The sequence below is a fragment of the Chengkuizengella marina genome, assembly GCF_009910845.1.
GTDB classification, from domain to species: domain Bacteria; phylum Bacillota; class Bacilli; order Paenibacillales; family KCTC-33759; genus Chengkuizengella; species Chengkuizengella marina.
Genome location: NZ_SIJB01000035.1, coordinates 1 through 57,671, shown reverse-complemented (window position 1 = coordinate 57,671; position 57,671 = coordinate 1). Strand labels below are relative to the sequence as shown.

The window sequence follows — 57,671 nt, the reverse complement described above, 5'->3', positions numbered from 1 at the left end:
TAATTTCCAATATGCTGCTACAACAACGCTAAATAATTTGGAATTAGAGGATGAGAAGATCGAAATCATAATAGATCAGCTTAATGATTTAGGTGCTGAAATTAAAGAAGAAAATAGCGTGTTAACAGCAGAATATATAGAAGCCGGAGTTGTTGGATTAGAACTATCAACCATTGCACTAGAAATAGCAGCGGAAGGAGTAGGATCCTTACTTGGTCCTGTAGGCGTGAGTATAGCAATAGGAACTATTATTTATGGTGCTGTTACTGGAAATATAGCATTAGATGAAAAACAAGAAAGAATCAGAGAGCTAAATGAGGAATATGAGAATATTTGGCTCGGGTTACAGGGGACAGAGATTCAAGCTGCAGTTTTGAATGACATTCAAATGCAATTAAATAACTTCTATGATGCAAATGATGGCATTATTACTTCTACAAGAGACTTGTATGAAGAATGGGATAGTGCATATGAAGGGATTCAAAATCTTAAGGATCAATATGATGCAAGAAAGATAAGTACGGACGAAATAAGAAATCTATTACTTGATGCAAAAGAAAGCTGGAAAAATAGTAGAGCACAAGCAGACTATATCAACAGTCAACTTAATTTGCAAACTTCTGTAGAGACATTAGATTTAAATACTTAATGAGTAAGGTATTATAAAAATTTTAAAATAAAAGGAGAGAATTAAAAATGAAAATCACAAAAAAAACCATTACTGCCACAGTATTAGCATTATCCTTAGCAGGGAGTTCAATACCATATAATGTGTTTGCTGAAGAAGTGATTCCTATTGAGGTAGCAGGGGAACAAGACTCTGCATTAGTAGATGCTACCTCCCAATTTCAGAATAGAGCTCAACAGTTAATAGCAGACAAACTTGCACTTGATATTTATGCAAATACAATATTGTCACAAGGAACGATTCAACAAGTTCAATTTACGGATAATACTGGAACACTAATAACAGTGCCAATTAATGAACATCAAGCTACAGCCAAAGAGCATGCAACGTATTGGAGGGATGATCTTGAACCCCAATTGATTGATTTAAACTTGGATATAAGATCTTATGCATCTGATTTTCAAACCTATTCAAATTTAGCTATTGATTATTTAGATGGGGTGTACTCTGACGATGGGACACCTGATGTTGATGATTTCAAACTTGTAATGGATGCGATTCAGTCAGATATTAATGAAAAAATAACAAATGTTGATCATACAATTGAGCAATTGACATCATTTAGTGGTGATCTAACAAGTGACTCTACGGATTTAAAAGATGATAAATCAATCCTTGATGAATTTTTAGGGGCAAATGGAGAAGATGGTTACGCAATTGAGCAGTTGAATCAAGATATTGAAAATTATGAAAGACAGCTAGATTCCCTTAGAGATCAACAATTGACTGCGACGCTTTCCGTAGCTGGTACTGGGACTGCATTATTGATTGGGGGTGCATTAGTATTAGCAATTGCTCCGGAAACATCTCCATGGATTATCGGAGGAATGGTTGCTGGTGGAGTGTTGACTGCAACAGCTGGGACAGCGACAGCATCCATTGTATACGGAGATCAAATAAACAGCGTTAGACAACAGTATAACGCTGCAATGGATGAATTAACTGATTTGCAAAAACAAGCCGCTGGTTTTAAAATCGCGGAACAACAAGTATCTTTAATGGTTGAAAAAATTGATAGTGCTATAGCGGCTCTTAATGATGTGAAATCAACATGGGTTACTTTAGATTATGAACTAGGTGATTTAGTTAACTCCATTAATAAAGCCGATGAAAATGTAGATAGATTAGTATTATTAGCAAAAGCAGATCTTAATAATGCTAATGATAAATGGGAAGAGGTTTATAGACAAACAGATTTATTAGCTGCATTTGGAAATGCACAAACGATAAGTGATTTTGATGAATATCAATTTGATGCACCAACAAATTTAATAGCTAGTATAACTAGTGACGATGTTACTTTAAGCTGGGATCGACCTACTTTTGCTTCTGAGATAAATGGAGATCAAATCACATATGTTATTTTACTTGATGGTCAGGTTATAAAGAGCGATCTAACCAACACAAGTGTTGTATTATCAGGTTCTGACGCACCATTTGGTGAACACACGTATAAAGTAAGGGCATTCGATGGTGTAGTATATTCAGATACAGTTACTATCAATATAACAAATTAAATGAGAGGGGAAAAAGGATATGATGAATAAACGTTATTATAACGGTTTATTGTCTGTGAAGTATGGATTACTTATTGTATGGATCATATCCATTTCTTTTATTCCGACAAATAAAATGGTTGTTGGTGTTTTCTCTCTTTTATTAGCCGTAATCTATGGATTAGTAATAATCAATCTGATTCGAAATAAAACACTAAATCGTATGAGAACATTACCAATATTAATTTTACAAATTTTAATCACTATCATACTACTAACATTTGGTTTATGGTCCATTTTAACAAATTTAATATAAAAAACACATGAAGAGGTGAATATCGTGTTAAGAAAATTTACTAGTGTATCTTTGGTTGCTTTGTTACTTTTTAATATGGTGTTTACAGCGACTATATTTGCAGAATCTGGGGAAACAGATGTTTCAATAGACCCTAAACAAATGCAAGAAAACGTTAATGGTCTTTCAAATATGATGCAACAATTAGAAGAATATGCGATCTCCGTAATACAAGAAGGATCTATTGATAACCCGCTAGGTTCAGGATCTGAATTTTCCAACCATCAACAAGCAGCGAAAGAACATGCTGAGACTTGGTTATATGATATTAATAATCAAATGTTTGAAGTAGTTAGTGATATTGTTGATTACAGCAATGATTTTGATACTATGTATAATCAAGCAAGGGGACTCATTGACCAGTTGCCTGACGTTAATGCTAGTCAAGAGTTAATTACATTACTATCTGATTTAAAAGGAAAAATTTCAGAGAAACTGGTAACGGTTGATCAGGTACAACCAAAATTAACAAATTTCAACAATACATTATCAGATGATATTTCCCTTTTTCAAGATGACTATAATGAAGCACAATCACAAATCAGTCACGAACAAAATCAAATTATTCTGCTACAAAAAGATATTGATGATTTAAATGCTAAAATGGAAGAACAAACTCCTGTTACAATTTGTAACTACTTTGGCTGTACTGTAACTTGGGTAGATAAATATAATAACTATGATCTGACGCAAGAAATATCTGATGATCAGCAAAAAATAAATGAAGCTAATGAGAAAATAGATCAGCTACGTCAATTTCAAAGCCAAGTGCAAAACTTAATAGACAATATCAGTACTGTTGCTAATACTCTGACACTAATAAACATTAGAGATGCATGGGAAGCCCTTGATTATAACTTTGAACTTCTTATCAATGTATTAAATAAAACTGATGTCGAAGATCAACCTATTTTATTAAGACCACAAATGGATCAAGCGAATTCAAGGTGGCAGGATATAGAACAAATAGCCCTTGCTCTACAGGAAGGTATGATTTACAATGATCCATTTAATAAATTAGCTTTTCAACCATTAGATGATTTTAATAAAAATAAATCATCAGTTACAGCAACAAATGAATCATTATATGGACAACAAGTGTGGAAAATTGAAGCTGAAGGATTGGATGGCTATCGGCAAAATGTAAATGCTAAAGTAAATGAAAATCCGAAAAACAGCGCTTATACGTTTAGTATATGGTTAAAAGCAGATGATGAACATATCGTAACCTTAAGATTAAGAAATAAAGAAAAAACAGAAGGAGGGCAGCAAAGTTTTACAGTAACCACGGAATGGGAAAAATATGATATTACAGCTCCTTTTGAACTAGATAGTGATTCTCTCTCCATATACTTCTATCCAGCAGGTTTTGAATATGGAAATCAAGGATATGTATATGCATCTGGAGTATCATTGACAGAAAAAAAACAATTACTTGACTCACCAAATGATTTTACAAAAGATTACTTAAGTTATTGGTATAAAGACACGTTAGTAGAAAAAACGACTGTACCTTCACCTGTTGGAGAGAATACTACAGTCAATAAAATCACGCCTTCTGATTTAAATAATAAAATCTATCAAGAGACTGAAATTGACCCAGTTGGAAAAACATATACGTTTGGAATTTGGTTAAAAGCGGATAAGCCACATACTTCAACGATGAAGGTACAAAATGCTGATTACAGTGAATCAAAAAGCATTTCAATTAATGTAACAAATGAATGGCAATACTTTGAGGTATCCAAAAATTTTACAAATCATAGTGATAAAGTAACGGTACTACTCTGGCCAGGTGGTTATAATAAAACTACAGATTCAGTATATGCTTGGGGTGCAAGTTTAGTAGGAGAGTAATATTAAGTTTGCAATAAATAATGAGAGTCTGCCTGAATAGGCTATAGAATAGGGTAACCTCGAAAAGAGGTTATCCTATATATCAAATATGTAATTAAAAAATTATTGTGAGGCTAAATTTGAATTATTACTAATCATTTCTATAGATTTAAAATCATCTTTAACCTTATCTAATGCCTCATCGTTAATAACGACATATGGACTTTGCCATCTACCTTCAAACGGTACTGTGATAATGGAGTCACTTGATATACCATAAAAATCCTTTACAAGCATTAACATTTTTGTTTTGTTCATATCCGTTTTAAAATTTTCTGTCACAATATCTAATAACTCAAAAACTTGATTGATATTTTCCCAACTTGCTATTTTATCTAGCGTTGCTAGGATGACTTCTTGTTGTCTTCTACTCCGATCAAAATCGCTGGAATAAAAAGCTTCGCCTCGATTATCTTGTCTAAATCTTGCAAAGTTAAGTGCATTTTGACCATTTAATATTTGTTGTCCTTGGCTAAGATGAATACTTGTATTATCTACGGAATCGTCATACTGCATATCACGATCTACATAAACATCTATTCCCCCTACTGCATCTACTAAAGAAACAACCGTTTGGAAATTAACCAAAAAAGAATAATCAATCTCAATATCTAGTAATTCCTCCACTTCATCTCTTAATACAACCATTCCTGAACTTATGTATTCTTCTGGAAGTTTAGCATGATTCACAGTAATTCTTTCTCCAGATAAAATGGATGGGTCTTTTTTACTATTAATATAAGTATGTTGGTACCCATCGCTAAAAGTGGAATTAATTTTAACATACTCAGGGTTGTAATCTCTATATGAAGTAAGTTTTAAGAGTTGACCATCAAATTTAACTCTTGTATCTCTTGGTATTGAAACAAGCTTCACTGATTTATTTTGAGGAATGATATGTGCAACAATAATGGAATCTGTATTTAATGTAAAAGGATCTACACGAAAATCAATTCCTATTAATAGAGCATAAAAATCCTCTGGTTTTTCTTTTTCTTCTTCTTTGTTTGACTTAGTTGTTGTCATTGTGGACTCATCTGTTGGTTTAACAATTTCATTAAAATCTGGAATAGTAATCTCAGTATCATTTAAACTTGTATTCACTCTGTACAAAATACTTATAAAAATAACTAAAAAAATACTAGCTCCTATGAGTAAACTCTTTTTCAACATGTAAACACCTCATAAGTTATACGAGAATAGGGTTGAAAAAGTTGCATAATATGACAATTTATTTTTTTTATATAAATATTATAAGAAATGTGAAACCTGGAATAAAAATATGGGTATAAATATATATTGATTTTATGGCTTATATTGTTTTATGATAAGGAAGGTTTTTTATTAAAGGGGGAGACATTGCGATGAAAAGAAAAATATTTTTAATTGTAACAACTTTGTTACTTATGTTTACAGTTGTTCTTAGCGGATGTGGAGAGAAACCAGGTCCAAAGGACTTATTACAAGAAGCAAGTGAAAAATCATTAGAAATGAAATCTTATTCTTTTGACGGTAATATGAATTTAAGTTTGAACATACCGGATGAAGCGATGGCAGCAGCTCCAGAAATGGCTATGTTTGCAGGTATGTTTCAAAATATCAATATGAACATGACAGGAGTTTACCAACAAGATCCAATGAAAATGGAAATGGTGATGGATCTAGAAATACCAGGAGATATGAGTTTTAATATCAATCTACCTATGGTAATGGAAGAGGAAAGAATGTTAATTAAAATGCCTACAATTCCATTTGTGCCTTTTCCACAAGAAGTAACAGGTAAGTTTATTGAAATTGATTATAATGAGTTAGCCGAAATGTCAGAAGGAGAAGTTACACCATTTAATTATGGAGATCTTCAAAAACAAAATGAACTAATCATGGAAATCTCTCAAATTATGTTTAAACATTTTGATGAGGAAGAATATTTTACTTTAGTTGAAGATGTTGAGCTTCCAGAAGGTATTGATGTAAAAAGAGCAGTTGAAATTAAAATCACTGATGAAAAATTTGAGAAAGCCATGGTAACTTTTATGGATGATGCACTTCCAGAGTTATTGGATTTATTAGCTGATCCAAAATGGGTTGAGGTGACACAATTAGAATCAGCAGATTTAGAACAGATTAGAGAAGAATTGGAAAATGGAAAAAGTGAATTTCTAACATTTCTAGAAGATGAACAAAATACTTTAAAAGTGAATGATATCACATTCTTAAATGGAATCAATGGTGATAACTACATTTCTTACCAAGAGGTAAAAATGGATGTAGATGTTATTACTGAAGGGCAGACAATTAATCTTGTTTTTGATCTATCAATGGGTATGGATCAAATTAATGAAAATCCTGAATTTACAGTAGAAGTTTCCAGTGACAATATTATTAAATTAAAAGAATTAGAGGACATTATGAATTCAGCATATGGAACATTTGAAGAAACTCCTGAACTAGGTGAATTCGATATTGAAGGACTTGAGGATTTGGATCTTACTGATGAAGAAATTGAAGCTCTTATAGAAGAAACTACGTCTAACTGATTTAAAGTATATAAAAAAAATTCCCAGCTAATTAACTGGGAATTTTTTACATATATTCCAAAGTGAATAATAAACCAAAAAATGTAAAACTTCCTAAAATGAATATGATCAATAACCTCAAATTAAATTTATATGTCAAACAAACCAAATTCAGTTAATTTAAATAAAAATTATCGTAATCTTCTAAAAAAATATATGTATTGGTACTTAAATCATACAATTCCTATTCGTAATTATAATGTATAAAAAAACATAATCATGATCAAATATGCAATAAAAATAATAAATGTGAAAATCTTTTTACAATTTTATGAAAAATATGGTAAAATAGACATGTATAATAGTTGGTTTATATGGGCGGTAGGCTATTACCCTTAAAGGGGGTGAGGCCAAATGGAGATTTTCAATCTTTTGATTAATATTGGAAGGTTAATTATCTCAATTCTTGAATTCCGCAGAAAACGGAAAAAGAGACCGCCCTCATGCCAATAGGTTGCGGTCTATTCGTTCAATAACGTTATCCTACCGCCTTGTTAGACGGCTATTGTACTTCCAACCGCGGGTGCTGTAACACTTGCGGTTTTTTCTTTTTTCTCAACTTTCTTTATTATACTTTTTCATGAAAAAAATGTAAATGGTTATATGTCAAATATTTTGTGTTTTTTTTATGAAAATACAACCTGTTTCATTCACACAATATCATCATATGATACAAAGCTTATATATATTATATTATTTACAAAAGCTATCTGTAATAAACGATGATAATAATCATCCTCATGTTGTTTAATAAGATAGTATTACGAAATACATTATGATAAGATCAGATTGGTGATAAAATATGAGCATACAGAACAATGATTCAGGCGTAGAAATACAAAATACAAAACAAATAATCATAACAATCAAACCTGAGTTTGTAGATATTGGATTGCAGGAGTTTAAATCAGCAGATCCAGAAGGAAGGCTTATTAAATGGTTTGATCAAGGAATAGGGCTTTTTAGGCTGAGTATAGGGTTTAACGAATTGACTGCATATTTTGCTTTACAAAAACCAATTTATATCCAACATATTTCTCCAATACAAACTGAGGTTCAGTTAACGCAAACAGAAGAAGATTTACAAGTTATACTTAAACATGTAAATTCAAACTCCTCTCTTTTGGATAAGAATAAAAGCTTTTCTGTTCAAACACGATTTATTGATTCTTCAATGGAACGATCCTATAAAAGGTTTGAAGTGAACAAAATGGTCTCCACTAAGATTCAAGAAATGGGTTATACATTACATATTCAAAAACCTAAGCAGATCATTTCTCTCGCATTTTATGAATCACAAGTTTATATAGGAATCTCAACAGCTGAAGCAAATTTAAGTGATTGGTCAGGGGGGCAGCATCGTTTTGCACAGGAAGAAGATCAGATTTCGAGAGCTGAATTCAAATTGCTTGAAGCAATGGATGTATTTGATGTTCAACTTCCTGAAAATAGTGTAGCACTTGATTTGGGAGCGGCACCTGGGGGGTGGACTCGGATCTTGTTGCAACATGATGCTACAGTATATGCTGTAGATCCCGCTAATCTAGATCGATCTCTGAAAAAACATCCGAGAGTAAAACATTTTAAAGAAACAGCGCAAGTCTTTTTCACTCGTAATGAAAGCACTAAATTTGATGTGGTTGTGAATGATATGAAAATGGACACGGTAGAGTCCGTAGAATTAATGGGAAGAGCCAAAAGGCTAATGAAATCAAATAGTATAATGATTTTGACATTAAAATTGCCCAAAAAAAATATGAAAAAAAGAGTAGATCAAGCTATATCTAAACTTGAAAAGTGGTTTGAAATTCGAGGTGTAAAACAATTGTTCCATAATCGTTCGGAAGTAACTGTATATATGCAAAATAAAAAATAGCCATGTGGAGGGGATGAATGATGAAATATAGGAAATTAGGTAAAACTGGACTGGATGTTTCTGAAGTAGGTTACGGAGCTTGGGGAATTAGCAATTTCATGTGGATTGGTGCAAATGACGAGGACTCCCTGAAGGCATTACATAAATCCATTGATTTAGGTTTAAACTTTATTGATACAGCACTAGGATATGGAGAAGGGCATAGTGAGAGACTGATTGGTCAAGTAGTTAGAGAAAGGTCTGAGACTGTTTATGTAGCTTCTAAAATACCACCCAAAAATATGATTTGGCCATCAGGAGGAAGTGCTGAGGAAGCTTTTCCTAGTGATCACATTATCCAATGTACGGAACAAAGTTTGAAAAATTTAGGATTGGAAACGATAGATGTTCAACAATTTCATGTATGGTCAGATGAATGGGTGAATCAAGGAGATTGGTTAGATGGAGTTTGCAAGCTTAAGGAACAAGGAAAGATTAAAAATTTTGGCGTATCCATTAATGATCATCAACCAGAAAATGCAATCAAGTTAATTGAATCTGGATTAGTGGATACAATCCAAGTGATCTTTAACGTTTTCGAGCAAAAACCTTTGGAGAAATTATTCCCTGCATGTGAAAAACATAATGTTGGGGTTATTGTTCGTGTACCACTTGACGAAGGGGGTTTAACAGGAAAAATTACACCACAGTCTACTTTTGCAGAAGATGACTTCAGAAATAACTACTTCCAAGGAGACCGTAAACGTCAAGTATTTGAAAAAGTTCAAAACATGGCTGCAGATTTAAATATACCGATTGAGGATATACCTCAAATTGCCTTGAGATTTATTTTAAGTCAATCGGCTGTGTCTACAATGATTCCTGGTATGCGTTCGTTAAGAAATGTTGAGAAAAATTGTGCACTATCAGAATTAGGACCTTTATCAAGTGAGCAATTAGACATTTTGAAAAAGTACAGATGGGATAAAAACTTTTGGCAAGCTGACTGATTAGTAAATTAAAAAAACTGGATTCCATAATATCGGAAGCCAGTTTTTTAATATTTCCTTAATTATTGAGGATTTGATTCATCCCCTTTGTAACCTTTATCTCTTTTTAAATCTTCATGTTTACGATCTTCATGTTTCTGATGTAACTGCTGCGCATGGAAGCTGTTGACTGGATTTTCATCTAAATCCTCAATTACGTTTTCTAAATTTTTATCTAAATTGGATTTCTGTTTAGTCACTTTAAAACCTCCACTACAAATTTTCATAGTTCTTAGTTTAGAGTGGATTAGCAATGATTTTTTTATACATCATTATTTTCTCAATCGCCTAAAGAAATTTTTTAACAAATCACTACATTCTTCTTGCATCACGCCTGTAATAACTTCTGTTTGGTGGTTAAATCGTTCTTCTTGTAATAAGTTCATTAATGTACCTGCACAACCTGCCTTCGGATCGGATGCACCATAAATGACTTGTTCAACTCTAGACAGTACTATTGCACCTGCACACATAGCACAAGGTTCTAAAGTAACATAAAGGGAACAATCTAATAATCGCCAAGCTTGCAAATAATCACTCGCTTGACGAATAGCAATCATTTCAGCGTGAGCAGTGGAATCAAAGCTTGTTTCTCTTAAGTTATGTCCTTTGCCAATAATTTTATTTTTCCACACCACTACAGCTCCAATAGGAACTTCGTTTTTGGATTCAGCAATTTTTGCTTCTTTAATGGCTTCCAACATAAACTGTTGATGATGATTTGTATTTATTAACATGTGTATACCCCAATTCTGATGATCTCTTTTATACAATTGTTCACAGGTTGTGGATAATGCTGTGGACAACCACTGGATAGAATGTAAAAATTGTGAATAAAATAATATGTGTTGTGTATATTTTATTGGAATTCTATGTGGAAAATCAAATAAAAAAGAGAAGTGTATAAAATAAAAAAATAAATGATAAAAAAACACATGATCATTCTCATGTGTTTTTACATGTGACTAGTTTGGTGGAATCAATAGGTTGAAGACTTTAATTTTTATCTGTCACTTTTTTATGACAAAATTTATATCCGTTAATCCCTTCAAGCAAGCCATCGGTAACAGTTTCTGGTTTATACTGTTTACTGTCTTCCCTTACTTCCAATTGTTGAAGAGCTAATACGTGATTCAATAGAATCACCTCCTTTCAATTTATCAAAGACAACCTCTAAATGTCTCCATGGTGACTAAAATTTCTAGGATAAACAAATTTGACTCCATTTATTTTGGTGTGCTTTTCAGTATAAACCAAATCCCTAAATTTTTCCTACCATGTGGAAAACATCTAATGTTTCACCTCTTCGAATTTATGAATGTGATTGTAGGGCGTATTACAATTATATATATCACACCAAGATTATTCCAATATTTTCTTTGTTAAGTACTTAGCATATATTTAGTAGTAAGATACAGTAATCATTTTTCAGTATAAACCAAATCCCTAAAGCGTTCCTTCCAAGGGGAAACAGCATCTAATGTTTCAAAAACTTCATCGAATTTATGAATGTAAAGTGTTTGTATTACTCTAGCGTATTCAATGCATCCAGAGTCTTGAATGATTTGATTGATTTCGTCTTTTTTTGCATGAATTTCTCCTTTACTTATTTCCCCTTCATAATATTGTTTGATAATTGGGAATTCATCACCATGTTTTAACAAATATAAAACTGGTAGTGTTCTTTTTTTGTGCAGTAAATCGTTTTTATGTTCTGTTATAAGTATGTCGTTTATATCATTTTCTAACTGATGAATAATACCAGTGATTGCTGCTAATTCATCTAATATATTTGTAAGATTTGAATCATTATTTTTTAAAGATGAATAACCCAAGTAACAAGCCAATCTAATTAATGAGCAAGATTTTTTCTCAAGCATAAAGAAATATTCTTCTTCAGTAGATACAGTGTTTTGGATATCCAATTGTTGTCCATAGATAGATTGAATAATAAGGTCATTCACTTTATTAACTGATGTGGGCTTGTCTTCAAATATTGTATTTAGTTCTCCAATTGAACTCAACACGATTGTTAATATGATATTAAACATGTAATCCTTAGGATGCTGCATCCATGGTTTACTATGGTGATCCTGATCTTGAATATCATCTAAAATATCAGAGGCTAAAAAAATTAATTCTGTGATAGCAGCGACTTTGTAAATATGTTCAGATTTCCCACAAAACATTCTGTGACTATATAGAGTCAACTTTGACCAGTGCATACTATCTTTAGTTTGTTCTTTTATGAATGATAATGCTAAATCTTTTAATTCTGGTACGTGGGTGTGTTGAGAAATCATATTGTTCATTTCTTTATGTACTTCGGTTAACATTAATCAGTACTATCCTCCTAGTTAATTGTTCTGCGTTTTCATTTGAACGAATTTTTCTATCGCTTGTACTTTTGTTTTTACATTTAATTTTCCATATATTTTCTTTAAATAATTATCGACAGAACGTTTACTGAGATGGATTTCATCTGCAACTTGTTCATGTGTAGCGCCTTTAACTATTAAGGTCATAATTTTAATCTCATCATCATTTAATCTGCTTTCAATAGGATTATGATTTATACTCATCATCCTCATTTGATGGTACATAGAAAAAGGTAACATCGTATGCCCATCTAAAATACAATTAACCATATTCATAATCGTAGTTTCACTGGATTCTTTAGATATAATTCCACACACTTTTAACTCTATTAATTTATTAGTGAGATCCGTAATATCGATTCCTGAAAAAATAATGATCAATGTATTTGGATATTTTTCTCTAATCTGTTCAGCAATTTCAACACCTGTCATATCAGGCAGACGGTAATCTAAAAAAACAATTTCAGGTTGATGTAATGCCATCAGTTCTAAACATTGTTTACCATTATAGGCCATGTCTATGACTTGAATGAATTCATTTTTTTCTAGTAGATGTTTTGTAGCTTTTGCAACTAAAGGATGGTCATCTACGATTAAAACATTTTTTGTACATGTATTCATGCTGTTTTCTCCTCCTTATCTGGTAGGGTAATCCAGAACTTAGCCCCTTTTCCGATACTAGATTCAACCTTTAATTGACCATTTAAATATAAAACACGACTTTTGATTTGTTCCATTCCCATTCCTGATTGTAGTGTATCTTGTTCTTTATTTATTTTTCCATTGAATCCAATTCCGTTATCTTCAAAATGAAGTTTTATTTCATGATTCATAATATGGAGTGATATATTTACTTTAGTAGCTTGTGCATGTTTTTTTGTATTCGTAATCATTTCTTGGATCATTCGAAAGATATGGCTTTTAACATCGATATTTCTCTTTTCAATTTGATATTCATTCCCTACACTAAACTCAATTTCAAATGTATTCATTGTCGATTCTAGTTGAATTAGCTTTCTAATAGCATGAACTAGGCCTGTTTCTTGTAGTAAATAAGGGTGCAATTCAAAACAGCTTTGCCGCAAATTGACATTAATAATTTCTACGTAGCTAACTATGTTTTTAATTTCATTGGTATGTTTATGATTCATATCATTCATTTCTATTAATGAATTTAATCTTCTTTTTAAGAAGAATAGATCCTGCATAGTAGTATCATGTAGGTCAGTTGCTATTCGAACACGTTCTTTTTCTTGCAATTCAAACATAAATTTACGAAACCATAAAAATTCATTTGCAGTTTTTTCATCAGGAATATGTACGGCTAACTGTTCTAGTTTCATCGTTAGTTTACGTATCAAATAGAGATTTTCTAAATTAACGGCCAAGTATGTTATGATTAAGTTTATCCATTGGCTTTCTTCCATTCCAATCACTGTATTTGTTTTTTTCCTTGTTAAAACTAAGTAACTTGTGTATTCCTCGTGGTCAGTAATTTCAAAACATATGTAGTCATCGTCAACTTCATTCGTTTCTATCATTTTGGTTGCTTTATTTAAATCGATATCTCCCTCGCTTATGGTCTCAATTGAATCATTATATTTAAATATAATAGCTCCACCAAACACATTCATTGTGTTAACAATATCCACGAGTGTAATATCTTTTAATTCATGAAAACTAGATATAGATCTAAGATTTTGTGATATTTTTTTAAGTGCATTATTTAAATAATATCTCTTAGGAAAAATAATTCGTTGAAATTTAGTTGTAAGGTATTCAAAAGAGTATAATAATAATGATAATATAAAAGTAGTAATGATAAAACTGACTATATAATGTGTTAATAGGTTATTAGCATGAGTAAGTTCATTAGAAAATACTATTATTCCACTAGGAATGATCGAAATTATAATAGTGAATAAAAAACGTCTGAATATTATATCGATATCGTAAAGCTTTTTTGATAAAAGCAGATAAGCAAATGATAATGGAAACAATAATCCAAACCAACAAGTAAAAAATGAATCAATCCATTCCTCACCAAATAATATATTAGGTAAAAATGAAAAGAAACTAAAAGGAAATGTAGAGATAAATAAAGATATCCAGATTGTTTTAATTAAAGTAGAAATATAAGATTCTTCCTTTTTATATTTGATATAGATATTTGTCAGGAATATAAAGTTAAGAAGAAGACCGACTAAAAAACAAATCATGACGATGTATTTATTAAATATATAAACATAATAAGTTAGCGGGGAATTTAAAAAATAGATAAAAAATAAAGGAAAGTTCAAAATAATTATAAAACTATAAAGAAAAGAAAGATATTTCGTTGAGATAACAGCATTTGATTTTTCTTTTAATAATACAATTAAAAAGTGTAAAAACAGGATAGGCATAAGCATGACAAAAAAACTAGTGAAAATTTTGCCTAATATGTCGCCTCTAATTGAAGTATCTACGCTAATTAATGTGAATTCTATAGCAATAAATACCATTGATAAATATTGAGATGATTTAGAACTATCAGCTTGTTTATACAGTACATAAGTAATTAATAGACATAATAAGGACATTGCTAATAAAATCTTATCGAATATTGTTAAAATTTTTATGTTGTCGCGATTTATTTCAAGTTCCATATTATTTCTAGATACTATTAGTGTTTCAAATTGGTTAATATCTCTCCATTTTTGAACAGTAAAATGTAAATCAGGTTCATTTTGATTAATTTTCAGAATCACATCTCCTTTTTGGAGCCCAATATCAATACTATTATTATCTAAATCTTCCACAATCCATTTCTTCTCTTGAGATTGATATAAAGTAATATCAGTACTAGGGTAATTTAATATTATAAAAATAAACCAAAATTGTATTCCAACTAGTGTTATTAAGATCAATCTATTTAATAGTTTCCTATTCATCACCTTCTAACCTCCAATAAATTTAAATGATGTATTGATATAGTTGTTAAATAAGGTATATAATATTCTTTTTATAAAAAGTGAGGTTGTATCTTGTGCAAATTATTGCTTGGTCACCAGAATTACATAATATAGTGTTAGAAATGAAGAAACATAGCTCAACTGATATATTAAAAAACTCTCCTTTATCTTTTATAGAAAAAGGTGTTTTAGAAAACGTCTTTTCAAATAGAATACAATCAAAGGTATGTAAAGATTGGTTATGATTCTAGTAGTTATTTATTCATATTTATATATTATGAATCTTAGACAAATTTTTATAAACAAAAATATGAGATGGAATTATAAAAATATACCTTACCCCGTTACCTTCACTGGAATCTACTTTTATTTCTCCACCTAAGTCATTGACTCTATAACGAATTTGCTCTAAGCCCATTCCTTTAAGTTCACTTATTTTGTATTTTAAATGATTAGAATTAAAACCGACTCCATCATCCTCATATTTTAAATAGAGTACTTGATGTAGTCCTTTAATCTCCATAGATACATTTGATGCTTCGGCATGTTTTTTTGTATTATTAATAAGCTCTTGAATAATACGAAAAACATGTTGTTTTACTTCTAAATTAATATTTTCAATAATATTAGCATGCTTAGTTGTGAATTTAATATTAAAAGTATTCATTGCTTTTTCTTGATCTACTAGTTGCTCAATTGCTTTAATTAAACCCGTTTCTTTTATTAAATATGGATTCAGTTCAAAAAAGTTTTGTCTCAAGCCCACATTTATCATGTCTACATAATTTATAATATTTTTTATTTCTTGTTCCACTTTTAAAGAAGTGCTTTTTTCTACTAATATAGATATTTTTCTCCTTAATAGTAATAAATCCTGCAAGGTTGAATCATGTAAATCAATAGAAATATGAAATCTTTCTTTTTCTTGTAGTTCAAAAGCATATTTTCGAATAAAATAAATATTTTCTAAACTAACTTTCATATAGGAAATAATAAGATTCATCCACTGTGTTTCTTCTAATCCTAATTTAGAATTGTTTTTTTTCTTAGTAAGTATTAAATAACTTGTATATTCTTGATGTAGATTTATTTGAAATAAAGAATAATCTGGATATTCTTCAATTAGCAAAGTTGAATCTAATAATTTTTCCACTTCGTTAACATCAATTTTCCCTGTATGAATTGTTTCAGTTTTATCTTTATATTTTAATACAATGCCCCCTCCATGTACTTTAAACAGGTTCACAATATCTGTTAATATTTCTTCTTTCAAATCACGAAAGTTTGTAATAGAAGCAAGTTTTTCAAGAATATGATCCAATGATTTTTTGTAACCACTTCGATGAGGGAATATGGTATTTTCCAGTTTTAAAAGGAAATACTTTATTGAAAACAATGATAAAAATAAAGTGATTAACGTAAATGAAGATACTATTATGAAATATTGAGTTGTGATTTTTATTTCAAAGATAATAGATATGAATATGACTATTATAATGCTAGGGATAATTGAGAAAAAGAAGGTATATAAAACTCTTCTTATAACTACATCAATATCTAACATTTGTTTAGAAAGAATTAGATAAGCAAATGTAGAAGGGAAGAAAAAGAAAAATAATACCGTATAAAATGAGTTAATCAATTCTTTTCCAAAAAGTAGGTCAGGAACAAATGAAAGTAAGCTAAAAGGCGCTGAAGTGACGAATAAACAAAACCAGATTGTTTTAATTAATGTAGAGGTATAGGATTGTTCTTTATGATATTTACGATAAGAATATAATAAATATATAAAATTAATTATTAACCCAATTAGAAAGAAGATCATAGTGAAATTTGTAATGAATGAATAAAATGCAATTCGACTTGGTGTATTAAAAAATCCTAATATTTGAGAAATACTCGTCAATAGTACAACAAAATATAAGTAATTAAGAATAGTTGTCGGTGTCTGATGTATTTCTGTCTTTTCCTTAAATAAAATAAATAAAAAATGTAAAAATAAAACAGGAATAATCATAACACATGACATCATGACTGATCTTCCTATTATATCCATTCTTAAAGATGCACTGACTGCAACAAATGTTAGCCCACTGGTAGCAAAAATAAGGGCTAATATTTTAGCAGATTTTAATTGAGGTGCTTTAATAATTAGTAAAATACCTTGCAAATAACTAATAAGCCCATAGATTAAAGGGATTATACCATATATAGCAAAACTAGAAATTTGATCTGATTTGACTTCAAAAATTGTACCATCTCTTGACACTGTTAGATATTCAAATTGTTCGAGCCTATTCCTTTTTTGAACGGTGTGATGTTCTTGAACATCTTGAAAATTTACCTGTAAGACTACATCTCCAACTTTGAGACTTTGGGGAGAATGTATACTTTTGATATTGACTTTAGTAATAGTCCATTCATTTAAATCATTTTGCTTTAATGAGATACCTGTAAAAGGATATTTCATTGTTAGAAAAACAAACCAACATTGAATGGCAATAAATATTGTAATTAATATTGTGACTAGTATCTTTTTATTCAACTGGATAGTCCCCATTTCTGTTCCTCTTCCATTGGAAACATCATATGAATTTGAACACCTTTACTTACATTGGACTTTATTTTTAATTTACCATTTAAATCTATGACACGATATCGAATTTGACCTAAACCTGACTCGGATCGTTCACTCGAATATTTAGATCTATGTTTAACATCAAAGCCAACTCCATCATCTTCGTATATCAGATGAAGCATACCTTCTATTATTTTTGTAGTAACGTTTACTTTAGTTGCTTGAGCATGTTTAATGGTGTTATTAACAAGTTCTTGTATGATACGGAAGAGTTGCCGTTTTTCATCCATACTATAATTCTCTATTTCATTGATTTCTTTGAAGTTAATTTCTAGATCATGGGTTAAATGAAGTTGATCAATAAGTTTATGAATAGCTTGATTTAATCCCATATCCTGTATAGTATATGGATACAATTCAAAACACCCTTGTCTTAAACTCAAGTTAATGATATCTATGTAATCTAAAAGATTAGCTATTTCTTTTTTCTCTTCTTCATTCACACTTTCATTATGTTTTACTGCCCCTAATCTTCTTTTTAAATAGAATAGATCCTGCATTGTAGAATCATGTAGGTCTGTAGCAATACGAAATCTTTCTTTTTCTTGTAATTCAAAACGTAATTTACGTAAATAATAAATGTTTTCTAAACATATTTTTAAATAGGAGCAAATTAGAATCAGCCATTGTTTTTCCTCTAGTCCTAACACAGTATTATTTATTTTTTTTGTTAAAACTAAATAACTTGTATATTCGGTATGCCTATTAATCTCATAACTAGTGTAAAAGAGATGTTCTTCTAAATCTTTGGGAGATTCTAATAAGTTTTTAACTTCTTTTACATCAATTTTCCCTTCACTAATTGATTCATAATTATTTTTATAAATTAAAATAATGGCGGCACCATGAACTTTATACAATTGGATAATTTCGGGTAATATGATGGATCTAAATTCGTGAAAGTTCGTGATTGTTCCTAATTTTTCAACAATTTGATTTAAACTTTTTTTTAAAGTGTGTCTTTTAGGATGGATCCACTTCTCAAATCTGTTGACCATGTATCGTGTTGAGGATAAGGTTATAAATAAAATAAGGGAAGTTGTTAGAAGGGTCACTATTAGTTGCTTGAAGGATATGCCTGGTTTGATTAAAAAAATATATATAGTAAGGATAACTATGCTCGGAAGGAAAGAATAGCAAATGATAAACATAACTCTTCGAGTGATGATATTTAAATCATAGACTTGATTTGAAATGATTAAATAAGTGAATGAAAATGGTAAGAACATGATAAACCATAGTGTGTATTTTGTATCGATCCAAAGTTGTCCCGTTAATAACTCCGGAATAAATGAAAATAAACAAACGGGTCCAAATGACACTAACAGAGATATCGAGATTACTTTTATAATTGTAGAGGAATAAGATTTTTTATATTTAAAGTATGTATAAGTTAGAAAAATAAAGTTTAGAATGATTCCAATTAAGAATAAACACATCACGATATTTCGATTCAATGTGTGAAAGTTAAAAAGCTGGGGCAAATTTGTAAAATATAATAATTGTATAAACACAAAAAAAATGATACTCAGATAAAAATACTTAAATACTTGAGTCGATTTTGTAATATCACCCTTTTCTTTTAATAGTTCATACAAAAAATGTAAGAAAAAGATTGGAGCACTTGCTACTAATGTGTACACTATTATTTTTGCTAAAATATCTCCTCTATTAGAAGCACCGACAGAAGAAAAAGCAATAAAAAAGTGAAAATGGACAACACTTAAATATATTGCAGATTTTGATTGAGGCATATAGACATTCAGTAAATAAACAAATAATAAACAAGGAATAGATGTTAGTAGAATGACAACTTCAAAAACAGATAGAGCAGCTGAATTTTCTGTTGTAATTTCAATGATTTTACCATTACGAAGCACTACAGCATGCTGAAAATGTTCTAAACTACGGAATTTTTGAATTGTAAAATGTTGATCTGCGTTAAAATGATCAACCTCTAAAATAATATCATCCACTTCTAATCCTAGATCTATACCAATAGAATCGAAACTTTCAATCACCCACTGGTCTGCTTCATTTTTATCTAAAAAAGCACCAGCATAAGGATAACTAAAAGTAATATAAATAAACCATGCTTGCGCGATGGTGATTAAACATATTAGTAATGTTATGCTCAGTTTCTTCTTCATGTCAAAATCCCCCACACTGAAAAGTTGATTGTAGTGTTTAATTTCCAAATTTAATAGACATTAATAACAAACTGAAATGGTACTACTGGTAAAGGTTGTATATCTTATTATATTGGATATACAAGTTAATGAAAGTTAATTGCGTAAAGTTTGCATTTTAATGAAACAAGTTTACGCTGAATTTCCATTCCACTTTACTTATAATTACCATTAACAGGGATTAATTTAAAGCACACAATTAATAATTTTTATTTCTTGAAGGAGGAAGAAAAAGATTATGCATAACTTAAGTGATCTACGTTTAATTGAATGTTTTTTAGAGGCTAAGGAATTCAATTTAGATCAGAGATTTATTTGCCTTCTTTATGAAGAGATAAAAAGAAGAAATATCAACATCCATGATGATGTGTGTCATTAAATTTAATCCTTGAAAGTTTTACCAGCAAGGAGTATCTCCCATAGATGGAGATGGAGCGACTGAGGGAATCGCTTCATCTTCTTTTTTTTTATTTTAGTATATTGATTACTTTTAAGGGTTGAGTAAAGATGACAATATACTGTGACTACTATATAATAGTGGAAGTGAATTTGGTGGCTTATTAATTGAATGGAGTTGACATAGATGGCTTTAAAAGCAGGCATTGTTGGATTACCTAATGTAGGTAAATCGACATTATTTAACGCAATTACGCAAGCTGGTGCGGAATCAGCGAATTACCCTTTTTGTACGATTGATCCAAATGTTGGTGTGGTGGAAGTCCCTGATGAAAGATTATACAAATTAACAGAACTTGTTAACCCGAAAAAGGTAGTTCCAACTGCATTTGAATTTGTAGATATTGCTGGACTAGTAAAAGGAGCAAGTAAAGGTGAAGGTTTAGGAAATAAATTTCTTGCTAACATTCGTGAAGTAGATGCGATTGTCCACGTTGTTCGTTGTTTTCAGGACGAGAATATTACTCATGTATCTGGAACGATTGATCCAATTAGTGATATCGAAACGATTAATTTGGAATTGATTTTAGCAGACATTGAATCTGTGGAACGTAAAATCGACCGTTCACGTAAAAATATGAAAGGTGGAAATAAGCAGTACGCAGCTGAAGTGGAATGTCTAGAGAAAGTAAAAGCTGTGTTATATGAAGATAAACCTGCCAGAAGTTTAGAATTAACCGATGATGAGAAGTTGTTGATTCGTGACCTTCATTTATTAACAATGAAACCTGTATTGTTTGCAACAAATGTAGGTGAAGATGAAGTTGGCCAAGAAGATAATGAATATGTAGTCAAAGTAAAAGAACTTGCTGAACAAGAAGGTGCTGAAGTAGTGGTGATCAGTGCGAAGGTTGAATCTGAAATTGCTGAGCTTGAAGGTGAAGACAAAGAAATGTTTTTAGAAGAGCTTGGGATTACTGAATCAGGTTTAGATCGTTTAATTAAAGCAGCATATAAACTGTTAGGATTGGAGACTTATTTTACAGCAGGTGAACAAGAGGTTAGAGCGTGGACCATTCGTCAAGGAACAAAAGCACCACAGGCAGCGGGTGTTATTCATACGGATTTTGAGAGAGGTTTTATTCGTGCCGAAGTTGTTGCTTATGATGATTTAATAGCTTGTGGATCCATGGGAGCTGCTCGTGAAAAAGGATTATTAGGATTAGAAGGTAAAGATTATGTTGTTAAAGATGGGGATATTATGCACTTTAGGTTTAATGTGTAAGTTGACATCGTGCCTTCAATTTAATAATATTTTTTAGGAATAAATAGATAAGTGATATTAATTTTGTGAATGAATTTTTAATACGCTCAAAAGGGGTGGGAATGATGTTAGATCGACTCCAATCTTTGGCTGATCGTTATGAGAAACTTAGTGAGTTATTATGTGATCCAGATGTAGCCAATGATGCGAAAAGATTAAGAGAATTGTCTAAAGAACAATCTGATTTACAAGAAGTGTATGAATCATACACAGAATATAAATCTGTTATAGAACAATATGAAGAAGCTAAATCCATGATCAATGAAAAACTAGATGATGAAATGCGTGATTTAGTTAAAATGGAGCTTGAAGAATCTTCAACTAAAAAAACAGAGTTAGAGGAAAAGATTCAAATCCTTTTACTTCCTAAAGATCCTAATGATGATAAAAATGTCATTGTAGAAATACGTGGAGCAGCAGGTGGTGATGAAGCTGCCTTATTCGCTGGAGATCTGTATCGGATGTATACAAGATATGCTGATTTACAAGGGTGGAAAACAGAAATACTTGAAGCCAATGTAAATGATTTAGGCGGATTTAAAGAAATTATTTTTATGGTAAAAGGAAAAGGTGCATACAGCAAACTAAAGTTTGAAAGTGGTGCACATCGTGTGCAAAGAGTTCCTACGACTGAATCTGGTGGACGCATTCATACTTCTACAGCTACAGTAGGTGTGTTACCTGAAGCGGAAGATGTTGAAGTAGATATTAAAGACAGTGATATTCGAGTAGATACATTTTGTTCAAGTGGAGCGGGTGGACAGTCCGTTAATACTACTAAATCTGCTGTGCGCGTTACACATGTTCCTACAGGCATCGTGGCAACTTGCCAGGATGGTAAATCACAAAACTCCAACAAAGAAATGGCTTTGCAAGTGTTAAGAGCCAGAATTTATGATAAAATCCAACAGGAAGAGCAAGCCAAATACGCAGATGAACGTAAGAGCAAGGTTGGTACAGGTGACCGAAGTGAGAGAATTCGCACTTATAATTTCCCTCAAAGCCGTGTAACAGATCATCGTATTGGTCTAACGTTGCATAAATTGGATCAAGTTTTATCAGGAGAAATAGAAGAGGTAATTGCTGCTCTTACTGTAGAAGCACAAGCGGAATTAATGGAAAATGAGGAAGGGTAACATGAATCAGCAAATGTCCGTTAGAGAAGCCTTTATAGAGGCTTCTTCTTTTTTAAAGGAATCAAATAATAAAAATACACAAGAACCTTCACAAGTTTGCAGATGGATGTTAGAAGCGTTGTTAGAATGGAAACATAACGACTTTTATTTGCGTTGGCACGAACCTTTTCCAATTGAGAAAAGAGAGAAGTGGAAGGACATGTTGAACAGAAAAGCAAAAGGTGAACCTGTTCAATATATTATTGGCATTCAAGAATTTTATGGGTTGAACTTTAAAGTTACCGATGCGGTACTAATTCCAAGGCCAGAAACTGAAATCCTAGTTGAAAAAATGATGCAAGAATGTAGACAATTGTGGCGAGATCGAGAACCTGTTATAGCAGATATTGGTACAGGATCTGGAATAATTCCTATTACTTTAGCTGTACACAACCCTTCGTGGGAATTCATTGCTGTTGATATATCAGATCAGGCGATTCAAGTAGCGAAACAAAATGCCAAAAAGCATAATGTCATGAATCAGATTGAATTTGTTCAGGGTGACTTGCTGTTCCCACTTATTGAAAATAATATAGAGATTGATGTTCTTATCTCTAATCCTCCATATATTCCTTCACAGGATATGAAAGATTTACAAATAGAAGTAAAGGATTATGAACCGTTAAATGCATTGGAAGTAGGTGGAGATGGTCTTTATTTTTATGAAAAAATGATAAAACAGCTAAGTGACTTGCCTAAGTATCCCAAAATTGTTGGATTTGAAGTTGGGCAAGGACAAGCAAAACAAGTAGCAGAATGGTTACAGTCATTGAATCATTGGAATGAAGTTTATATAGTAAAAGATTTAGCGGATATTGAAAGGCATGTAGTAGCAATCATAAAATTTTAACAACTTAATGTTAATAAACAAAAGAACGCGGTAAGATAATTAATCTTCTGACCGCGTCCGTAAAATGTATTATGTTAAAAAAGATGTTATGCTTGTAAAGCATAATCTGCAGATTTTATAGCATGAATTTTAGTCGTATCAAATACTGGAACATTTATATCCCCTTCATTTATTAACATCGTGATCTCAGTACATCCAAGTATAATTCCTTCTGCACCATTATGAATTAGTTTCTCAATTATATCTAGGTATTGTTTTTTGGAGTTTTCATTTACATTTCCCAAACATAGTTCATTATAAATTGTATCATGAACGATTTTTCTATCCATCTCATTTGGGACCATAACTTCTAAGTCATAATTAGAAAGTTTGTCTTTATAAAAATCATGCTCCATTGTAAAATTGGTAGCTAATAAACCCACTTTTTTTATACCTGCTGATTTAATCTGTTTACCAGTAATATCTGCAATATGCAATAAAGGAATTGAAATGGATTCCTGTACTTCAGGTGCCATTTTATGCATTGTATTCGTACAAATGACTAAGAAATCAGCTCCACCTTTTTCTAATTGTTTAGCTGCATTGATAAGTTCCGTTGTTGCTTCTTCCCATTTTCCTTCATATTGCAAATCCTTAAACGTTTGAAAATCTACAGAATACAACATACTTTTTGCAGAATGAAGACCACCTAGTTTTTCTTTTACTCTTTCATTTATTAGTTTGTAATAAATTGCAGATGATTCCCAACTCAAACCACCAAGTAACCCAATTGTTTTCATCCATTTTCCTCCTCAAATGAAAATTATTGATTTTAATCAAAATGAAAATAGAAATTTAAAAAAATAAATAAGATTTACTCCTCATGTTCCTGAAGTTCCATTAATTGATAAACATTTTCTAAAGGTCCTATCCAGTTTTGTTTCATAATGCTGGCTGCTTTTTCTTTATCACGCTTAAGAAAAGCATCAATTATTAATTTGTGTTCATGAATAGAATCTTCTTGAGATAAAAATTCGTGTGTTAAAAATAAATACTTCAACCGACGAACATGAAGGTCCAAAATAGAACAAAAATGAGTAATGTATGAGTTATCAGCTAGTTCAATAATAAAATTGTGAAATTGTTCATCTGTTTCCATCGCTTTATAAGGTTCTTTTAATTGAATGGCTAATTCAAATTGGTGATTAATGTCTTTTAATTGTTCAATTTTTTCAACTGATATGGTTTCTGCAACTTCTTCTGCTGCTAACGCATGTAAAGTGGCTAGCGGGGGGTATATTTTCTTAACATCTTCCTTTGTGATTGTTGTTACTTTCGTTTCTTTTCCAGGATGCATCTCGATGAGTCCTTGTGTTTCAAGTAACAATAAGGCTTCTCTAACAGGCGTCCTGCTAATGCCTAATGCTTCAGAAATTTCTGCATCGTATATTTTTTCTCCAGGTTCAAGTGTCCCTTCTATAATCCATCTTTGTATTTGATTAAGTGCTCTTTCTTTAGCCGTAATCCTTGATGGAGATGCAAAATTTTTTGGTATTGGCATCGAATTAACACTCCTTTTTTCGCTGTTATATGCAATATATCGCATATATATATTTATGTCAATGAATCAATTCATTCTTAAATTAAATTGATAGATTGATAGATTTATAGGTTTAACTCTGCCTTTCCATGGACAAACTAAGTGATAGATCATATACAAAGGGAGCGAAGTTCTAATGTTAAGACCTTCCAAATGGAAATCATATATTTATCTTAGTTTTGTTCTTATTATGTTATTTATGAATTGGGAATATCAGCAGGCTCATGCAACTTTAATTGAAAACACAATTCCAGAAGAATCCATTCGACTAAGAATATTAGCGAATTCAGATTCAGCTCGTGATCAGTGGATTAAAGGGGAGATTCGTAATGAAATTGTGAACTATATGAATGATTGGGTGATTAAACCTAACCAAATTACGGATGCAAGAGCAATGGTCATGTCCCATATGAATCAAATAGAAGCACTTGTAGGTAAGGTATTACAAGATAACGGTTTTGGAGAATCGTATTCTGTTGAGTTAGGAGAATTTGATTTTCCTACGAAAATGTATGGTAATAAAGTGTACCCTGCTGGAGTTTATGAAGCGTTGCGTGTTATTGTAGGTGAAGGGCAGGGTCAGAATTGGTGGTGTGTTCTTTTTCCACCTTTATGTTTTGTTGATGTTACAACTGGGGAAGCCATAACACAAGAAGATGTAAATAAAAATCAGGATGAAGTGGAGATAAGCAGTACTTCAGAAACAAAAGAACAACCTGAGGCTCGGTTTTTTCTTTGGGATTTAATTGTAAGTATTACAAACTCTATTAAAGGGGTATTTGCTTAAATGGCAACATACAAAGTATAATTCTATATTATATTTACTTAATTAAGAGGACACTATAAAGCATGGAAACAATCTATTGGAATTTAAATAAGCAAATAAAAGGTAATGAGTTTGCACTGGTTATCCAAGAAGCTGCATCAGAAATTAAAATGGGGAATACCATTGCTTTTCCAACAGAAACCGTATATGGATTAGGCGCTGATGCTACGTCTACCGAAGCCGTAAGCAAGATATTCCAAGCTAAAGGCAGACCAGCAGATAATCCACTCATCGTACACATTTCAAATAAAAATCAATTACAAGGTTTAGTGGATTCTGTTACTGACAAGGCAAACCAGATTATGGATCGTTTTTGGCCTGGACCTTTAACGATGATTCTACCACTAAAGAAAGAGGCTAAACTTTCTAAAAAAGTAACTGCAGGATTAGATACAGTTGCCGTTAGAATGCCAGATCACCCTATCGCTTTGAAATTAATTGAACAAGCAAATCGTCCTATAGCAGCACCTAGTGCGAATCGTTCTGGCAAACCAAGTCCAACAGAAGCTAAACATGTAAAAGAGGATTTAGATGGGCGTATTAAAGGACTAATTGATGGTGGTGAAACAGGTGTAGGGATAGAATCTACCGTAATACAAATAAAAGAGGATTACATCTATATTTTACGTCCAGGAAGTATTACAAAATCACAGTTGCAGGAGATTACTCCTTTTGTTGAATTTTCATATGAAAAAGAAGTTCCAGATAAATCGTTAAATCATGAACAAATACCTCGCTCACCAGGGATAAAATACAAACATTATGCTCCCAATGGGTCATTAACCATTATAAAAGGAGAAAATAAGCAAAAGGTGATGCTAACTATTCAATCCGCAATTGATGAAGCGAAAGGGCGAGGTGAAAAAACAGGTATACTCACTTTTATTGAAAGAGAAAAAGATTACGATGCAGATCTGGTTATTGCTTATGGCAGTCAAAGCAGGATAGATGAAGCTGCACATGATTTATATGCAGCTTTAAGAATGTTTGATGAAAATAAAATAACAACTATATTTGCAGAAGGTTGCTCTGAAGAAGGGATAGGACTAGCTGTCATGAATCGCTTGAGGAAAGCATCTGGAAATCAAGTGGTACAAGTATAGCATGTTTCACTTCATGTCCGCATATTGTTTAAAGAATAGTGGACATGGGGGAGATAGCATGACAATCGTTTCAGTTGAATTAGGTCAATTTATAACGATCCTAATTATGGCAATTGCCTTAGGGATGGATGCTTTTTCTTTAGGGGTAGGAATCGGAATGAGAGGAATTCGACTATTAGACATTTTTAAAATTAGTTTGATTGTTGGCTTTTTTCACATCATGATGCCGCTTATGGGGCTGTTTACTGGTAAATATGTAAGTACAATTTTAGATGATGTTGCTTTAATTGCAGGCGGGACTTTGCTTGTATTATTAGGTCTGCATATGGTATATAGTTCTTTAAGAGGAGAGAAAGTTCAGGCGTTTGATCATAGTACTTTGTGGGGGATATTGATATTTTCATTAAGTGTAAGTATTGATTCATTTTCAGTAGGCATATCACTTGGATTATTCTCTTCAGATATTATATTAACTGTATTATTATTTGGTATATTTGGAGGAACACTATCTATATTAGGATTATTGTTAGGAAGATCTATCTCTTTAAGTTTAGGTGAATATGGCGAAGCTATAGGTGGAATTATTTTGTTAGTATTTGGGATTAAATTTTTAATATAGAGTACGATAGGTTACATCAGACTAGGAGGACGATTTTCTTTTATGAAACATATCTTATTTGTTTGTACTGGAAATACTTGTCGAAGTCCCATGGCAGAAGGCATTTTTGCCGGTTTAGTTCATAAAGAAGGATTAGATATAGAAATACGTTCTGCGGGAGTATTTGCTATAGATCATCATACCATTTCAGAAAATGCTGCAAAAATATTAAAGGAAAAAGGTTTATCAAATGAGATCGTCTCTAATAAAGTAACAGAAGAGTGGGTGAATTGGGCGGATTATATTTTTGCAATGACAATGAATCATAAACGTCACATCATAGAATATTACCCACAAGCAGCGGAAAAAACGTTTACTTTAAAAGAGTATGTTGAAGATAGTGCAGAAGTAATGGACCTTATTGTAGAAAGAGAAAAGTTAATAGCTGATTTACAAATGAGATTATCATTAGGTGAAGAAATACCCAACCATTTAAAACAACAACTAATGGAATTGGAATCAAACTTACCTGATTATGATATAGCTGATCCTTATGGAGGGACGATTGTAGATTATAAAATGGTTGCAGAGGAAATTGAAGATTACTTAAATAAACTTTTAATCAGATTTAAAACAGAAAAATAAAGGTGCATTTTTTTGGGAATTGTTGTTGAATCAAAAGAAAATTTAGGCACCATTTTGTTGCATTATTGAGTTGTAATTGTTAAATAATTACGCTATGATAACATTATACGTGAAGAATTCGGTGTAACTGGCGACAAAGTGGAAATTACCACAATGGAGCACCGAGTAATACGGCCGGTCGCCTGGGCAGGAGCATAGACATTTATGTCTGCTGCTCTTTTTTTGCACTTAGGGGATCATGCACCCCTTCTATCATTCACGAACTTTTGGTAAAGGAGAATGATCATAATGAAAGTAGCACTTGGAGCAGATCATGGTGGGTACCATCTAAAAAATAATATTAAAGATTTTATTATCAAGCTTGGTCATGAAGTGATTGATGTAGGTTGTGATTGTTCTGATTCAGTTGATTACCCAGATTATGCGATTCCAGTTTGTGAGAAAGTATTGAATGGTGATGCAGACAAAGGAATCTTAATATGTGGAACAGGTATTGGCATGTCTATTGCAGCAAATAAATATCCAGGTATTCGTTGCGCGTTAGTTCATGATACATTTTCTGCTAAAGCAACAAGAGAACATAATGATACCAATGTTCTTGCTATGGGTGAAAGAGTAATCGGACCTGGATTAGCAATAGATATAGTAAAAATATGGATTGAAACAGAATTTTCGAACGAAGAAAGACATGTGAATAGAATTAATAAAATGAATACAATAGAAAAGGAAGCCACTATACATCCTTAATGACTAGGATGAAGTGCACACTTAATAAGAAACTCATCAACTATGGTGGTGAAAATCTAGATGAATAAACTAGAGAAAATGAGTAAACAGGTTGAAGAAATAACGAGACAGCTCATAACAGAGGGGAACATTAAACCTCAACAAATGATTGTGATAGGAACGAGTACCAGTGAAGTATTAGGTCAGCACATTGGAACATCAGGTGCTGAGATGGTAGCTTCAGAAATTTATAAAGGTATTCAATCCGTTCAAAAGGATTTGGATTTTTATGTTGCCTTTCAATGCTGTGAACATTTAAATAGAGCACTTGTTGTTGAAAGAGAGGTTTTACAACAATATGTTCTTGAAGAAGTTTCCGTGATACCTGTTGCAAAAGCTGGTGGATCGATGGCCACTTTTGCTTATCAACATTTAAAAGAACCTGTAGTAGTTGAAAATATTAAAGCACATGCTGGGATAGATATCGGAGAAACTTTAATTGGTATGCATTTGAAACAAGTAGCAGTTCCTTTAAGACCTATTTTTCGTCAAATTGGAAAAGCACGTGTAAATATGGCAATCACTCGTCCAAAATTAATTGGTGGGCAAAGAGCCGTATATGAAATAAATAACAACAATCATCGTTGTAAATAAAAATTTAAGGGGATGTTATGAAGATGGAAAACTTACGCGGTCAAGATCCAGAAGTTTTAAAAGCTTTAAATTTAGAATTAAGCAGGCAGCGAGATAATATAGAGTTAATTGCTTCAGAAAACATTGTTACTCCAGCAGTTATGGAAGCGATGGGTACAGTATTGACCAATAAGTACGCTGAAGGATATCCAAGTAAACGTTATTATGGTGGTTGTGAGCATGTTGATATTGTTGAAGATATTGCCAGAGATCGTGCCAAGCAAATTTTTGGTGCTGAACATGCCAATGTTCAACCCCATTCTGGTGCCCAGGCTAATATGGCTGTTTACTTAGCAGCTTTAAAACCTGGTGATACAGTCCTTGGTATGAATTTAGCACATGGAGGTCATTTAACACACGGAAGCCCAGTCAATGCTTCAGGAATTTTATATAACTTTGTAGCCTATGGTGTAAGTGAAGATCATTTTATGATTGATTATGATGAAGTACGTAAATTGGCATTTAAACATAGACCGAGAATGATCGTTGCAGGTGCAAGTGCATATCCGAGAGTTATTGACTTTGAAACATTAGGTAAAATTGCAAACGAAGTTGGCGCGTTAATGATGGTGGATATGGCGCATATTGCAGGATTAGTAGCTGCAGGATTACATCCAAATCCAGTTCCTCATTCTCATTTTGTAACCACAACTACACATAAAACTCTAAGAGGTCCAAGAGGTGGTTTGATTCTTTGTAAAGAACCTTGGGCAAGAGCAATAGATAAAGCTGTATTCCCTGGTTCACAAGGTGGTCCATTAATGCACGTTATTGCTTCCAAGGCAGTTGCTTTTGGTGAAGCTCTTCAGCCTGAATTCAAAACTTACTCCAAAAATGTTGTGAAAAACGCTGCGATCTTAGCAGAAAGTTTACAGGCTGAAGGATTAAACATCATTTCAGGTGGAACAGATAATCATTTAATTTTAGTAGATACTCGTAATTTAGATATTACTGGTAAGGTTGCTGAGAAAGTATTAGATGAAGTCCACATTACAGTGAACAAAAATGCGATTCCATTTGACCCAACAAGCCCATTTGTAACAAGCGGTATTCGTATAGGAACACCAGCTGTAACAACGAGAGGGATGGATGGGGAAGCAATGAAATCTATTGCCAAAATCATTGCGATGACGTTGAAAAATCCTGAAAATGAGGCAGTGTTAGAAAAAGCTCGAGGTTTAGTAAAAGAGTTAACTGCTAAGTATCCATTGTATGAAGATTTGACTTATTAATTTTAATATTTAATCTAAATTAAATTATATGAAAGGTGTTGGTTGTAAAACCAACACCTTTTTGGGATATACCACATCTCTTAGATAATGATTTTTATATGTTTTTTTCTCCCTTAAATGATATAATCAAAAGGATTAAAAGTGGCAGGTAGTTGTTATTTGACACCACAATAAACTTGAAAATAATTCAATAATTAAAATTAACTTGTGTTATATTCAAGTTTTGTACACTAAAATAGTAACAGACGGCAATATCAAGCCGTAAAAACGAGAGAAGAATCTACGTACATTGTCTTTTTATTGGTTAAATACGGTCCATAGAGTATAAAGCATACTCTGATAGCAGAAATGTACTTTGGTTAAATCTCTCAAGAATCCCACGTCTTTGGACAAGTGGTATCAATAAAAGGAGTTACGGCTATGTCTGATAAAGTCCTAAATCTAATTCTTAATAAGTTAGATTCCTTAGAATCAGAATCAAAGGCAATTCGAAACGAAATGAATGAAATGCGGGCTGAGTTTCGAACAGAAACAGAGTTAATTCGAAATGAAATGAATGAAATGCGTTCTGATATTTCTGAAATCAAGCAAAGTATTCACCGTCTTGAGGAAAGTCAACCTAAAGACATTTTTGCTCTTCTTAAAAATATTTCAATTAAAGTAGATTACTGTGATCATCAAATTGGCGTACTTAATAAACGTTTGTTTAAAGCAGAAAGTCACATAGAAGAATTATTTAAAACATATAAATGAAACTAGGCGGTGACAGCTTTTTTAAAGCAATATAAATCTTAAAAAACATGCTAGTTAATTGGATCTAGGATGTTTTTTTATCGTTGGGAAAAGATAACAAATATATAAGGTGTAACTACAACAACAAAATGTTATAATAGTTAAGGTTTAAGGACATATTGTTTTATCCGGTCGTTACAATGAAGTCATTTTATTTATATGTATAGGGAAAAGTTACTCTATATATCGGATAAAGAAATTGATTTATTTATTTTCAGGAGGGATAGGAATTAATGGGAAAGGTATTTGTATGTGACCATCCTTTGATCCAACATAAACTAACTTTTATTCGAGACAAAGAAACCAGAACGAAAGACTTCCGTCAATTAGTAGATGAAGTTGCCATGTTAATGGCTTATGAGATTACTAGAGATTTATCTCTAAAAGAAGTAGAGGTTCAAACTCCAGTTGCAACCGCAAATTGCAAAGTGATGTCTGGGAGAATGCTTGGCTTGGTGCCAATACTTCGTGCTGGATTAGGGATGACAGATGGTATTTTAAAACTACACCCAACAGCAAAAGTAGGTCACGTAGGTTTATATCGTGATCCTGAATCATTGCAGCCAGTTGAATATTACACTAAATTACCTACTGATGTTCAAGAAAGAGAACTAATTGTCATTGATCCAATGCTTGCTACTGGGGGATCAGCGAACGCGGCTATTCAAGTATTAAAAAACAATGATTGCAGTCAAATGAAGTTAATGTGTTTAATTGCTTCTCCAGAAGGTGTTAAAGCAGTTCAAGAAGCACATCCTGACGTAGATATATATGTTGCTGCAATTGATAGTCATCTTAATGAAAAAGGTTATATCATTCCAGGATTAGGGGATGCAGGAGATCGTTTATTTGGAACAAAGTAACGTTAAAGGATGATAGCTGAATGGATAAGCTAAAAGTACTTACAATATTCGGGGTTAGACCTGAAGCTATTAAAATGGCTCCACTCGTATTAGAGTTGCAAAAACATAAAAATTTAATTGATTCAAAGGTGTGTGTGACAGCACAACATAGAGAAATGTTAGACCAGGTTTTAGATGTTTTTGGTATTCAACCGACATATGATCTCGATGTCATGAAAGATCGACAAACACTGAATGAGATATCCATTCGTGTTTTACAAGGTTTAGAATCAGTACTTCAGGAAGCGAAACCAGATTTAGTTTTAGTACATGGTGATACATTAACTACATTTTTAGCTAGTTATGCTGCTTTTTTACAACAAATCAAAGTAGGTCATGTGGAAGCGGGATTAAGAACTTGGAATAAACTGAATCCTTACCCTGAAGAAATGAATCGTCAGCTCACAGGTGTGATTGCTGACCTTCATTTTGCACCTACAAATTGGTCAGCTAATAATTTATTTAAGGAAAACAAGTCTGAACAGAATGTTTATATTACTGGGAATACTGCGACTGATGTTTTTCAATACACCGTAAGAGAGGATTTCACTCATCCTATAATATCTTGGGCTAAAGGAAAAAGATTAATCTTAATGACAGCACATCGAAGAGAATCCTTAGGTGAGCCTCATCGACAAATTTTTAATGCTGTTCGCAGAATTGTGGATGAGTTTGAAGATGTTGCGGTTGTTTATCCTGTACACTTGAACCCTGCTGTAAGGGAGCCAGCCAATGAAATATTAGGCGAACATCCTAGGATTAAACTCATTGAACCGTTAGATGTTGTTGAGTTACACAATTTTTATAATCATACTTATATGATATTAACCGATTCAGGTGGGTTACAAGAGGAAGCTCCTTCCTTCGGAATTCCAGTTTTGGTATTAAGAGAAACAACGGAGCGTCCTGAAGGAGTTGAAGCTGGAACGTTGGAGTTAGTTGGTACAGCTGAAGAAGACGTTTATCAAAAAACGAAAGAATTATTAGTAGAAATTCATAAATATGAAAAAATGAGTCATACTGCAAATCCATATGGTGACGGTAAAGCTTCAAAAAGAATTGTTGAATCCATATTGCATCATTTTGGAAAAAAGAATGAAAAACCGGAATCATTTTCTACGTAAAAGGTTACAGCATACAGTTGCACTGTATAGTTTTTAAACTTGAAAAGCCTTTAATACCAAGGATTCAAATATTTTGTTCACGAAATGTTTGAATTTTACCCAATTGACAAACAATGCTTCGCTTCGTTAAAATAAATGGGGATTTAAATAGGGGAAATGTATAATGAGCAATTCAAATCCTAAAGATAATCCATGGAAAGCCGTTGCGTTAGTCAGTGCGATTGGATTAGATATGGTTGTCTGCATGTTTGCCGGATATGGTCTTGGAACTCTAGTAACAAAATATGTAAACCATAATCCTATATGGATCGTTGTTGGTATTATGGTAGGGTTTGTTATGGGGGTCTTAAGCATCATGATGATCATTAAAAAGTACACGGGGGGCTCAAATGAATAATTTGTCGACCCTAACAAAAAACGCTTACAAAATAACTTTGTATGTATTAGCAGTTTGTTTTGTAACGTGGGCTCTGTTGCCTGATTTTCGAGTTTATATTGCAGGACTGATTTTGGGGATTATAGTTAGTTTAATCAATGCAAGGTATTTACAGTGGAAAATAGAGCTGATGTCTGAAGTTGCCATCAAGAAGATAAAACGCAGAGTGAATGATGGATTCATGACAAGAGCATCACTCGCATTAATTGCGGTGGTTATTTCCTTTAAGTTTGAACAGCATATTGCGTTTTCTACTACATTAGCTGGATTGTTTTTTGTACAATCAGTAACATTAGTACTGGGCATTATTTCTATTAATAACAATAACAAATAAATGGATTAACAGAAGGGAGGGAAAATTGACGATATGCATGAATCACCGATGATTGAATTGTTTGGAATTCCATTTGATCTTTCCAATTTGATTATGATAACCATTACATGTTTAGTTGTATTTCTTATTGCCGTATTAGGAACTCGAAGATTGTCTGTCGATAATCCGGGGAAAATGCAGAATTTTCTGGAGTGGGTGGTTGAATTCATACATAATATGATTGCCAGCACGATGGATATGAAACAAGGGAAAAGTTTTATCATGTTAGGAATCACTTTAATTATGTATATTTTTGTAGCTAATATGTTGGGGCTTCCTTTTGCTTTGTCTCTACATTTCTACGAGGCACCGACTTTTTTCGGAATTCCAATTTCTCCAGATTTATATGCAGAAGCAGCACATGCAAAAGATGTTTCATTGCTTTTTTGGAAATCACCGACAGCAAGTATGAGTGCTACCATGGGATTAGCTTTAATTGTAATTGTAATGGTACATTATTTAGGGGTTACTAGAAACACTAAAAATTACTTTAAACATTACATTGATCCAGTTCCAGCATTCTTTCCGCTTCACATAATCGAAAAAGTATCACAATTTTTAACGCTTGGTCTACGTTTGTTCGGTAACATTTATGCTGGTGAGGTATTGATTGGGGTTATTTTAATGACTGCCTCTGCAGGAGTGTTAGCAGGTATTGGTGGAATGATTCCATTAATCGTATGGCAAGCTTTCAGTATATTTGTTGGTACAATCCAAGCTTTTGTTTTTACCATATTAACAATGGTGTATATTTCTCAAAGTATCGCCAAAGATCACTAAAGAATCTAACTCAGCACTACTGAGATAAGATTATAAATTAAAAGAATTAAAAATACTTTATTTAATATTTAAGGAGGATTTCTCAATGAGTTTTTTAGCAGCAGCAATTGCAATTGGTTTAGGTGCATTAGGTGCAGGTATTGGTAATGGTTTAATCGTTGGGCGTACAGTTGAAGGGATTTCTCGTCAACCAGAACTTCGCGGAACTTTACAAACTACAATGTTTATCGGTATCGGTTTAGTTGAGGCTTTACCAGTTATCTCTCTTGTATTTGCATTATTGTTCGTTTTCGTATTAGGAGAATAATTAGATTTCAAGTTCGGCGGGGATGGTATAAGCCACCACGCCTTCATTTTGTCAAGATTGATTGAATTAATCTCTGAGAAGGGAGTGACTAAAGTTGAGTATAGATGGATCTATAGTTTTTCAAATTATTGCGTTTGGTATTTTGTTATGGTTACTAAGCAAATATGCATTCGGGCCATTGATGTCCGTAATGGAAAAACGTAAAGAGCATGTATTAGAAGAAATGCGTACGGCTGAAACTAACCGTGCAGAAGCAGACAAACTTTTAAAAGAACAAGAGGCATCCATGCAACAAACTCGTCAGGAAGCATATCAAATTATTGAGCAAGCGAAACAAACGAGTGCAAGACAAGCTGATGAAATCGTTGAAGATGCAAAAGCAACAGCGGCGAAGTTAAAAGAGGATGCACTTAAAGATATTGAAAATGAAAAATCAAAAGCAGCTCAAACGTTGCGTGCGCAAGTAGGAGCAATGTCCATTATGATTGCTTCCAAAATTATCGAGCAAAAGCTTGATGAAAAATCACAACAACAATTAGTTGACAAATACCTGAAAGAGGTAGGAGGAAAACTATGAGCAGCGACACTTTAGTAGGAAAAAGATACGCAAAAGCACTTTTTGAAGTTGCTCGAGAGCAAGATGTAATAATAGAAGTGGAAAAAGAATTAAAATCAATTGTGCAATTTATAGAAGTGGATAAAGATTTTAATAAATTTATTTCCCATCCTAATATTGGAGTGGACAAAAAGAAGGAAGTAATCAGCAATGCTTTTGAAGGAAAAGTATCTGAAATTGTACTTCATACGGTCCAGCTTCTTTTTGAAAGAGGAAGAGGTTCAATCTTAGCAGCGATTTATGAATATTATGTTGGGGTTGCCAATGAATTTTTAGGTCAAGCAGATGCAGTGGTATATACACCATCTAAGTTATCCGAAGATGAATTAAAAGAAGTTGAAGATCGATTTGGTAAATTAACAGGCAAACAAATCAATGCTTCAAATGAAATTGATCCTGGTCTTTTAGGTGGATTAAAAGTTCGCATTGGTGATCGTTTATATGACGGCAGCTTATCAGGTAAGTTAGCTGCACTTGAACAAGAATTAAACAGCAAGCAATATAGTTAGGGGTGAGGTTCATTGAGTATCAGACCTGAAGAAATCAGTACGTTGATTAAAAAACAAATTGAAAATTATAAATCTGAACTTCAAGTGGTTGATGTAGGTACTGTTATCCAAGTAGGTGATGGTATAGCTCGTGCTCACGGTTTAGAAAATGTCATGGCTGGTGAATTATTAGAATTCTCTAATGGCGTGATGGGTATGGCTCTTAACCTTGAAGAAGATAATGTTGGTATCGTAATCTTAGGACCTTACAAGGATATCCGTGAGGGGGACCAAGTAAAACGTACAGGTCGTATTATGGAGGTTCCTGTAGGTGACGAATTACTTGGACGTGTTGTAAATCCATTAGGACAGCCTGTAGACGGTAAAGGTCCTATTGAAACTAAAGAATTTAGACCTATTGAATCACCAGCACCGGGTGTTATTGATCGTAAATCAGTACATGAGCCGATGCAAACGGGAATTAAAGCGATTGACTCCATGGTTCCAATTGGTCGTGGTCAGCGTGAGTTAATTATTGGTGACCGTCAAACAGGTAAAACAACAATTGCTATAGACACGATCATTAATCAAAAAGATAATGATATGATTTGTATTTACGTAGCAATTGGTCAGAAACAATCCACAGTTGCAGGTGTTGTAGAAACACTTCGCAAAAATGGTGCTTTAGATTATACCATTGTTGTTACAGCAGGTGCTTCTGAACCAGCTCCATTATTATTCTTAGCACCATACACAGGTTGTACAATGGGTGAACACTTTATGTATCAAGGTAAACACGTATTAGTTATCTATGATGACTTAACTAAACAAGCATCAGCTTACCGTGAGTTATCCTTATTGTTAAGAAGACCTCCAGGTCGTGAAGCTTTCCCTGGGGATGTTTTCTACTTACATTCACGTTTATTAGAAAGAGCTGCAAAATTAAACGATGATTTAGGTGGGGGTTCATTAACAGCCCTTCCATTTATTGAAACACAAGCAAGTGATGTGTCGGCGTATATTCCAACAAACGTTATCTCCATTACAGATGGACAGATTTTCTTAGAAGCTGATTTATTCCATGCAGGTCAGCGTCCAGCGATAAACGTCGGTATCTCTGTATCCCGTGTTGGTGGTTCTGCACAAGTTAAGGCTATGAGAAAAGTAGCAGGGACATTACGTTTAGATCTTGCACAATATAGAGAGCTAGCAGCTTTCGCTCAATTTGGTTCAGATCTTGATAAATCTACGCAAGCTCGATTAAATCGAGGGGAACGTACAGTTGAAATTTTAAAGCAAGGGGTCAATCAGCCGTTACCAGTTGAGAAGCAGGTTGTAAGCATTTATTCAGCTGTAAAAGGTTTCTTAGATGATATTGAAGTGAAGGATATTACAAGATTTGAAGAAGAATTTTTATCCTATATGGAAGCAAATCAGTCAGATATTCTGAACACGATTAAAACAACCGGGCAATTATCAGAGGAAACTGAAGAAGCACTTAATAAGGCAATTGAGAGCTTTAAAAAAGGGTTTGCTGCATCTGTATAATCCAGTAGAGTGTTTTTTAAATAGCCTACAAGGTGGTGAACTAAATGGCTAAAGGTATGCGCGATATAAAGCGCCAAATCAGTGGTTTCCAAAATACGAAACAGATTACAAAAGCAATGGAAATGGTAGCTGCTTCAGGATTAAGGAAAGCACAAGAAAATGCTGAAGCTGCTAGACCGTATTCAGATAAAATAAAAGAAGTAATTTCAAACATTGCTTCCGCTACAAAAAACTTGAAACACCCTATGCTACAAAGCCGAGAAGTGAAAAAGACGGGTTATCTAGTGATTACTTCGGACCGTGGATTAGCAGGGGGTTACAATGCGAATCTATTGCGAATGGTCATGAACACGATCCAAGAAAAGCATAATTCTACTGATGACTATTCTATTTTTGTTATCGGTCGAAAAGGTCGGGATTATTTCAAAAGAAGAAATATGCCGATTGTATCTCAAGTAACTGGATTGCCAGATAATCCTCAATACTTGGACATACAGGAAATTGCTAAAACTGCGGTGCAAAACTTTAGTGATGGATTATACGATGAGTTATATTTAGCATATAACGAATTTGTGAACCCTATCACACAGATCCCTGTAGAAAAACGTCTTTTACCATTAAGCGATATTTCTGAATCCAATGGTAATTCTGCTCTATATGAATATGAGCCTTCTGCAGAGGAAGTGTTGGATGTATTATTGCCTAAATATGCTGAAACTTTGATTTATAGTGCAGTATTGGAAGGTAAAGCTAGTGAATTTGGTGCCAGAATGACGGCAATGGGTAATGCAACGAACAATGCGACTGATTTAATTGCTGGTCTTACGCTTGTATACAACCGTGCACGTCAGGCTGCGATTACACAAGAAATTTCTGAAATTATTGCTGGAGCGAATGCTCAAGGATAATGAAACAATATATGCACTAACTTTTAAAACCTTAAGGAGGTAAAAGCATGAACAAAGGACGCGTTTTACAGGTTATGGGTCCCGTAGTTGATATTGAATTTGAACGCGGAAACCTGCCTGAAATTCTAAATGCTGTTAGAATAGAAAAAAAAGCGGAGTCCTCTGGGGAAAAGGATATCAACTTAACTGTAGAAGTTTCTCTTCACCTTGGTGATAATGTAGCACGTTGTGTTGCGATGTCTTCTACAGACGGTTTAGTTCGTGGAACTGAAGCTGTTGACACAGGTAGTCCTATTTCTGTTCCAGTGGGTGATGCTGTACTAGGTCGTATTTTAAATGTATTAGGTGAACCAATTGATAATGCTGGTGAAATTAAAACTAAAAGTTCTAGCCCCATTCATAGACAAGCACCAGAATTTACAGAATTATCTGTTGAAGAAGAAATTTTGGAAACAGGAATTAAAGTTATTGATTTAATTGCCCCGTACGCTAAAGGTGGAAAAATTGGTTTGTTTGGTGGAGCCGGTGTTGGTAAAACTGTTACAATCCAGGAATTAATCAATAATATCGCACAGGAGCACGGTGGTATTTCAGTATTTGCCGGTGTTGGTGAGCGTACACGTGAAGGAAATGATCTTTATCACGAAATGAAGGATGCGGGAGTTCTTCCAAAAACTTCTATGGTATTTGGACAGATGAATGAACCTCCTGGTGCTCGTCAACGTGTTGCATTAACAGGATTGACAATGGCTGAGCATTACCGTGATCAAGAAGGTAAGGATGTACTTTTATTCGTAGATAACATCTTCCGTTTCACGCAAGCAGGTTCTGAGGTATCCGCATTACTTGGACGTATGCCATCAGCGGTTGGTTACCAACCAACTCTAGCAACTGAAATGGGTCAATTGCAAGAGCGTATCGCTTCAACGAAGAAAGGTTCTGTAACATCTATTCAAGCAGTTTATGTTCCTGCGGATGACTATACAGATCCAGCTCCTGCAACAACATTTGCTCACTTGGATGCAACAACAAACTTGGAGCGTAAGATCGCAGAGTTAGGAATTTTCCCAGCGGTAGATCCATTAGCATCAAGTTCTCGTATTCTTGCTCCTGAGATCGTAGGAAAAGAGCATTACGAAGTTGCTCAAGGCGTTAAGCAAATTTTACAACGTTACAAAGAACTTCAAGATATTATAGCCATCCTAGGTATGGATGAATTATCTGAAGAAGATAAATTGACAGTTCAGCGTGCTAGAAAGATTCAAAGATTTTTATCTCAGAACTTCCACGTTGCTGAACAATTTACAGGTCAAAAAGGGCAATATGTTCCAGTTAAAGAAACAGTTCGAAGCTTTAAAGAGATTTTGGACGGTAAACATGATGATTTACCAGAAGCAGCTTTCTTATACGTTGGTACAATCGAAGAAGCTGTAGAAAAAGCCAAAACTTTATAATAGGGTTGATTTAAAAATCCTAAGTTTCTAAAAATGAAACTTGTAGGAGGAAGTTATGAGTACTTTTACATTAGAAATCGTTACTCCTGAGAGAAAAGTGTATTCTCAGGACGTGAATATGATTGTCGTCACAGGTGTGGAAGGTCAATTAGGTATTTTACCTAATCACATTCCGTTAGTTACTGCTTTAAAAGTTGCACCGATGAAGGTTAAAACTGGAAACGATGAGGAGATCATCGCTGTACATGGCGGCTTTATGGAAGTAAGTAAAGAAAAAGTGGTTATTCTTGCAGAAGTTGCAGAACGTGCAGGAGAAATTGATGTTGAACGTGCACAAGCTGCTAAGGAACGCGCGGAAAGAAGATTGGCTGACAAAAAAGCTGAATATGATTTTCGTCGTGCTGAGATGGCATTGCAGAAAGCGATCAATCGAATTAGTTCCACTGATAAACAATTTTAAATTGATATAAAAACTGTCGCACATCATATGTCGGCAGTTTTTATATAGATCTGAAAGTAGATTTTTTTTGATTTTATATGATTGTGCACAATACATTCAAAAGGTTCATATTATAAAGAGAGACCATTTTTCTATAATATAATCGATTGTGAAAAACATCACATATTATAGTCACAATAAAAAAATATTATAATTAATTCATTTTCACCAAATCATGAGCAGTAAAGTATTAATCTTTGCTTTTTAACAAGTATTTTGCCTTTGAAAACATACTGTTTACACATAATAAAGCAATGCAATGAATGAACGTCGATTCCCAACAAAAGTTACCTTTAAAAATTAATGATTTGTACAATAGACTTAGATGTAAGCTTTTGTTATAATGTTCACGACATTTATTATTGAATATAAAAATGTCCATAAGAAAAACTTATAAATTGGACTTCATTGAATGGAGGGACATACGTCGATGGAAACATACATGAATAACTATGTTATCGTCGCTATTTTTATTGCGCTCGGTATTTTCTTACCAGTGGCAGCGCTTACGGTTGGCCGAATTTTAAGACCTAATAATCCAATGGAAGAGAAGTACACCACTTATGAAAGTGGAAATGAACCTGTAGGTGCAGGTCAGATTCGTTTCAACATACGTTATTATTTATTTGCTTTAATGTTTGTTATTTTTGATGTAGAAACTGTCTTTTTATATCCATGGGCAGTTGCTTATGACAAATTAGGACTTTTTGCTTTAGTTGAAATGTTAATTTTCGTATCATTATTAGTTGTAGGATTAGCTTACGCTTGGAAGAAGAAGGTGTTACAATGGAACTCGATTTAACAAAGATTTCACCAGAGGAACAAGAGGAATTGCAACGTAACGTATTCATGGGTACCTTAGAACAGTTAAAAGCATGGGCGAGGAGTAATTCCTTATGGCCACTTACTTTTGGCTTAGCTTGCTGTGCCATTGAAATGATGGGGACAGGTGCATCACATTATGATTTAGATCGTTTTGGTGTTATATTCCGTACCTCTCCAAGACAATCAGATGTCATGATTGTATCGGGGACAGTAACTAAAAAAATGGCTCCTTTATTACGACGTTTGTATGATCAAATGCCTGAGCCAAAATGGGTCATTGCAATGGGTTCATGTGCAACGGCTGGAGGTCCATATATTAAATCCTATTCTGTTGTCAAAGGGGTAGATCAAATTGTTCCTGTAGATGTATATATCCCTGGTTGCCCGCCTAATCCAGCTGCTTTAATTTATGGTATTAATAAATTACAAGAAAAGATAAAGTATGAAGCAAAAACCGGGAAAAGGGTGACAGAGGTATGAGTGATCAAAAACATGTTACTGAAATGGACCCAAAAGAGGCAAAGAAGGAAATAGAGGAAAATGAAGTAGTAGAAATTGTAGAACCTTCACCAAATCAGGCTAAATTAGACCGCTTAGTGGATTTAGTTAAATCAAATATAGCTGAAGATGCAGTTGAAGAAGCTTATATAAATGAGCTAGATAGGGACTTGCCAAGCATTGTCATTCGAAGTCCGTATTGGCTTAAAACAGCAATGATGCTTAAAGAGTCAGAAACATTAAAACTAAATTATTTGCGTAATGTTTCTGGGATTGATTATGAGACATATTTTGAGGTTGTTTATTATTTACTATCGATGTCAACAGACAATCAACAAGACATTTGTATTAAGATTAAAGCAGATAGAGAAGATCCTTCTATTCCATCAGTCACTTCTGTATGGAATACGGCGAACTGGAATGAAAGAGAAATCTACGATTTATTAGGTATTCAGTTTCCGGGTCATCCTAATTTAAAAAGGATCATGATGCCTGAAGACTGGGAAGGGCATCCTTTAAGAAAAGATTATGAACCGATAGATCCGGAGGTGTAACAAACCAGATGATACGTACAGAAGAATTACTTTTAAATGTGGGACCACAGCATCCGAGTACACATGGTGTATTTAGAATTATCGTAAAGTTAGACGGTGAGGTCATTACGGAAGCCACACCTGTAATCGGATATTTACATAGAGGTACTGAGAAACTAGCTGAAAATTTAACATATACTCAGGTTATTCCCTATACAGATAGAATGGACTATGTCTCTGCTATGACAAACAATTACGTGTTATGTCATGCAGTGGAGACTTTGATGGATCTTGAAATACCAGAAAGAGCGGAATTTTTAAGATTAATCGTTATGGAGTTACAGCGCATCGCCAGCCATTTAGTATGGTGGGGAACTTATTTATTAGACATCGGTGCTATGAGTCCTTTTCTATATGCTTTTAGAGAAAGAGAAATGATCATCAATATGTTTAATGAGTTATGTGGTGCTAGACTTACATATTTTTATATGAGAGTTGGCGGTGTGAAATGGGACGCTCCTGAGGGCTGGATAGACAAAGTTCGTGATTTTATACCATATATGAGAGATAAGTTAGATGAATATGAACAGTTAGTGAGTGGGAATGAAATCTTTTTAGCTAGGGTTAAAGGTGTTGGGAAATACGATGCGCAAACCGCAATAGATTATGGCCTTAGTGGTGCTAATTTAAGATCAACAGGGGTAAAGTTTGATCTTCGTAAGAACCAACCATACAGTATATATGATCGTTTTGAGTTTGACGTTCCTGTTCAAACAGAAGGGGATTGTTATGCTAGATACTTAGTTAGATTTGAAGAAATCAAACAAAGCTTGCGTATTTTGGAACAAGCTGTAGAACAATTTCCTGAAGATGGAAAAATTATGGCCAAGGTACCTAGAGTAATCAGACCACCAGAAGGGGAAGTTTATACACGTATTGAATCCCCAAGAGGCGAAATTGGATGTCATATTGTATCTAAGAAAAAACCGCAACCTTATCGTTTAAAGTTTAGAAGGCCTTCATTTGTAAACTTGCAAATTTTACCTAAATTATTAGTCGGTGAAACGATGACAAACTTAGTAACCATACTTGGTGGTATTGATATTGTATTAGGGGAGGTAGATGGCTAATGGCACTTCTCCAGAACATATTATGGGCCGCTTTTCTTCTTGTAGTTGTACTTGGTTTTGTAACCTATGCCATTTACTTTGAACGTAAAGTTATAGGTTGGATTCAATTGAGAAAAGGGCCAAACCGCGTAGGACCATTAGGTTTATTTCAAACTGTTGCGGATGTATTGAAGCTTTTAATTAAAGAGGATACAATTCCAAATAAGGCAGATCGGTTTCTATTTATCTTAGCTCCTGTCATTACGTTTGTACCGGCATTTGTGGTGTTAGCTACAATTCCTTATACTGCGGATTGGCAATTTGCAGATTTGAATGTAGGGTTATTATACTATTTTGCTTTATCCAGTATTTCAACAATAGGGATATTACTTGGTGGATGGGCTTCAAATAACAAATATTCATTGTTGGGCGGCATGCGTTCAGCTGCACAAATGATTAGTTATGAAGTCCCTTTAGTCATGTCTGTTGTTGGTGTCATTCTTTTAAGCGGTAGTTTAAGCTTAAATACCATCGTAGAAGGTCAAGCAGGTGGTTTCTGGAACTGGAATTTCCTTCCACAAATTGTAGGGTTTATCATATTTATCATTGCAGCCGTTTCAGAGTTGAACCGTACACCATTTGATTTGCCTGAAGCTGAATCAGAATTAGTAGCAGGTTATCACGTGGAATACAGTGGTTTTAGATTTGCTTTTTTCATGCTTGCTGAATATGTGTATGTGTATGCCATAGCAGCTCTAACAACAATTCTGTTTTTAGGAGGCTGGCATTCTCCGCTACCGTTTCTTGATTTTATTCCGGGGATAATATGGTTTATTTTAAAATTTTCTTCGATCGTATTTTTCCTGTTTTGGATACGTGCAACGTTGCCGAGAATAAGAGTGGATCATTTAATGTCGCTAGGTTGGAAGGTTTTATTACCTTTGGCTTTGGTTAATATATTTGTAACGACAATTATTATAGAAATATTTAAATAATGTAACTATTGAAATGAGGTGAAACCGTTGAAAGGTATAGTTAAAGGAATGGGTGTTACCTTAAAAAATCTTACGAAGAAAAAAATAACTTATCAATATCCTGATGTTCCTTTACAGATGCCCGATCGTTTTCGAGGTGTACAACATTTTGATCCTGAAAAATGTATCGTGTGTAATCAGTGTATGAATATATGTCCAACAGAATGTATTGATCTTGTAGGTAAGAAAAATCCTGACCCTGAGAAAAAAGGGAAGGTAATTGACACTTACGATATCAATTTTGAAATTTGTATCTTATGTGACTTATGTACAGAAGTTTGTCCCACAGAAGCCATTGTTATGACCAATAATTTTGAATTAGCTACCTATAGTAGAGATGATCTGTTTAAAAATATGGAATGGTTAAATGATAACAATACAAATGTCAGAAAAGAAAATAGTATCAATTTACAACCAAAATCCATCCCATCAAAGGCGAAGAAGGAGGTAAAGTAGTTTATGCTGGAGAATTTTATAGATTTTTTATCTAATGGAGAAAACTTATTATTTATTATTTTTTCCATGCTTGTTATTGTAGGGGCAGTTTTTTTAATTAATCTCCAAAGAGTTGTCCATATGGTTATAGCTCTTGCTACTACTTTTATCAGTCTTGCAGGTTTATACGTTATGCTTGATGCCGAGTTTTTAGCCTTTGTACAAGTTTTAATTTACGCAGGTGCAATGACGATATTAATGATTTTTGGAATTATGATGACTAAACACGAGAAGCAAAATGAAGAACCGAAGAGAGCACTACATAACGTATTGTTGCTAGTTGGAAGCATCGGTTTTTTTATTATTTTATATTTAGCTATTCAGGATGCAGTTTTTCCAATACAAGAATTTACTTCAAATGAAGAAAATACAAAAATGATAGGAATTGAGCTTTTTACTTGGCATGTGATTCCTTTTGAATTGGTATCTGTGTTATTAACGGTCGCTTTTATTGGAGCCATCATTGTGGCTAAAAGGGAGGAGGATTAACAACATGATTTCTTCTTATCTTACATTAGCTGCTGTGTTGTTTGTGATCGGTCTCTATGGTGCATTATCAAAAAAGAATGCGGTCATCGTATTATTATGTATTGAATTGATGTTAAACGCAGTAAATCTGAATTTGATTGCTTTTGCGAAATATGGAATTAATCCTTCCTTAAAAGGGCAAATTTTTTCATTGTTTAATATTACGATTGCTGCAGCTGAAGCGGCAGTAGGTATAGCCATTTTAATTGCATTGTATCGGAATAAAGCAACAGCAAATGTTACTGAAATGAATTCATTGAAAAAATAACTACCTTTTTAACTAGAACAACAAATACTAAAGGAAAGGAAGGGTACTATGGAATCGGTATTCTCTCAATTAGCTTGGCTTATACCCCTTTTTCCACTGATTGCTTTTGTGATATTGATTGCAATCGGTAAACAAGGAAATAAATGGAGTGCCTATATCAGCATCGGAGCTGCATTGCTCTCATTTGTATTCGCATTTCTAGTATTATTCGAACGTTTGAATGGGACTATGGATGCTTATACTTGGGATGAGTTTGATTGGCTATCATTTGGTGATATCTCTATTCGATTAGGTTTTGAAATTAACAATTTAAACGCTATGATGTTGATCGTTGTCACCCTTGTCAGTTTATTAGTCAATTTATATTCAAAAGCATATATGAAAGATGATCATAGAATCACGGTATTTTATAGTTATATTTCATTATTTACATTTTCAATGTTAGGACTTGTTATATCCGTAAATTTACTTGAGTTATATATTTTCTGGGAACTTGTAGGTGTCTGTTCCTTTTTACTTATTGGATTTTGGTATGAAAAAGAGTCAGCAAAAGCCGCAGCCAAAAAAGCTTTTATTGTTACCAGAATTGGGGATATAGGGTTATTTATTGCCATCCTAATGTTATTCTGGTATATGCCAAACCATTCTTTAAATTTTACAGATATACATAATGCGTTTAGTACAAATAGCATCCCAATTGAAGCATGGGTTATAACCACAATCGCAATTTTAATTTTTGTAGGGGCAATGGGGAAATCAGGTCAATTTCCATTACATACTTGGTTACCGGATGCGATGGAAGGTCCTACGCCAATTAGTGCTTTGATTCACGCAGCTACAATGGTTGCTGCTGGTGTATATTTAGTAGCCCGTACTTATGATATTTTCCTTGCATCACCCATTGCAATGGAAGTTGTAGCTTATGTAGGTGGTTTTACTGCAATATTTGCAGCTACAATCGCGATAGCTCAAAATGATTTTAAACGTATACTTGCTTATTCTACTGTCAGTCAGTTAGGATATATGATCATGGCTCTTGGAATAGGGGCTTATACTGCCGGAGTGTTTCATTTATTTACACATGCATTTTTCAAAGCGCTTCTCTTTTTAGGTGCAGGTAGCGTATTACATGCTTTGCATAAACAAGATATAAGAGAAATGGGTGGCATTTGGAAATCAATGAAAGTAACGACAATTACTTTTGCTATCGGGGCATTAGCTTTGTCAGGAATTTTTCCGTTTTCAGGTTTTTGGTCTAAAGATGCAATTTTAACAGAAGCATATCATGACAACTTGATATTGTTTATAGTTGGTATCACTGCTGCATTTTTCACTGCATTTTATATGACTAGGTTGTTCAAGATTGCTTTTCTGGGAAGTAATCGTTCTTCGGATAAACCAAAAGAGTCATCTATAGTGATGACATTACCACTTATTGTCTTATGTATTTTAGCTGTTATAGCAGGTTTTGTATTTACACCGTTCAATCCTTGGTTAGGTGAATGGTTAACAGGTAATGTAGTTGAAGAACATACAAACTGGATTGTCATGATTTTATCCACTGTAGTAGCCGTTGCAGGTATTGTATTAGGTTGGATTGTGTTTGGTGAAAAGTCAGTTTCTCAAAGTGCAAAATCTAGAAACTGGGCTTACAATGTATTAGCTAATCGTTATTATGTAGACGAGATATATGAGTGGACCATTGTAAGGCCATTACGTATATTAGGTCTTGTTCTAAACACAATTGATCGATTTATTGTAGACGGATTAGTTAAGTTAACTGCCAATATTGTCTTGGCAACAGGTAGAGCGAGTACTAGAATGCAAAATGGGCAAGTACAAACATATGGTTTAGTTACTTTAATTGGATTTATCATCATTATCGCAGCTATGCTTGGAAGGAGGTATTTTTAAATGTTAGAACATCTGCCTTTACTCTCCTTAATAACATTTTCTCCTTTGATAGGTATATTGATCATTTTGTTTATTCCAGGTCAAAAAGGGAAAGCGATTAGATGGGTTGCTATAGCTACAACGATATTAACATTGATTTTGTCTGCCTTATTATATATTGATTTTGATAACACCTCTTCGGGTATGCAGTTTACAGAAGAAATGAAGTTCTTAGAAATTCCGTTAAATAGTGAATTGATTTCACCCCCTGGTGCACCAGCGATTGATTATGCTTACGAATTTAATTATTTAATGGGTGTGGATGGATTATCGTTAGCATTATCATTTTTAACTGCTTTAGTCTGTTTAATGGCAGCACTGGCTTCTGTTTATATTAAAAAAAGATGGAAGACCTTTTATATTTTGTTTTTACTTCTTGAAGTAGGTATATTGGGTGTTTTCTTTGCAAAAGATTTAATGTTGTTCTTTATCTTTTTTGAGATCACATTAATTCCTATGTTTTTCTTGATTGGAATATGGGGTTACAAGGATCGAGAGAGAGCAGCAAACAAGTTTTTGATTTACAATGGTGTTGGTTCTGCCATCATGTTGATTGCTATATTGATATTAATTAATACTGCAGGTTTTTATTTTGACGAAGCTTCTAATTTATTGAGATATACATCTGATGTTGGTGTAGTATTCGATCAGTTAAACAACCCGCAATCTTTAGCTAATATTGAAGGTACTATATTTTATTTAAGTGAAAATATGCGATGGTTTATATTCATAATGCTGCTTGTGGCATTCGGCATTAAATTACCGATATTCCCGTTCCATACTTGGATGTTAAGAGTACATACAGAAGCTCCTCCATCCATTGTTATGATTCACTCTGGTTTATTGCTTAAAATGGGTGCATATGGTCTCATTCGTTTTGGAGTTGTATTATTTCCAGAACAGGCAAAAGAATGGGCTTTTATTTTAGCGATACTAGGAATAATAAATATTTTATATGGTGCCATTTTGGCATTTGTACAAAATGAATTCAAGCTGATTTTAGCATACTCAAGTGTAAGTCATATGGGAATTGTGCTTCTTGGTATAGCGGCATTTAATTTGGCTGGAATGCAAGGAGCGGTATATCAACTAGTTTCCCATGGTTTTATATCTGCGCTCATGTTCTTAATCGTCGGTAGTATTTACGAACGTACACAAACTACAAAACTTGATGAATTGGGTGGTTTAGCAAAATCTATTCCGTTTATAAGTGGAATTTTGTTAATTGCCGGTATGGCTTCGTTAGGTTTGCCAGGTTTATCAGGTTTCATTAGTGAGTTTTTAACCTTTGTAGGATTGTTTGATACGATGCCAATCGTTACTATAATAGGTACACTTGGTATTGTATTAACTGCTGTTTATGTATTGCGAGGGGTATTGAAAATGACATTTGGGTCTTTACCAACACAATATACCAAGATGAATGAGGCAAGGTTAGTAGAAGCTGTTCCAATGATTGCTTTGGTTGCTTTTATTCTTCTTCTTGGAATATATCCTGCTGTTTTAATTGAACCAATGCAAGAAACGATTCTAAGTATAGTCACGAAGATGGGGGGTTAACCAATGCGTCTTCAATTATCTGATTTAGTATATTTATCACCAGAGCTTACGTTAGTCATCGCTGCAGTCATCATATCGGTTTTAGATTTGATATTACCTAACAAGGTAAATCGTACGATATTAGGATGGTTATCGATTGTATCTCTAATGATTTCAACCGCATTTGTCATTTATTATATGCGATTGTTAAATCTTTCAGAGGATCCGTTAGCTCCTGTACAATTATTAAATCTAAGTTATCGAGTAGACGATTTTGCAAATTTATTTAAACTGATATTCCTTATAGGAACGATCTTTATTCTTTTCATGAGCATCGGCTCCGTTAAAAAGGAAGATATTCATCATAGAGGAGAATATTATTATTTATTTTTACCTGCTACATTAGGTGCAATGATTATGGCATCCTCAGGGGACCTAATTACTTTGTACGTGGGTCTTGAGTTGCTTAGTATCACATCTTATATTTTGGTAGGGATAAGGAAAGGGAATACGAAGACAAATGAAGCTGCATTTAAATATATAGTAGTTGGAGGAATTGCTTCAGCATTTATATTATACGGAATGTCATTTTTATATGGTCTTTCTGGTAGTACAAATTTAACTGAGATTAATCAGGCCTTGCAAGTCAGCGATAGCTCTTTTGAGTTATTGATCTATGTAAGTTTTATGTTAATCGTAGCAGGTCTAGGAACTAAAATTGCTGCAGCACCTTTCCATACATGGGCGGCAGACGTATATCAAGGAGCAGCAACACCGATTACTGCCTATTTAGCAACTGTGTCTAAAGCGGCTGGTTTTGCGATGTTATTTAGATTGGTTTACTTAGTTTATTATGGGGTTGGGGGGCAAGATTCAAGCCCAGTCTTTATTGACTTATTTATGATCATCTTATTGGTTGCAGCAGCAGCAATGATCATAGGAAACGTTTTAGCTTTAAAACAACGAAAAGTGAAACGACTTTTAGCTTATTCTGGTGTAGCGAATGCGGGATACTTATTAGTTCCTATTGGAATTGGTTTACATAGTCAATTTCCACATTCATCTAATTTTTCTGAACTGTATTTTTATTTAATTGCTTATTTGTTTATGAACATTGGCGCATTTGCAGTGCTGATGGCGATTGAAAGGACAACAGGGGATGGTGAGTTAAAAGGATTTGCAGGTCTATATTATAGAGCTCCATATACAGCATTTGCAGTTGTGATCCTTCTTCTATCTCTTGCAGGACTGCCTGTTACTGGAGGGTTTATCGGTAAAGTATTTATTTTATTAGGTGCGCTGCAAGTCAAAGCTTATTGGTTAGCAATCGTTATGATTCTTACCAGTGTCATATCATTTTATTATTATTTTTCCATTATTCGCCAAATGTTTATGCGCACAAATTTTGAAGCAGGTTCGAATAAGTTAAATCTTTCAGTTCCAATAGCTATTACAATATGGATTAGTACTGTGGTTACGATTATTCTTGGGTTTTTCCCGAATTATGTATTAAGCTATATCAACGATATATTTACAATTGGAACAGACTTTTTTATCAGATAAAAAATTAAAATTGTCAAATTCTTAAATTTAAATAAATGAGAATTGGAAAGGTATATTTTAAGTAATATCATAAGTAATTTTGTTATATAATAATCACTTCTACATTAATATCAAGTTATTATTTTGAAAGTCTAAAAATAACTTGATCATGTAGGAGTGATTTTTTTTATAAAATAAATTCTTCCATTGGTCAATCAGAATTATTTTCCATTTAAAATATATAAAAATATAGAAAGATTTACTTTATTATTGATATAAAACATGATAGATTTAGTTTATAGATTATAATTTATAAATATAAAATAAAGGATAGGGACAATCATGAGAAAATATATAACAATTACATTTATAATAGTCTCCTTTCTATTTACATTATTAGTTGTACAAACTATCAATATTCAAAGTTATATTTATGCACAATCATTAGATAAAGATCAAAGCTGGATTATTAAATGGATTGATGAAAAGGATGAACAGCTATTATTGAAAAGTGAAGTGATTGCAGATTACACTGACTTTAACATTAGTGTATTGAGACCACATGATAATGAAAATATACATATATGGTTATCTAGTTTAAATAGATCTTCGTATATAGAGTATTATCAGGAGAATCATATAGTCCAAGTTTCTTCTTTGCCAAATGATGAATTTGTATCACAACAGTCTTATTTATCAAATATTGGTGCAATTGAAGCATGGGATATTGCTAATGAAAATACTTCAATAAAAATAGCAATTGTTGATACAGGGATTGACTTACAACACCCTGATTTAATAGACAATTTAGTAGACGGTGTAAATATATTAGATGGAAGTGCCCTCCCACAAGATGATCATGGGCATGGAACAAACGTGGCTGGAATTGTAGCTGCATCTGGAAATAATGTGATAGGAATTTCTGGTATACTTTGGAATACACAAATTATGCCTATTAAAGCATTGGATGAACAAGGGGAAGGTAATGAAACTGATCTTGGAGAAGGTATTCAGTACGCAGTGGAGAATGGGGCAAAAATTGTTGTATTATCATTGGGATTACATAGTGCTTCACCATATTTACAGGAAATTGTTCAATATGCAGAAGATAATGGTGTATTAATTGTAGCTGCATCTGGTAATGATGGGCTGCAATCAATTCAATACCCGGCTGCTTATCCTACAGTTTTAGCAGTAGGTGGTTTGCTGAATGATAAAACGATTCCAGAAAAATCAAATTTTGGACAAGAGATTGATGTGGTAGCGTCTTGGAAGGTTTATACTACCGGGCTTGATGGCAGTTACACTTATAATGTTGGAACATCGATGGCCGCACCTCAAGTTGCTGCAGCAGCTGCACTAATCTGGTCACAAAATCCTGAATTGGAGCCATCTCAAATTCGAAATTTAATTAGACAAACTGCAGAAGATGTTCATGATACTGGGTGGGATGAACACTCTGGTTATGGTTTGTTAAGAATTGACTCAGCTTTAATTGAGCCAGCTATTGAAGATATTTATGAGGATAATAATAGTAAAGATGAAGCCAAGCCTCTCCAAATGGACGCTATGATGTCTGGTGTTCTTACAGATGAAAATGATGAGGATTGGTTTTATCTAAAAAGTTTATATGATGGAAGTTTAAAGATAGAATTTGAATTTGATTCAACTTCAATTAGTGAAGATGATATGAAAGATGTTGAACTGGTCTATCATAATAATGAGGAAACTTTAGTTTATAATTTACTAGAGGATATAAATTTATCAGTAAAAAAAGATCAAATAGGCTATATTCAATTGAGATATAAAGATCAGACAGATTTTAACTACTTACCGTATGAATTTATTACTCAGTTTTTTATTGAAGCAGATTTATTTGAAGACAATGATTCACAAGATAAAGCCTATGATTTGACAGGAACTAAAGAAAAAATTCTAGGTACATTTCATCAAGTGAACGATAAAGATTGGTATGTATTTGAAGTTGTACAAGAAGGCAATTTAACAATTGAACTGTCTACTGACACGAATAGAATGGACCTACAATTAATACTGCAAAAACCAGATGGAACCGATCCTCTTTCCATAGACAGAGGAAATACTGGAGAGACTGAATATTATCATAGCTCTGTATTACCTGGGAAATACTATTTACAAGTACAGAATTATGCGGAAGATGGAATGGACTCCTTGCCTGTTATAGGGAATTATCATTTACAGGTGACTTATCTTCCTACATTCGTAGATACAAATGAACCTAATGATAAAGCCTATCAAACAACGAAAATAAACTTGAATACAGAACATAATGGAGTTTTTGATCATGGAACAGATGAAGATTGGTTTTCATTTAGAATTAATGAAACAAGCGATATAAATATTGATTTAGATCAATTGCCACAAAATAGAAACGTAACATTAAGTGTGCTAAATTCGATGCAAAACCTTGTATTTTTAACTACAAACGAAGGAAAGACAAGTATTAATAAACAATTAGAGGGTTTAGCTGCTGGTACTTATTACGTTAAACTTGTCTCTGACCAAGCTTTTGAACATCAAATGTATTCTTTACAAGTTACTGAGAAATCGATTGATACCATTTTTTCAGATATTGAAACGCACTGGGCGAAAGAGGAAATTAAAGAGCTTTGGGATCTTGGTATAGTGAACGGGGTTGATGGACGTTTTCTTCCTAATGAGAATATTACACGTGCCGAAGCAATCACTATGGTAGTTAGGGCCATGGAGCTTGATGGTGTAGGCCCTACTTCTTCACCATTTAAAGATTTATCAAATCAATATTGGGCATATAAACCGATCCTCTTAGCTAGTGAAGCGGGTTTAATCAATGGTTATACTGATGGAACGTTCGCTCCAAATAATAATTTAAGTAGAGTTGAAGCTGCAAAAATTATAGCAAATGCTCTTGGTAAAGAGGGTGTTGAAGGTGATACCCCTTTTAATGATATACCTGAAGGATATTGGGCAGCTGAAATATTAACACAATTAAAATTAGATGGAATTATTAATGGTTATAACGACGGTACGTTTAGGCCTGATAATCAGACAAGTCGAGCCGAATTTGCTACATTAATATACAATTTATTGTTAGAGTAGGAGAGGTAATGGTTTATGTTGATGGAGGCAATTGTAAACAATATTACGAATTTAGTAATTGTATTGTTAAGCATTTTGTTATGCTGGAAAGTGCTGCAATCCTTTCGTTTTGATATTTTTATGAAAAATCCGGAAAGTTTTGAAGCCAAATTGCTAAAAGTCATCATTACAATTGTGATTGGTAATCAGCTAGGAAATTTTATCATTCAGTACTATAACTGGTCACTAGCAATAAAATATTTATTTCAGTGATTGAAGCAGAATAACATTTGATACAATTGCGAACAATGAAAATAAATAATTACTCGTAATTAAAAAGGAAATAAAAGTTAGTTGTAACAAGTCGGATAGTAGTGTAAAATTGAAAAGATTGCAAACTATATTATTGATGCGCGGAGGCCTAACAATGGAAAAGATAATCGTCCGCGGAGGCATACCATTATCTGGTAAAGTCAAAATAAGCGGTGCCAAAAACGCTGTATTACCTATTATAGCTGCCTCAATTTTAGCAAAAGACGGAATAAGTGTAATTCGCGATGTTCCTCCTCTTGATGATGTTTTTACCATAGCTAAAGTATTAGAGGCAATGGGAATAAATATTAGGTATGATAATGAAGTTTTAAAAGTTGATGCCAAACAAGTAAAAGCACATGAAGCACCTTACGAATTAGTACGTAAAATGAGAGCCTCTTTTTTAGTTGCTGGTTCTTTATTAGGTCGTGAGGGTTATGCAAAAATATCCTTACCTGGAGGGTGTGCAATTGGGACTCGTCCCATAGACCAACATTTAAAAGGTTTTGAAGCCATGGGTGCCCAGATTGAATTTGGGCAAGGTTTTATCGAGGCTAGGTCTAAAGGGAGATTAAAAGGTGCTAAAATATACTTAGATGTTCCTAGTGTTGGAGCTACAGAAAATATTATGATGGCTGCTACACTAGCTCATGGTACGACAACCATTGAAAATGCTGCCAAAGAACCAGAGATAGTCGATTTAGCAAACTTCTTAAATGGAATGGGAGCAAAGGTTCGAGGTGCAGGTACAGGAATGATTAGAATAGAAGGTGTACAACAGTTATCAGGTATTAATCATACAGTGATCCCTGATCGTATTGAAGCTGGTACATATATGATTGCAGCAGCTATTACTGGAGGAAACATTTTTATTGAAGGTGCTATTGAAGATCATTTAACACCTGTCATTTCCAAGTTGGAAGAAATGGGAACCACAATTCTTATCAATGAAAAAGGAATACAAGTTTCTGCCCCAACTACGTTAAAGGCTGTTGACTTGAAAACATTACCTTATCCAGGATTTCCAACAGATATGCAATCTCAAATGATGAGTTTGTTAATGATTTCAGATGGAACAAGTATTGTCTCTGAGTCTTTATTTGAAAATCGTTTCATGCATGTTTCTGAATTTGAACGGATGAATGCAAAAATTAAAGTTGAAGGACAAACAGCAGTAATAAATGGAAATACTAAATTAATTGGTGCCAAGGTCAATGCCACAGATTTAAGAGCAGGTGCAGCATTGATTTTAGCAGGACTAGCAGCTGAAGGAGAAACCGTAATCTCTGATATTCATCATATTGATCGTGGATATGTAAATGTAACTGAGAAATTAAAACAATTAGGTGCAAATATTGGCAGGGTACAGTATCATGAAAATGAGGAAGCACATGAACATAATACAAGAATTGAACGTGTACTGCCTATTCAACCTACATTGGCATAATCATACATTCTTATTTTAACTACTTTTATTTATTAAAGTCACCATTCGGTGGCTTTTTTTGTGCTCTTTAAAGACGACATCAGCTTCCTTGCTAATAACTATCCTTAGTCTTGTATTTATGGCTACCAATCATTAAGTTTTTCTTATAGTTTTTGTAGTTTTGAATTGGGGTTGATTTTATTTAACTAAAGAGTTCTATTCTATAGTTTTAATTTATATATTATATTAATTATGCTTCCCGAGATAATGATAAACTAAGGAGGTTTTTTATGACAAGCATTCAGCAGTATTTAAGCAAATTTAGTTCTAATGCAATAGATCATGATGAATTATTAATTAATGAGGAAGTAGAAAAAGCTAAAAATGATTGGATTGCAGCAGGTGAAAAATTTAATTACGCTGTAGACAAAGACGAGATTGATTTTGCTATATTTTCATGGGAGGCAGCGGAAAAAAGGTATGAGATGTTATTAAGACAAGCTAAGGAGTTACAGATTACTAAGTTGAAGAAATAAAAACGGAGGATTAAAATGGGATTTATATCGTATTTAACTATTGTATTTGTTGTTTTTGTACTGATTTTGGGAATAAGAAACTATCAGAAAGTTTCAAAATGGATGAATTATGTATTAATAAATATTATTACTTCTGCTATTTTTATTTATATTATTAATTTAATAGTAGAAGGGGATATACTACCAATTAATTCTGTCGTTCTTATTACAAGTAGTGTGTTGGGAGTCCCTGGATTGTTGGGAGTTGTAGGAATAAAGTTCTTAATCATTTAAGCAAATGAGATTACCTCTCTTCTTTGATAGAAAATTATACTATATTATATTAGTTAAAATTATTTTTGGAAATGTCATAATCACAGTTGATCTCTGGGATGAGAATGATTTTTTATGTTACAATAGAAAAGATAAAAGATGGTTGACATGATAGTTTTATATGTGTTATATTTATCAAGTCGCCGCTGAGAACGACGACAAAAATTAAAGAAAAATGCTTGGTAATAAAGCATTCTTTGCACCTTGAAAACTGAAT

At 33.3% G+C, this 57,671-nt stretch carries 59 protein-coding genes and 1 riboswitch (1 of these 60 running past the window's edge); of the genes, 48 read left to right on the top strand and 11 right to left on the bottom strand.

What is annotated here, in order from left to right; genetic code table 11:
- The 4 genes in view from ERL59_RS17165 to ERL59_RS17150 are tightly spaced (at most 47 nt apart) and all read left to right on the top strand, a layout consistent with a single transcriptional unit that may run on beyond the window.
- Positions 1 to 649, top strand: partial view of an HBL/NHE enterotoxin family protein gene (locus ERL59_RS17165; RefSeq protein WP_160647473.1) — the 3' portion only. It extends 548 nt beyond the left edge of the window; only the last 649 of its 1,197 coding nucleotides appear in the window; its start codon lies off the left edge, out of view; the stop codon is at positions 647 to 649.
- Positions 650 to 696: 47 nt separating this feature from the next.
- The gene (locus ERL59_RS17160) at positions 697 to 2,205 is read left to right on the top strand and encodes an HBL/NHE enterotoxin family protein (protein WP_160647472.1); all 1,509 of its coding nucleotides are present in this window, start codon (positions 697 to 699) and stop codon (positions 2,203 to 2,205) included.
- 19 nt (positions 2,206 to 2,224) lie between these two features.
- Entirely contained in the window at positions 2,225 to 2,500 is a 276-nt protein-coding gene (locus tag ERL59_RS17155) for a hypothetical protein (protein ID WP_160647471.1), read from the top strand.
- A gap of 24 nt (positions 2,501 to 2,524) precedes the next feature.
- A complete protein-coding gene (locus ERL59_RS17150; protein WP_160647470.1) occupies positions 2,525 to 4,396 on the top strand; it encodes an HBL/NHE enterotoxin family protein in 1,872 nt (623 codons plus the stop codon).
- Positions 4,397 to 4,498: 102 nt separating this feature from the next.
- Here the strand turns inward: ERL59_RS17150 and ERL59_RS17145 are convergent, their stop codons facing one another.
- Positions 4,499 to 5,608 (bottom strand): LCP family protein, encoded by a 1,110-nt coding sequence (locus tag ERL59_RS17145; protein ID WP_160647469.1) that lies wholly within the window; start codon positions 5,606 to 5,608, stop codon positions 4,499 to 4,501.
- Between the two features lie 191 nt (positions 5,609 to 5,799).
- Between ERL59_RS17145 and ERL59_RS17140 the strand changes: the two genes are divergently transcribed.
- The 3 genes from ERL59_RS17140 (at position 5,800) to ERL59_RS17130 (ending at position 9,876) form a co-directional block, all read left to right on the top strand.
- Positions 5,800 to 6,972, top strand: a complete 1,173-nt coding sequence (locus tag ERL59_RS17140; protein ID WP_160647468.1) for a hypothetical protein — start codon at positions 5,800 to 5,802, stop codon at positions 6,970 to 6,972.
- Between the two features lie 841 nt (positions 6,973 to 7,813).
- Positions 7,814 to 8,887, top strand: a complete 1,074-nt coding sequence (locus ERL59_RS17135; RefSeq protein ID WP_160647467.1) for an SAM-dependent methyltransferase — start codon at positions 7,814 to 7,816, stop codon at positions 8,885 to 8,887.
- A gap of 20 nt (positions 8,888 to 8,907) precedes the next feature.
- Positions 8,908 to 9,876 carry an aldo/keto reductase gene (locus ERL59_RS17130; RefSeq protein WP_160647466.1) on the top strand — a complete coding sequence of 323 codons (969 nt, stop codon included), beginning with the start codon at positions 8,908 to 8,910 and terminating at the stop codon, positions 9,874 to 9,876.
- A 62-nt stretch (positions 9,877 to 9,938) separates the two neighbouring features.
- Here the strand turns inward: ERL59_RS17130 and ERL59_RS20845 are convergent, their stop codons facing one another.
- The 6 genes from ERL59_RS20845 to ERL59_RS17105 form a co-directional block, all read right to left on the bottom strand.
- Positions 9,939 to 10,115 (bottom strand): hypothetical protein, encoded by a 177-nt coding sequence (locus ERL59_RS20845; RefSeq protein WP_328699967.1) that lies wholly within the window; start codon positions 10,113 to 10,115, stop codon positions 9,939 to 9,941.
- Positions 10,116 to 10,187: 72 nt separating this feature from the next.
- Positions 10,188 to 10,652: a tRNA adenosine(34) deaminase TadA gene (gene tadA, locus ERL59_RS17125; RefSeq protein ID WP_160647465.1), complete on the bottom strand. Its 465-nt coding sequence runs from the start codon at positions 10,650 to 10,652 to the stop codon at positions 10,188 to 10,190.
- 259 nt (positions 10,653 to 10,911) lie between these two features.
- Positions 10,912 to 11,052 (bottom strand): hypothetical protein, encoded by a 141-nt coding sequence (locus ERL59_RS17120; protein ID WP_160647464.1) that lies wholly within the window; start codon positions 11,050 to 11,052, stop codon positions 10,912 to 10,914.
- Positions 11,053 to 11,336: 284 nt separating this feature from the next.
- A complete protein-coding gene (locus ERL59_RS17115; RefSeq protein ID WP_160647463.1) occupies positions 11,337 to 12,251 on the bottom strand; it encodes a polyprenyl synthetase family protein in 915 nt (304 codons plus the stop codon).
- Between the two features lie 21 nt (positions 12,252 to 12,272).
- A complete protein-coding gene (locus ERL59_RS17110) occupies positions 12,273 to 12,914 on the bottom strand; it encodes a response regulator transcription factor (protein WP_160647462.1) in 642 nt (213 codons plus the stop codon).
- Positions 12,911 to 15,226 carry an ATP-binding protein gene (locus ERL59_RS17105; protein ID WP_160647461.1) on the bottom strand — a complete coding sequence of 772 codons (2,316 nt, stop codon included), beginning with the start codon at positions 15,224 to 15,226 and terminating at the stop codon, positions 12,911 to 12,913. Before ERL59_RS17105 ends, ERL59_RS17110 begins: the two co-directional genes overlap by 4 nt.
- Positions 15,227 to 15,321: 95 nt before the next feature.
- Between ERL59_RS17105 and ERL59_RS17100 the strand changes: the two genes are divergently transcribed.
- Positions 15,322 to 15,492, top strand: coding sequence for a hypothetical protein (locus ERL59_RS17100; protein ID WP_160647460.1), 171 nt, complete (start codon positions 15,322 to 15,324; stop codon positions 15,490 to 15,492).
- A 23-nt stretch (positions 15,493 to 15,515) separates the two neighbouring features.
- Here the strand turns inward: ERL59_RS17100 and ERL59_RS17095 are convergent, their stop codons facing one another.
- Together ERL59_RS17095 and ERL59_RS17090 are read right to left on the bottom strand one after the other, a co-directional pair.
- Entirely contained in the window at positions 15,516 to 17,807 is a 2,292-nt protein-coding gene (locus tag ERL59_RS17095) for a sensor histidine kinase (RefSeq protein WP_160647459.1), read from the bottom strand.
- Entirely contained in the window at positions 17,789 to 20,035 is a 2,247-nt protein-coding gene (locus tag ERL59_RS17090; protein WP_160647458.1) for a sensor histidine kinase, read from the bottom strand. Before ERL59_RS17090 ends, ERL59_RS17095 begins: the two co-directional genes overlap by 19 nt.
- A 277-nt stretch (positions 20,036 to 20,312) precedes the next feature.
- Between ERL59_RS17090 and sda the strand changes: the two genes are divergently transcribed.
- The 4 genes from sda to prmC all read left to right on the top strand — a co-directional run bounded on the left by sda (position 20,313) and on the right by prmC (position 23,819).
- Positions 20,313 to 20,453 carry a sporulation histidine kinase inhibitor Sda gene (sda, locus tag ERL59_RS17085; RefSeq protein WP_160647457.1) on the top strand — a complete coding sequence of 47 codons (141 nt, stop codon included), beginning with the start codon at positions 20,313 to 20,315 and terminating at the stop codon, positions 20,451 to 20,453.
- A 204-nt stretch (positions 20,454 to 20,657) separates the two neighbouring features.
- Complete coding sequence (ychF, locus tag ERL59_RS17080) at positions 20,658 to 21,755, top strand: redox-regulated ATPase YchF (protein ID WP_160647456.1); 1,098 nt, start codon at positions 20,658 to 20,660, stop codon at positions 21,753 to 21,755.
- 104 nt (positions 21,756 to 21,859) lie between these two features.
- On the top strand, positions 21,860 to 22,930 hold the full coding sequence (prfA, locus tag ERL59_RS17075; RefSeq protein ID WP_160647455.1) for a peptide chain release factor 1: 1,071 nt from the start codon (positions 21,860 to 21,862) through the stop codon (positions 22,928 to 22,930).
- Between the two features lies 1 nt (position 22,931).
- On the top strand, positions 22,932 to 23,819 hold the full coding sequence (prmC, locus tag ERL59_RS17070; RefSeq protein ID WP_160647454.1) for a peptide chain release factor N(5)-glutamine methyltransferase: 888 nt from the start codon (positions 22,932 to 22,934) through the stop codon (positions 23,817 to 23,819).
- Between the two features lie 86 nt (positions 23,820 to 23,905).
- Here the strand turns inward: prmC and ERL59_RS17065 are convergent, their stop codons facing one another.
- Both ERL59_RS17065 and ERL59_RS17060 read right to left on the bottom strand, forming a co-directional pair.
- Entirely contained in the window at positions 23,906 to 24,598 is a 693-nt protein-coding gene (locus ERL59_RS17065) for an aspartate/glutamate racemase family protein (protein ID WP_160647453.1), read from the bottom strand.
- A gap of 74 nt (positions 24,599 to 24,672) precedes the next feature.
- Entirely contained in the window at positions 24,673 to 25,359 is a 687-nt protein-coding gene (locus tag ERL59_RS17060; protein WP_160647452.1) for a GntR family transcriptional regulator, read from the bottom strand.
- 175 nt (positions 25,360 to 25,534) lie between these two features.
- Between ERL59_RS17060 and spoIIR the strand changes: the two genes are divergently transcribed.
- The 36 genes from spoIIR to ERL59_RS16880 all read left to right on the top strand — a co-directional run bounded on the left by spoIIR (position 25,535) and on the right by ERL59_RS16880 (position 57,415).
- The gene (gene spoIIR, locus ERL59_RS17055; protein WP_160647451.1) at positions 25,535 to 26,185 is read left to right on the top strand and encodes a stage II sporulation protein R; all 651 of its coding nucleotides are present in this window, start codon (positions 25,535 to 25,537) and stop codon (positions 26,183 to 26,185) included.
- Between the two features lie 62 nt (positions 26,186 to 26,247).
- Positions 26,248 to 27,327, top strand: coding sequence for an L-threonylcarbamoyladenylate synthase (locus ERL59_RS17050; RefSeq protein WP_160647450.1), 1,080 nt, complete (start codon positions 26,248 to 26,250; stop codon positions 27,325 to 27,327).
- A 58-nt stretch (positions 27,328 to 27,385) separates the two neighbouring features.
- Positions 27,386 to 27,946, top strand: coding sequence for a manganese efflux pump MntP (locus tag ERL59_RS17045; protein WP_160647449.1), 561 nt, complete (start codon positions 27,386 to 27,388; stop codon positions 27,944 to 27,946).
- 42 nt (positions 27,947 to 27,988) lie between these two features.
- The gene (locus tag ERL59_RS17040; RefSeq protein ID WP_160647448.1) at positions 27,989 to 28,570 is read left to right on the top strand and encodes a low molecular weight protein arginine phosphatase; all 582 of its coding nucleotides are present in this window, start codon (positions 27,989 to 27,991) and stop codon (positions 28,568 to 28,570) included.
- Positions 28,571 to 28,683: 113 nt separating this feature from the next.
- Positions 28,684 to 28,765, top strand: a riboswitch (ZMP/ZTP riboswitch).
- 93 nt (positions 28,766 to 28,858) lie between these two features.
- Positions 28,859 to 29,317, top strand: a complete 459-nt coding sequence (rpiB, locus tag ERL59_RS17035; RefSeq protein WP_160647447.1) for a ribose 5-phosphate isomerase B — start codon at positions 28,859 to 28,861, stop codon at positions 29,315 to 29,317.
- Positions 29,318 to 29,377: 60 nt separating this feature from the next.
- Positions 29,378 to 29,950 (top strand): TIGR01440 family protein, encoded by a 573-nt coding sequence (locus tag ERL59_RS17030; protein ID WP_160647446.1) that lies wholly within the window; start codon positions 29,378 to 29,380, stop codon positions 29,948 to 29,950.
- 23 nt (positions 29,951 to 29,973) lie between these two features.
- The gene (gene glyA, locus ERL59_RS17025; protein WP_160647445.1) at positions 29,974 to 31,221 is read left to right on the top strand and encodes a serine hydroxymethyltransferase; all 1,248 of its coding nucleotides are present in this window, start codon (positions 29,974 to 29,976) and stop codon (positions 31,219 to 31,221) included.
- A 420-nt stretch (positions 31,222 to 31,641) separates the two neighbouring features.
- The gene (locus tag ERL59_RS17020) at positions 31,642 to 31,974 is read left to right on the top strand and encodes a hypothetical protein (protein ID WP_160647444.1); all 333 of its coding nucleotides are present in this window, start codon (positions 31,642 to 31,644) and stop codon (positions 31,972 to 31,974) included.
- A gap of 272 nt (positions 31,975 to 32,246) precedes the next feature.
- The gene (gene upp / locus ERL59_RS17015; protein WP_160647443.1) at positions 32,247 to 32,876 is read left to right on the top strand and encodes a uracil phosphoribosyltransferase; all 630 of its coding nucleotides are present in this window, start codon (positions 32,247 to 32,249) and stop codon (positions 32,874 to 32,876) included.
- A gap of 20 nt (positions 32,877 to 32,896) precedes the next feature.
- Positions 32,897 to 34,039: a non-hydrolyzing UDP-N-acetylglucosamine 2-epimerase gene (gene wecB, locus ERL59_RS17010; protein WP_160647442.1), complete on the top strand. Its 1,143-nt coding sequence runs from the start codon at positions 32,897 to 32,899 to the stop codon at positions 34,037 to 34,039.
- 163 nt (positions 34,040 to 34,202) lie between these two features.
- Positions 34,203 to 34,436 carry an AtpZ/AtpI family protein gene (locus tag ERL59_RS17005; protein ID WP_160647441.1) on the top strand — a complete coding sequence of 78 codons (234 nt, stop codon included), beginning with the start codon at positions 34,203 to 34,205 and terminating at the stop codon, positions 34,434 to 34,436.
- Positions 34,429 to 34,809, top strand: a complete 381-nt coding sequence (locus tag ERL59_RS17000; protein ID WP_160647440.1) for an ATP synthase subunit I — start codon at positions 34,429 to 34,431, stop codon at positions 34,807 to 34,809. Before ERL59_RS17005 ends, ERL59_RS17000 begins: the two co-directional genes overlap by 8 nt.
- 33 nt (positions 34,810 to 34,842) lie before the next feature.
- Positions 34,843 to 35,628, top strand: coding sequence for a F0F1 ATP synthase subunit A (gene atpB / locus ERL59_RS16995; RefSeq protein WP_160647439.1), 786 nt, complete (start codon positions 34,843 to 34,845; stop codon positions 35,626 to 35,628).
- Between the two features lie 85 nt (positions 35,629 to 35,713).
- Positions 35,714 to 35,935 carry a F0F1 ATP synthase subunit C gene (gene atpE, locus ERL59_RS16990; protein WP_160647438.1) on the top strand — a complete coding sequence of 74 codons (222 nt, stop codon included), beginning with the start codon at positions 35,714 to 35,716 and terminating at the stop codon, positions 35,933 to 35,935.
- Between the two features lie 94 nt (positions 35,936 to 36,029).
- Entirely contained in the window at positions 36,030 to 36,512 is a 483-nt protein-coding gene (gene atpF / locus ERL59_RS16985; RefSeq protein ID WP_160647437.1) for a F0F1 ATP synthase subunit B, read from the top strand.
- Positions 36,509 to 37,060, top strand: a complete 552-nt coding sequence (locus ERL59_RS16980; protein WP_160647436.1) for a F0F1 ATP synthase subunit delta — start codon at positions 36,509 to 36,511, stop codon at positions 37,058 to 37,060. Before atpF ends, ERL59_RS16980 begins: the two co-directional genes overlap by 4 nt.
- 12 nt (positions 37,061 to 37,072) lie before the next feature.
- Positions 37,073 to 38,587: a F0F1 ATP synthase subunit alpha gene (atpA, locus tag ERL59_RS16975; protein WP_160647435.1), complete on the top strand. Its 1,515-nt coding sequence runs from the start codon at positions 37,073 to 37,075 to the stop codon at positions 38,585 to 38,587.
- A gap of 44 nt (positions 38,588 to 38,631) precedes the next feature.
- On the top strand, positions 38,632 to 39,495 hold the full coding sequence (gene atpG, locus ERL59_RS16970; RefSeq protein WP_160647434.1) for an ATP synthase F1 subunit gamma: 864 nt from the start codon (positions 38,632 to 38,634) through the stop codon (positions 39,493 to 39,495).
- 47 nt (positions 39,496 to 39,542) lie between these two features.
- Complete coding sequence (gene atpD / locus ERL59_RS16965; RefSeq protein ID WP_160647433.1) at positions 39,543 to 40,949, top strand: F0F1 ATP synthase subunit beta; 1,407 nt, start codon at positions 39,543 to 39,545, stop codon at positions 40,947 to 40,949.
- A gap of 55 nt (positions 40,950 to 41,004) precedes the next feature.
- Entirely contained in the window at positions 41,005 to 41,409 is a 405-nt protein-coding gene (locus tag ERL59_RS16960) for a F0F1 ATP synthase subunit epsilon (RefSeq protein WP_160647432.1), read from the top strand.
- 469 nt (positions 41,410 to 41,878) lie between these two features.
- On the top strand, positions 41,879 to 42,250 hold the full coding sequence (locus tag ERL59_RS16955; RefSeq protein ID WP_160647431.1) for an NADH-quinone oxidoreductase subunit A: 372 nt from the start codon (positions 41,879 to 41,881) through the stop codon (positions 42,248 to 42,250).
- On the top strand, positions 42,235 to 42,753 hold the full coding sequence (locus ERL59_RS16950; RefSeq protein ID WP_160647430.1) for a NuoB/complex I 20 kDa subunit family protein: 519 nt from the start codon (positions 42,235 to 42,237) through the stop codon (positions 42,751 to 42,753). Before ERL59_RS16955 ends, ERL59_RS16950 begins: the two co-directional genes overlap by 16 nt.
- Positions 42,750 to 43,325 carry an NADH-quinone oxidoreductase subunit C gene (locus tag ERL59_RS16945; RefSeq protein WP_160647429.1) on the top strand — a complete coding sequence of 192 codons (576 nt, stop codon included), beginning with the start codon at positions 42,750 to 42,752 and terminating at the stop codon, positions 43,323 to 43,325. Before ERL59_RS16950 ends, ERL59_RS16945 begins: the two co-directional genes overlap by 4 nt.
- 8 nt (positions 43,326 to 43,333) lie before the next feature.
- On the top strand, positions 43,334 to 44,434 hold the full coding sequence (locus ERL59_RS16940) for an NADH-quinone oxidoreductase subunit D (RefSeq protein ID WP_160647428.1): 1,101 nt from the start codon (positions 43,334 to 43,336) through the stop codon (positions 44,432 to 44,434).
- Positions 44,434 to 45,408: an NADH-quinone oxidoreductase subunit NuoH gene (gene nuoH, locus ERL59_RS16935; RefSeq protein WP_160647427.1), complete on the top strand. Its 975-nt coding sequence runs from the start codon at positions 44,434 to 44,436 to the stop codon at positions 45,406 to 45,408. The genes ERL59_RS16940 and nuoH overlap by 1 nt, the downstream gene beginning before the upstream one ends.
- Positions 45,409 to 45,435: 27 nt before the next feature.
- Positions 45,436 to 45,903, top strand: a complete 468-nt coding sequence (gene nuoI, locus ERL59_RS16930) for an NADH-quinone oxidoreductase subunit NuoI (protein ID WP_160647426.1) — start codon at positions 45,436 to 45,438, stop codon at positions 45,901 to 45,903.
- A 3-nt stretch (positions 45,904 to 45,906) separates the two neighbouring features.
- Positions 45,907 to 46,431, top strand: coding sequence for an NADH-quinone oxidoreductase subunit J (locus ERL59_RS16925; protein ID WP_160647425.1), 525 nt, complete (start codon positions 45,907 to 45,909; stop codon positions 46,429 to 46,431).
- A gap of 4 nt (positions 46,432 to 46,435) precedes the next feature.
- Positions 46,436 to 46,738, top strand: a complete 303-nt coding sequence (nuoK, locus tag ERL59_RS16920; protein ID WP_201763608.1) for an NADH-quinone oxidoreductase subunit NuoK — start codon at positions 46,436 to 46,438, stop codon at positions 46,736 to 46,738.
- A 48-nt stretch (positions 46,739 to 46,786) separates the two neighbouring features.
- Positions 46,787 to 48,652, top strand: coding sequence for an NADH-quinone oxidoreductase subunit L (gene nuoL, locus ERL59_RS16915; RefSeq protein WP_160647424.1), 1,866 nt, complete (start codon positions 46,787 to 46,789; stop codon positions 48,650 to 48,652).
- Positions 48,653 to 50,251, top strand: a complete 1,599-nt coding sequence (locus ERL59_RS16910; RefSeq protein ID WP_160647423.1) for a complex I subunit 4 family protein — start codon at positions 48,653 to 48,655, stop codon at positions 50,249 to 50,251.
- A gap of 3 nt (positions 50,252 to 50,254) precedes the next feature.
- Entirely contained in the window at positions 50,255 to 51,793 is a 1,539-nt protein-coding gene (locus ERL59_RS16905; protein ID WP_160647422.1) for an NADH-quinone oxidoreductase subunit N, read from the top strand.
- Positions 51,794 to 52,114: 321 nt separating this feature from the next.
- Positions 52,115 to 54,889 (top strand): S8 family peptidase, encoded by a 2,775-nt coding sequence (locus ERL59_RS16900; RefSeq protein WP_160647421.1) that lies wholly within the window; start codon positions 52,115 to 52,117, stop codon positions 54,887 to 54,889.
- A gap of 15 nt (positions 54,890 to 54,904) precedes the next feature.
- On the top strand, positions 54,905 to 55,141 hold the full coding sequence (locus tag ERL59_RS16895; protein WP_160647420.1) for a DUF1146 family protein: 237 nt from the start codon (positions 54,905 to 54,907) through the stop codon (positions 55,139 to 55,141).
- A 154-nt stretch (positions 55,142 to 55,295) separates the two neighbouring features.
- Positions 55,296 to 56,627 carry a UDP-N-acetylglucosamine 1-carboxyvinyltransferase gene (gene murA, locus ERL59_RS16890; RefSeq protein WP_160647419.1) on the top strand — a complete coding sequence of 444 codons (1,332 nt, stop codon included), beginning with the start codon at positions 55,296 to 55,298 and terminating at the stop codon, positions 56,625 to 56,627.
- Between the two features lie 269 nt (positions 56,628 to 56,896).
- Complete coding sequence (locus ERL59_RS16885; protein ID WP_160647418.1) at positions 56,897 to 57,142, top strand: DUF2508 family protein; 246 nt, start codon at positions 56,897 to 56,899, stop codon at positions 57,140 to 57,142.
- A 15-nt stretch (positions 57,143 to 57,157) separates the two neighbouring features.
- Entirely contained in the window at positions 57,158 to 57,415 is a 258-nt protein-coding gene (locus ERL59_RS16880) for a pro-sigmaK processing inhibitor BofA family protein (RefSeq protein WP_160647417.1), read from the top strand.
- Positions 57,416 to 57,671: the final 256 nt, after the last annotated feature.

Excerpts from the sequence above, each read along its gene's own strand:
- ERL59_RS17160 (WP_160647472.1), top strand. The coding sequence starts at position 697 with ATGAAAATCACAAAAAAAACCATTACTGCCACAGTATTAGCATTATCC.
- ERL59_RS17155 (WP_160647471.1), top strand. The coding sequence starts at position 2,225 with ATGATGAATAAACGTTATTATAACGGTTTATTGTCTGTGAAGTATGGA.
- ERL59_RS17145 (WP_160647469.1), bottom strand. The coding sequence starts at position 5,608 with ATGTTGAAAAAGAGTTTACTCATAGGAGCTAGTATTTTTTTAGTTATT.
- ERL59_RS17140 (WP_160647468.1), top strand. The coding sequence starts at position 5,800 with ATGAAAAGAAAAATATTTTTAATTGTAACAACTTTGTTACTTATGTTT.
- ERL59_RS17135 (WP_160647467.1), top strand. The coding sequence starts at position 7,814 with ATGAGCATACAGAACAATGATTCAGGCGTAGAAATACAAAATACAAAA.
- ERL59_RS17130 (WP_160647466.1), top strand. The coding sequence starts at position 8,908 with ATGAAATATAGGAAATTAGGTAAAACTGGACTGGATGTTTCTGAAGTA.
- tadA (WP_160647465.1), bottom strand. The coding sequence starts at position 10,652 with ATGTTAATAAATACAAATCATCATCAACAGTTTATGTTGGAAGCCATT.
- ERL59_RS17115 (WP_160647463.1), bottom strand. The coding sequence starts at position 12,251 with ATGTTAACCGAAGTACATAAAGAAATGAACAATATGATTTCTCAACAC.
- ERL59_RS17110 (WP_160647462.1), bottom strand. The coding sequence starts at position 12,914 with ATGAATACATGTACAAAAAATGTTTTAATCGTAGATGACCATCCTTTA.
- ERL59_RS17105 (WP_160647461.1), bottom strand. The coding sequence starts at position 15,226 with ATGAATAGGAAACTATTAAATAGATTGATCTTAATAACACTAGTTGGA.
- ERL59_RS17095 (WP_160647459.1), bottom strand. The coding sequence starts at position 17,807 with ATGGGGACTATCCAGTTGAATAAAAAGATACTAGTCACAATATTAATT.
- ERL59_RS17090 (WP_160647458.1), bottom strand. The coding sequence starts at position 20,035 with ATGAAGAAGAAACTGAGCATAACATTACTAATATGTTTAATCACCATC.
- sda (WP_160647457.1), top strand. The coding sequence starts at position 20,313 with ATGCATAACTTAAGTGATCTACGTTTAATTGAATGTTTTTTAGAGGCT.
- ychF (WP_160647456.1), top strand. The coding sequence starts at position 20,658 with ATGGCTTTAAAAGCAGGCATTGTTGGATTACCTAATGTAGGTAAATCG.
- prfA (WP_160647455.1), top strand. The coding sequence starts at position 21,860 with ATGTTAGATCGACTCCAATCTTTGGCTGATCGTTATGAGAAACTTAGT.
- prmC (WP_160647454.1), top strand. The coding sequence starts at position 22,932 with ATGAATCAGCAAATGTCCGTTAGAGAAGCCTTTATAGAGGCTTCTTCT.
- ERL59_RS17065 (WP_160647453.1), bottom strand. The coding sequence starts at position 24,598 with ATGAAAACAATTGGGTTACTTGGTGGTTTGAGTTGGGAATCATCTGCA.
- ERL59_RS17060 (WP_160647452.1), bottom strand. The coding sequence starts at position 25,359 with ATGCCAATACCAAAAAATTTTGCATCTCCATCAAGGATTACGGCTAAA.
- spoIIR (WP_160647451.1), top strand. The coding sequence starts at position 25,535 with ATGTTAAGACCTTCCAAATGGAAATCATATATTTATCTTAGTTTTGTT.
- ERL59_RS17050 (WP_160647450.1), top strand. The coding sequence starts at position 26,248 with ATGGAAACAATCTATTGGAATTTAAATAAGCAAATAAAAGGTAATGAG.
- ERL59_RS17045 (WP_160647449.1), top strand. The coding sequence starts at position 27,386 with ATGACAATCGTTTCAGTTGAATTAGGTCAATTTATAACGATCCTAATT.
- ERL59_RS17040 (WP_160647448.1), top strand. The coding sequence starts at position 27,989 with ATGAAACATATCTTATTTGTTTGTACTGGAAATACTTGTCGAAGTCCC.
- rpiB (WP_160647447.1), top strand. The coding sequence starts at position 28,859 with ATGAAAGTAGCACTTGGAGCAGATCATGGTGGGTACCATCTAAAAAAT.
- ERL59_RS17030 (WP_160647446.1), top strand. The coding sequence starts at position 29,378 with ATGAATAAACTAGAGAAAATGAGTAAACAGGTTGAAGAAATAACGAGA.
- glyA (WP_160647445.1), top strand. The coding sequence starts at position 29,974 with ATGGAAAACTTACGCGGTCAAGATCCAGAAGTTTTAAAAGCTTTAAAT.
- ERL59_RS17020 (WP_160647444.1), top strand. The coding sequence starts at position 31,642 with ATGTCTGATAAAGTCCTAAATCTAATTCTTAATAAGTTAGATTCCTTA.
- upp (WP_160647443.1), top strand. The coding sequence starts at position 32,247 with ATGGGAAAGGTATTTGTATGTGACCATCCTTTGATCCAACATAAACTA.
- wecB (WP_160647442.1), top strand. The coding sequence starts at position 32,897 with ATGGATAAGCTAAAAGTACTTACAATATTCGGGGTTAGACCTGAAGCT.
- ERL59_RS17005 (WP_160647441.1), top strand. The coding sequence starts at position 34,203 with ATGAGCAATTCAAATCCTAAAGATAATCCATGGAAAGCCGTTGCGTTA.
- ERL59_RS17000 (WP_160647440.1), top strand. The coding sequence starts at position 34,429 with ATGAATAATTTGTCGACCCTAACAAAAAACGCTTACAAAATAACTTTG.
- atpB (WP_160647439.1), top strand. The coding sequence starts at position 34,843 with ATGCATGAATCACCGATGATTGAATTGTTTGGAATTCCATTTGATCTT.
- atpE (WP_160647438.1), top strand. The coding sequence starts at position 35,714 with ATGAGTTTTTTAGCAGCAGCAATTGCAATTGGTTTAGGTGCATTAGGT.
- ERL59_RS16980 (WP_160647436.1), top strand. The coding sequence starts at position 36,509 with ATGAGCAGCGACACTTTAGTAGGAAAAAGATACGCAAAAGCACTTTTT.
- atpG (WP_160647434.1), top strand. The coding sequence starts at position 38,632 with ATGGCTAAAGGTATGCGCGATATAAAGCGCCAAATCAGTGGTTTCCAA.
- atpD (WP_160647433.1), top strand. The coding sequence starts at position 39,543 with ATGAACAAAGGACGCGTTTTACAGGTTATGGGTCCCGTAGTTGATATT.
- ERL59_RS16960 (WP_160647432.1), top strand. The coding sequence starts at position 41,005 with ATGAGTACTTTTACATTAGAAATCGTTACTCCTGAGAGAAAAGTGTAT.
- ERL59_RS16955 (WP_160647431.1), top strand. The coding sequence starts at position 41,879 with ATGGAAACATACATGAATAACTATGTTATCGTCGCTATTTTTATTGCG.
- ERL59_RS16950 (WP_160647430.1), top strand. The coding sequence starts at position 42,235 with ATGGAACTCGATTTAACAAAGATTTCACCAGAGGAACAAGAGGAATTG.
- ERL59_RS16945 (WP_160647429.1), top strand. The coding sequence starts at position 42,750 with ATGAGTGATCAAAAACATGTTACTGAAATGGACCCAAAAGAGGCAAAG.
- ERL59_RS16940 (WP_160647428.1), top strand. The coding sequence starts at position 43,334 with ATGATACGTACAGAAGAATTACTTTTAAATGTGGGACCACAGCATCCG.
- nuoH (WP_160647427.1), top strand. The coding sequence starts at position 44,434 with ATGGCACTTCTCCAGAACATATTATGGGCCGCTTTTCTTCTTGTAGTT.
- ERL59_RS16925 (WP_160647425.1), top strand. The coding sequence starts at position 45,907 with ATGCTGGAGAATTTTATAGATTTTTTATCTAATGGAGAAAACTTATTA.
- nuoK (WP_201763608.1), top strand. The coding sequence starts at position 46,436 with ATGATTTCTTCTTATCTTACATTAGCTGCTGTGTTGTTTGTGATCGGT.
- nuoL (WP_160647424.1), top strand. The coding sequence starts at position 46,787 with ATGGAATCGGTATTCTCTCAATTAGCTTGGCTTATACCCCTTTTTCCA.
- ERL59_RS16910 (WP_160647423.1), top strand. The coding sequence starts at position 48,653 with ATGTTAGAACATCTGCCTTTACTCTCCTTAATAACATTTTCTCCTTTG.
- ERL59_RS16905 (WP_160647422.1), top strand. The coding sequence starts at position 50,255 with ATGCGTCTTCAATTATCTGATTTAGTATATTTATCACCAGAGCTTACG.
- ERL59_RS16900 (WP_160647421.1), top strand. The coding sequence starts at position 52,115 with ATGAGAAAATATATAACAATTACATTTATAATAGTCTCCTTTCTATTT.
- ERL59_RS16895 (WP_160647420.1), top strand. The coding sequence starts at position 54,905 with ATGTTGATGGAGGCAATTGTAAACAATATTACGAATTTAGTAATTGTA.
- murA (WP_160647419.1), top strand. The coding sequence starts at position 55,296 with ATGGAAAAGATAATCGTCCGCGGAGGCATACCATTATCTGGTAAAGTC.
- ERL59_RS16885 (WP_160647418.1), top strand. The coding sequence starts at position 56,897 with ATGACAAGCATTCAGCAGTATTTAAGCAAATTTAGTTCTAATGCAATA.
- ERL59_RS16880 (WP_160647417.1), top strand. The coding sequence starts at position 57,158 with ATGGGATTTATATCGTATTTAACTATTGTATTTGTTGTTTTTGTACTG.